The 47,993-nt window shown below is 52.6% G+C and carries 44 protein-coding genes and 1 riboswitch (1 of these 45 only partly in view); of the genes, 24 read left to right on the forward strand and 20 right to left on the reverse strand.

The window, feature by feature from the left end:
* Positions 1–385 carry the 5' portion of a stage II sporulation protein P gene (gene spoIIP, locus QOX26_RS10410; RefSeq protein ID WP_283674915.1) on the reverse strand. Its footprint begins 683 nt before the window's first position, so the window shows 385 of its 1,068 coding nt (coding positions 1–385); its start codon is at positions 383–385; its stop codon lies beyond the left edge, outside the window.
* A gap of 85 nt (positions 386–470) precedes the next feature.
* The gene (gene gpr / locus QOX26_RS10415) at positions 471–1,358 is read right to left on the reverse strand and encodes a GPR endopeptidase (RefSeq protein WP_283674916.1); all 888 of its coding nucleotides are present in this window, start codon (positions 1,356–1,358) and stop codon (positions 471–473) included.
* Between the two features lie 162 nt (positions 1,359–1,520).
* On the opposite strand from gpr, the gene QOX26_RS10420 reads away from it, so the two are divergent.
* Positions 1,521–2,408 carry a DegV family protein gene (locus QOX26_RS10420; protein WP_283674917.1) on the forward strand — a complete coding sequence of 296 codons (888 nt, stop codon included), beginning with the start codon at positions 1,521–1,523 and terminating at the stop codon, positions 2,406–2,408.
* 76 nt (positions 2,409–2,484) lie between these two features.
* Here the strand turns inward: QOX26_RS10420 and QOX26_RS10425 are convergent, their stop codons facing one another.
* Positions 2,485–3,036, reverse strand: coding sequence for a cysteine hydrolase family protein (locus QOX26_RS10425; protein WP_283674918.1), 552 nt, complete (start codon positions 3,034–3,036; stop codon positions 2,485–2,487).
* 185 nt (positions 3,037–3,221) lie between these two features.
* Here QOX26_RS10425 and QOX26_RS10430 point away from each other — a divergent pair, with 185 nt between their 5' ends.
* From QOX26_RS10430 to pyrB, 5 genes are all read left to right on the forward strand, one after another.
* Complete coding sequence (locus tag QOX26_RS10430) at positions 3,222–3,926, forward strand: N-acetylmuramoyl-L-alanine amidase (RefSeq protein ID WP_283674919.1); 705 nt, start codon at positions 3,222–3,224, stop codon at positions 3,924–3,926.
* A gap of 10 nt (positions 3,927–3,936) precedes the next feature.
* Positions 3,937–5,292, forward strand: coding sequence for a DNA repair protein RadA (radA, locus tag QOX26_RS10435; RefSeq protein ID WP_283674920.1), 1,356 nt, complete (start codon positions 3,937–3,939; stop codon positions 5,290–5,292).
* 79 nt (positions 5,293–5,371) lie between these two features.
* The gene (locus QOX26_RS10440) at positions 5,372–6,328 is read left to right on the forward strand and encodes an efflux RND transporter periplasmic adaptor subunit (protein ID WP_283674921.1); all 957 of its coding nucleotides are present in this window, start codon (positions 5,372–5,374) and stop codon (positions 6,326–6,328) included.
* Positions 6,325–7,500 carry an ABC transporter permease gene (locus QOX26_RS10445; protein WP_283674922.1) on the forward strand — a complete coding sequence of 392 codons (1,176 nt, stop codon included), beginning with the start codon at positions 6,325–6,327 and terminating at the stop codon, positions 7,498–7,500. The genes QOX26_RS10440 and QOX26_RS10445 overlap by 4 nt, the downstream gene beginning before the upstream one ends.
* 66 nt (positions 7,501–7,566) lie before the next feature.
* Positions 7,567–8,628: an aspartate carbamoyltransferase gene (gene pyrB, locus QOX26_RS10450; protein ID WP_283674923.1), complete on the forward strand. Its 1,062-nt coding sequence runs from the start codon at positions 7,567–7,569 to the stop codon at positions 8,626–8,628.
* A gap of 38 nt (positions 8,629–8,666) precedes the next feature.
* Here pyrB and QOX26_RS10455 read toward each other — a convergent pair whose 3' ends face one another.
* The 3 genes from QOX26_RS10455 to QOX26_RS10465 all read right to left on the reverse strand — a co-directional run bounded on the left by QOX26_RS10455 (position 8,667) and on the right by QOX26_RS10465 (position 11,032).
* A complete protein-coding gene (locus QOX26_RS10455) occupies positions 8,667–9,233 on the reverse strand; it encodes a hypothetical protein (protein ID WP_283674924.1) in 567 nt (188 codons plus the stop codon).
* A 96-nt stretch (positions 9,234–9,329) separates the two neighbouring features.
* Complete coding sequence (gene thiD, locus QOX26_RS10460; protein ID WP_283674925.1) at positions 9,330–10,127, reverse strand: bifunctional hydroxymethylpyrimidine kinase/phosphomethylpyrimidine kinase; 798 nt, start codon at positions 10,125–10,127, stop codon at positions 9,330–9,332.
* Entirely contained in the window at positions 10,124–11,032 is a 909-nt protein-coding gene (locus tag QOX26_RS10465) for a radical SAM protein (protein ID WP_283674926.1), read from the reverse strand. The genes thiD and QOX26_RS10465 overlap by 4 nt, the downstream gene beginning before the upstream one ends.
* Before the next feature lie 107 nt (positions 11,033–11,139).
* Between QOX26_RS10465 and metF the strand changes: the two genes are divergently transcribed.
* The 3 genes from metF to QOX26_RS10480 are packed head-to-tail and all read left to right on the forward strand — an operon-like array spanning position 11,140 to position 15,012.
* Entirely contained in the window at positions 11,140–12,000 is an 861-nt protein-coding gene (metF, locus tag QOX26_RS10470; RefSeq protein ID WP_283674927.1) for a methylenetetrahydrofolate reductase [NAD(P)H], read from the forward strand.
* Complete coding sequence (locus tag QOX26_RS10475; protein WP_283674928.1) at positions 11,997–12,641, forward strand: vitamin B12 dependent-methionine synthase activation domain-containing protein; 645 nt, start codon at positions 11,997–11,999, stop codon at positions 12,639–12,641. Before metF ends, QOX26_RS10475 begins: the two co-directional genes overlap by 4 nt.
* 4 nt (positions 12,642–12,645) lie before the next feature.
* Positions 12,646–15,012: a homocysteine S-methyltransferase family protein gene (locus tag QOX26_RS10480; protein ID WP_283674929.1), complete on the forward strand. Its 2,367-nt coding sequence runs from the start codon at positions 12,646–12,648 to the stop codon at positions 15,010–15,012.
* Positions 15,013–15,308: 296 nt separating this feature from the next.
* Here QOX26_RS10480 and QOX26_RS10485 read toward each other — a convergent pair whose 3' ends face one another.
* A complete protein-coding gene (locus QOX26_RS10485; protein WP_283674930.1) occupies positions 15,309–16,307 on the reverse strand; it encodes a helix-turn-helix transcriptional regulator in 999 nt (332 codons plus the stop codon).
* Positions 16,300–16,824, reverse strand: coding sequence for an O-acetyl-ADP-ribose deacetylase (locus QOX26_RS10490; RefSeq protein ID WP_283674931.1), 525 nt, complete (start codon positions 16,822–16,824; stop codon positions 16,300–16,302). The genes QOX26_RS10485 and QOX26_RS10490 overlap by 8 nt, the downstream gene beginning before the upstream one ends.
* A 129-nt stretch (positions 16,825–16,953) precedes the next feature.
* Between QOX26_RS10490 and QOX26_RS10495 the strand changes: the two genes are divergently transcribed.
* The gene (locus tag QOX26_RS10495) at positions 16,954–17,982 is read left to right on the forward strand and encodes a tyrosine recombinase XerC (protein WP_283674932.1); all 1,029 of its coding nucleotides are present in this window, start codon (positions 16,954–16,956) and stop codon (positions 17,980–17,982) included.
* A 75-nt stretch (positions 17,983–18,057) separates the two neighbouring features.
* Here QOX26_RS10495 and QOX26_RS10500 read toward each other — a convergent pair whose 3' ends face one another.
* A complete protein-coding gene (locus QOX26_RS10500) occupies positions 18,058–21,480 on the reverse strand; it encodes a pyruvate carboxylase (protein WP_283674933.1) in 3,423 nt (1,140 codons plus the stop codon).
* A gap of 380 nt (positions 21,481–21,860) precedes the next feature.
* Here QOX26_RS10500 and QOX26_RS10505 point away from each other — a divergent pair, with 380 nt between their 5' ends.
* From QOX26_RS10505 to QOX26_RS10525, 5 genes are all read left to right on the forward strand, one after another.
* Complete coding sequence (locus QOX26_RS10505) at positions 21,861–22,832, forward strand: ComEC/Rec2 family competence protein (protein ID WP_283674934.1); 972 nt, start codon at positions 21,861–21,863, stop codon at positions 22,830–22,832.
* Between the two features lie 237 nt (positions 22,833–23,069).
* Positions 23,070–23,906 (forward strand): carbohydrate ABC transporter permease, encoded by an 837-nt coding sequence (locus QOX26_RS10510; protein WP_283674935.1) that lies wholly within the window; start codon positions 23,070–23,072, stop codon positions 23,904–23,906.
* A 38-nt stretch (positions 23,907–23,944) separates the two neighbouring features.
* Entirely contained in the window at positions 23,945–25,219 is a 1,275-nt protein-coding gene (locus tag QOX26_RS10515) for an ABC transporter substrate-binding protein (RefSeq protein WP_283674936.1), read from the forward strand.
* A 104-nt stretch (positions 25,220–25,323) separates the two neighbouring features.
* Complete coding sequence (locus QOX26_RS10520; protein ID WP_283674937.1) at positions 25,324–26,205, forward strand: carbohydrate ABC transporter permease; 882 nt, start codon at positions 25,324–25,326, stop codon at positions 26,203–26,205.
* A 38-nt stretch (positions 26,206–26,243) separates the two neighbouring features.
* Positions 26,244–27,236, forward strand: a complete 993-nt coding sequence (locus tag QOX26_RS10525) for a LacI family DNA-binding transcriptional regulator (protein WP_283674938.1) — start codon at positions 26,244–26,246, stop codon at positions 27,234–27,236.
* Positions 27,237–27,464: 228 nt separating this feature from the next.
* Here QOX26_RS10525 and QOX26_RS10530 read toward each other — a convergent pair whose 3' ends face one another.
* Positions 27,465–28,655 (reverse strand): polysaccharide deacetylase family protein, encoded by a 1,191-nt coding sequence (locus QOX26_RS10530; RefSeq protein WP_283674939.1) that lies wholly within the window; start codon positions 28,653–28,655, stop codon positions 27,465–27,467.
* Positions 28,656–28,803: 148 nt separating this feature from the next.
* On the opposite strand from QOX26_RS10530, the gene QOX26_RS10535 reads away from it, so the two are divergent.
* Positions 28,804–29,871, forward strand: a complete 1,068-nt coding sequence (locus QOX26_RS10535; protein ID WP_283674940.1) for a branched-chain amino acid aminotransferase — start codon at positions 28,804–28,806, stop codon at positions 29,869–29,871.
* Between the two features lie 40 nt (positions 29,872–29,911).
* Here QOX26_RS10535 and QOX26_RS10540 read toward each other — a convergent pair whose 3' ends face one another.
* A complete protein-coding gene (locus QOX26_RS10540; protein ID WP_283674941.1) occupies positions 29,912–30,427 on the reverse strand; it encodes an SLOG family protein in 516 nt (171 codons plus the stop codon).
* A gap of 125 nt (positions 30,428–30,552) precedes the next feature.
* Here QOX26_RS10540 and QOX26_RS10545 point away from each other — a divergent pair, with 125 nt between their 5' ends.
* The 6 genes from QOX26_RS10545 to QOX26_RS10570 all read left to right on the forward strand — a co-directional run bounded on the left by QOX26_RS10545 (position 30,553) and on the right by QOX26_RS10570 (position 35,843).
* Positions 30,553–31,398, forward strand: a complete 846-nt coding sequence (locus tag QOX26_RS10545; RefSeq protein ID WP_283674942.1) for a YihY/virulence factor BrkB family protein — start codon at positions 30,553–30,555, stop codon at positions 31,396–31,398.
* Between the two features lie 13 nt (positions 31,399–31,411).
* Positions 31,412–32,038, forward strand: a complete 627-nt coding sequence (locus QOX26_RS10550; protein ID WP_283674943.1) for a flavodoxin family protein — start codon at positions 31,412–31,414, stop codon at positions 32,036–32,038.
* Between the two features lie 126 nt (positions 32,039–32,164).
* On the forward strand, positions 32,165–33,532 hold the full coding sequence (locus QOX26_RS10555) for an MATE family efflux transporter (RefSeq protein ID WP_283674944.1): 1,368 nt from the start codon (positions 32,165–32,167) through the stop codon (positions 33,530–33,532).
* A gap of 105 nt (positions 33,533–33,637) precedes the next feature.
* Positions 33,638–33,847: a helix-turn-helix transcriptional regulator gene (locus QOX26_RS10560; protein WP_283674945.1), complete on the forward strand. Its 210-nt coding sequence runs from the start codon at positions 33,638–33,640 to the stop codon at positions 33,845–33,847.
* Positions 33,834–34,346 (forward strand): DUF6773 family protein, encoded by a 513-nt coding sequence (locus QOX26_RS10565; RefSeq protein WP_283674946.1) that lies wholly within the window; start codon positions 33,834–33,836, stop codon positions 34,344–34,346. Before QOX26_RS10560 ends, QOX26_RS10565 begins: the two co-directional genes overlap by 14 nt.
* A gap of 129 nt (positions 34,347–34,475) precedes the next feature.
* Positions 34,476–35,843, forward strand: a complete 1,368-nt coding sequence (locus tag QOX26_RS10570) for a citrate/2-methylcitrate synthase (RefSeq protein ID WP_283674947.1) — start codon at positions 34,476–34,478, stop codon at positions 35,841–35,843.
* 36 nt (positions 35,844–35,879) lie between these two features.
* Here QOX26_RS10570 and dnaJ read toward each other — a convergent pair whose 3' ends face one another.
* The 4 genes from dnaJ to hrcA form a co-directional block, all read right to left on the reverse strand.
* Complete coding sequence (gene dnaJ / locus QOX26_RS10575; protein WP_283674948.1) at positions 35,880–37,034, reverse strand: molecular chaperone DnaJ; 1,155 nt, start codon at positions 37,032–37,034, stop codon at positions 35,880–35,882.
* Between the two features lie 65 nt (positions 37,035–37,099).
* The gene (gene dnaK / locus QOX26_RS10580) at positions 37,100–38,935 is read right to left on the reverse strand and encodes a molecular chaperone DnaK (protein WP_283674949.1); all 1,836 of its coding nucleotides are present in this window, start codon (positions 38,933–38,935) and stop codon (positions 37,100–37,102) included.
* 41 nt (positions 38,936–38,976) lie between these two features.
* Positions 38,977–39,525, reverse strand: a complete 549-nt coding sequence (gene grpE / locus QOX26_RS10585) for a nucleotide exchange factor GrpE (RefSeq protein ID WP_283674950.1) — start codon at positions 39,523–39,525, stop codon at positions 38,977–38,979.
* A gap of 18 nt (positions 39,526–39,543) precedes the next feature.
* The gene (gene hrcA, locus QOX26_RS10590; protein ID WP_283674951.1) at positions 39,544–40,581 is read right to left on the reverse strand and encodes a heat-inducible transcriptional repressor HrcA; all 1,038 of its coding nucleotides are present in this window, start codon (positions 40,579–40,581) and stop codon (positions 39,544–39,546) included.
* Between the two features lie 297 nt (positions 40,582–40,878).
* Here hrcA and QOX26_RS10595 point away from each other — a divergent pair, with 297 nt between their 5' ends.
* Positions 40,879–41,901, forward strand: a complete 1,023-nt coding sequence (locus QOX26_RS10595; RefSeq protein ID WP_283674952.1) for a Gfo/Idh/MocA family protein — start codon at positions 40,879–40,881, stop codon at positions 41,899–41,901.
* Between the two features lie 53 nt (positions 41,902–41,954).
* Here the strand turns inward: QOX26_RS10595 and sdaAA are convergent, their stop codons facing one another.
* From sdaAA to QOX26_RS10615, 4 genes are all read right to left on the reverse strand, one after another.
* On the reverse strand, positions 41,955–42,827 hold the full coding sequence (sdaAA, locus tag QOX26_RS10600; protein ID WP_283674953.1) for an L-serine ammonia-lyase, iron-sulfur-dependent, subunit alpha: 873 nt from the start codon (positions 42,825–42,827) through the stop codon (positions 41,955–41,957).
* 14 nt (positions 42,828–42,841) lie between these two features.
* A complete protein-coding gene (gene sdaAB / locus QOX26_RS10605; protein WP_283674954.1) occupies positions 42,842–43,501 on the reverse strand; it encodes an L-serine ammonia-lyase, iron-sulfur-dependent subunit beta in 660 nt (219 codons plus the stop codon).
* 179 nt (positions 43,502–43,680) lie between these two features.
* Positions 43,681–45,084 carry an NAD(P)/FAD-dependent oxidoreductase gene (locus QOX26_RS10610; protein WP_283674955.1) on the reverse strand — a complete coding sequence of 468 codons (1,404 nt, stop codon included), beginning with the start codon at positions 45,082–45,084 and terminating at the stop codon, positions 43,681–43,683.
* Between the two features lie 47 nt (positions 45,085–45,131).
* Positions 45,132–45,227: riboswitch (purine riboswitch) on the reverse strand.
* A 96-nt stretch (positions 45,228–45,323) separates the two neighbouring features.
* Positions 45,324–46,325: a Gfo/Idh/MocA family protein gene (locus QOX26_RS10615; RefSeq protein ID WP_283674956.1), complete on the reverse strand. Its 1,002-nt coding sequence runs from the start codon at positions 46,323–46,325 to the stop codon at positions 45,324–45,326.
* Between the two features lie 315 nt (positions 46,326–46,640).
* Between QOX26_RS10615 and QOX26_RS10620 the strand changes: the two genes are divergently transcribed.
* A complete protein-coding gene (locus QOX26_RS10620) occupies positions 46,641–47,654 on the forward strand; it encodes a LacI family DNA-binding transcriptional regulator (RefSeq protein ID WP_283674957.1) in 1,014 nt (337 codons plus the stop codon).
* Between the two features lie 49 nt (positions 47,655–47,703).
* On the opposite strand, the gene QOX26_RS10625 is transcribed toward QOX26_RS10620, so the two are convergent.
* The coding region (locus QOX26_RS10625) for an ABC transporter permease subunit (protein WP_442870226.1) at positions 47,704–47,993 on the reverse strand (290 nt) is incomplete at its 5' end.

Raw genomic sequence — 47,993 nt, forward strand, 5'->3', positions numbered from 1 at the left:
CAACATCTACATCATAGCTCGTTTCATTGTTCACGGTAACCGTTTTGGCTTTGTCCGCGGCAGACAACACCGGGGTGTCGTCTGTACTGGATTTGTTTGGGATATACGTGCTTTCCGAAATCGGATCGGCTGCGTCCTCATGCAGAGCACCGGACGCGGTGCGCGGCGTAAACACTTCGCTTTCGTCTGCCGGCAGACCCAGCTCAAACGACACGGCATGTGCGATAAAGCCGTTACTGCGAGCCAAATCGGTCAGCCAGCCGCGTGCTGTGTTTTCTCCGCCTGCGCGTGAAAATAATAACAGCGAAACGGCCAGACACAGACAGACCGAAGCGGGCAGCACAACGCCGCGCTGCCTTCTATATGGTTTTTTGCGCCGCTTCATCCGGCCCACCTCCTTATGACTGCTTCCTATTTTACGCCAGTCCGGATGCGAGTATGACAGATTTTTGGAGGGCGGAAAAAAACGGTTAGGAAAGATAAAGGTCGATATCTGCGACGGATAGGCTCGGGTGGAGCGCCATGTTAATGGCATAGCCAATCATACGGGATACATCGGATACCTCGCGGTCAATATCTCGCGTTGTTACCATGACCGGATTTTCCAAATCGTCTAAGGCCTCGCAGGTCGCGCCAAGCTGTCCGGCGATTTCATGTGCAAGCGTAGCGCCGTCCACCACGGTAGGCACACCGATGGCGATAACGGGAACGCCCAGTGTTTCCTGATTCAGCGCCGCGCGAGCATTGCCTACACCCGCGCCCGGTGTAATTCCGGTATCCGCAATCTGCACTGTGCGGAGCAGGCGGGACAAACGCCCGGCCGCCAGTGCATCAACCGCTAGCACCGCGGCAGGCTTGATTCGATCCATCACGCCGCAGACCACCTCGCCGGTCTCGACACCGGTCTGACCCAGCACACCGGGCGCAAGCGCAGAGACAGGCCGCCAGGAGGCAAACACATCCGGGACTTGCTCAACGAGGTGACGGGTCGCGATTACGTGATCGACCGCCTGCGGGCCGATTGCATCGGGGGTAATCATGCGGTTGCCCAGACCGGCGACCAGAATGGCTCCGGTTTTAGCGGATTCGGGCAGCAATTCGGCAAGAAGGTTGCCCAGTGCGCGGCAGGCACGGGGAAAAGCATCTTCTTCGCGGCGTATCAGCGCGTCTAATTCCAGCGTGAGATATCGGCCGCAGGGCTTGCCGATTTCACGTGCGGCGCATTCATCCAGAATACACACCTCGCGCACAGAAAAGCCTTCCAGACTGCGTTCCTCCTGCGTCACGTGCCGTATATCAGCCGCTTTTTCCATGTTTTCAATCGCTTCTACTGCGAGGTCGGTGCGGAAAGCCATCATCAACCACTCCTTTTTGCGTTAGTTTGTGACGGAGCGGAAAAACTATGCAGACGGTTTAATTCAAAGCGATTGGAAATAGAAGAAGATTGTGTTATACTGATTTAATAATAGAATGCAGGCGCTTTCGATAAACCGCGTTTGCCGAAAGGAGAGGACGTACCGATGTCCGCATATATCATTACCTGTTGCTCAACGGCTGATTTATCCGCAGATTACCTGCGTGAAAAGGGTGTACCGTACGCATGTTTCCATTTCCAGATGAACGGGGTGGATTACCTTGACGATTTGGGTCAGAGCATGCCGTTTTCGGAGTTTTACCGGAAAATAAGCGAAGGCGCGACGCCGACCACCTCTCAGGTTAATGTTGAGGAATTTGTTGCGATGTTTGAGCCGCTGCTCAAGCGCGGCAAAGACATTCTGCACCTGTCCCTGTCGAGCGGGCTGTCTGGTGCGTATACATCCGCCTGTATTGCGCGGGACGATCTGATGGCGCGATATCCCGGCCGCAAAATTTATGTGGTGGATACGTTGGGTGCATCATCGGGCTACGGATTGCTGCTTGATACCGCACTGGAAAAGCGTGATGAGGGTATGCCGATTGAGTCACTCTACGACTGGGTGGAGCAGAACAAGCTGCGTTTGCATCACTGGTTTTTTTCAACTGACCTAACGAGCTATATCCGCGGTGGCCGTATTTCAAAGACATCCGGCGTAGTGGGCACCTTGCTTGGCATTTGCCCACTGCTGAATATGGATCGCGCAGGGCATTTGATTCCGCGCAAAAAGATTCGCGGCAAAAAGCAGGTCGTGCAGGAAATTGTAAAAATGATGGAGCAGCACGCGGAACAGGGGCGGGATTACAGCGGTAAATGCTACATTTCGCAGTCCGCATGCATGGAGGATGCCAGTGCAGTGGCTGAATTGGTAAAAGCAAAGTTTCCGAAGCTGCGCGGTAAGGTCGTCATTAATAGCGTGGGCACCGTCATTGGTGCGCACACAGGGCCGGGTACGGTGGCGCTCTTTTTCTGGGGTGACGAAAGAGTTGACTGACCGCAGGTCACACATAGCTTATGCCGGACGTGAGTTATAAATGAAAATGCCGCCTTTCAGGCGGCATTTTCATGCTTTATCGGTTGATAACGTTCATTTGAAGACTTTCCAGTACGTCAAGCGCTTTTTCGTGCATCACAGGGTCAAAGCTGCGGCAGAGCGACGCATCGATGGTGATCGGTGTTTCCGGCCACTGTGCCTGCGCTAAAATGGCATTTGCAATGACGCACATATTGGTTACAAGTCCAACCACTGTAATCTCACTCAAATCGGGAAGCAGCTGACCGAGCCGCGTTGCTTCTGCCGGCGGCATGCCGAAAGTATGCTTCTGTACGATGTGGATTTGACTGTTCGCACAGGTTTCGCAGCAGAGTTCCTGCGTTTTTCCGTAAAGCTGCCAGCCATCGTTCTTGGGGTTGCAATGGGCAATGGGCAGCGCGCGGCCTTCACGGGTGTCAAGATAAGTGTCATCATGCGTATCATAGGTAAACAGCACGTGGTCGCCCACGGCAAGATAGCTTTGCACCAGATGGGCAATGCCGTCGTCAATTGCGGCGGCTCCGTCAAAACCGAGCGATCCGGTGACGAAATCGTTTTGATAATCCACAACCATAAGCAGTTTAGACATCGCTGTTCAGCTCCCTTGTCTCATTTATCATGCCGTTGCCGGCATTGCGGTAGGATAACCTGTCTTGCGGTTATCATACCATGTTTTGTTGAAGCCGACAATGAATTTATTGCACGGATGCCCCTTCTGGATTATAATATTTGCATGACGTGCCGCATACGCTTTTCCAACACGGGAGGTGTGCGATGAACGGGGGATTATTACGCAGGCTGATCGCTGGCTTGCTGCTGATTTTGCTTATATCATGGGTCTTTGCCAGAGGAGGCAGCGCGGTGCGCACGTTGGCCGCGGCCGATTCACCACCGACACTGGTGATTGACGCGGGACATGGCGGTTTTGACGGTGGCGCCATTGGTGCGACCGGCACGACCGAGCAGGATATCAATTTGTCAATCGCGCGGCGGGTGCAGGCGCTTGCAGGATTTTTTGGCGTCCAAACAAAGATGACGCGCGCAGATGAACAGGCCTTGGATTATCATCCGGAAAAATCGGTGCGCGACAATAAGGTAACGGATATCAAAGCGCGGGAAAAAATTGTTAACGATACGATGAATCCGGTTTTTATCAGCATACATTTGAATAAATTCAGCGATGCACAGTATCACGGCGCACAAGTGTTTTATTCAAAAAACAATGCAGGCAGCCGGGATTTGGCCGAACGTCTGCAAGCAGACTTGATTGCCGGCGCTGACCCCGCAAACCATCGGCAGGCCAAACAGGCCGAATCGACAATCTACCTGATGAAAAAGCTGGATTGTCCTGCGGTCATCGTCGAGTGCGGCTTTTTGTCCAACCCGGCGGAGGAAGCGCTGCTCGCGCAGGAAGATTATCATAAACAACTGGCCGTATGCATTACCTGCGGTTATCTGCAACACGCAAGCGGCGTTTAACGGAGGAAGTATGAAGCAAAAGACAATGTACCTGTGCAGCGAGTGCGGGTACGAAAATGCAAAGTGGTTCGGCAAATGCCCGAGCTGCGGCGCGTGGAATACGATGGGTGAATTCAAGGTGAAGCCGGAAACAGCCACCCGCGGCGTGGCCAACTTTACGCGCGGCACGTCGCGCCCGACACTGCTGCATGAGATTGAAACCAACGATGAAAGCCGGTTTTATTCCGGGATCGGTGAGCTGGATCGTGTGTTAGGCGGCGGCGCAGTGCATGGATCGTTCGTACTGGTCGGCGGTGAGCCGGGCATCGGCAAATCAACGCTGCTGCTGCAGATGTGTCAGGAAATGTGCCGCAATGCCAAGGTGCTGTATGTTTCCGGTGAAGAATCCCTGCGGCAGATTAAGCTGCGCGCCGCACGGCTGGAGATTAAGTCGCCCAATCTGTTTGTGCTGGCCGAAACGGATATGGAGCAGATTATCAACGAGACCGAATTGCTTGCACCCGATGTTCTCATCGTGGATTCCATCCAGACGGTCTATAAGCGTGATTTAACTGCTGCACCCGGTGGCACAACGCAGATTAAAGAGTGCTCCATGAGCCTGATGCAGTATGCGAAGAATAAAAATGTAACTATTTTTGTGGTCGGCCATGTCAATAAGGAAGGTACGCTTGCCGGACCCAAGATTTTAGAGCACATGGTGGACTGCGTTCTCTACTTTGAGGGCGAACGAAATGGGCCGTTCCGTTGCCTGCGCGCGGCAAAGAACCGCTTTGGCTCTACCAACGAGATTGGTGTGTTTGAAATGAGCGATCATGGCCTGCTTGAGGTGACAAACCCTTCGGCGGCGATGCTGGCCGGGCATCCGTCGGGCGCGGCGGGAAACTGCATCGCATGCGTCATGGAGGGCAGTCGCCCCATTTTGGCAGAGGTGCAGGCGCTGGTTGCGAAAACGCAGTTTGGAGTGCCGCGCCGGACGGCGGCGGGTGTTGATTATAACCGCATGGTGCTGTTGCTCGCCATTCTGGAAAAACGAGCGGGGCTGTTTTTGTCATCCTCGGACGCCTATGTCAATGTTGTCGGCGGTATGCGGTTGGATGAACCGGCAGTCGATTTGCCGATGGTACTCGCCATTGTTTCCAGCTTCCGCGACAAACCGCTGCCGGAGGGCGTGATGAGCTTTGGCGAGGTTGGTCTGACGGGAGAATTGCGTGCGGTTTCCAGTGCTTCACAGCGAATCAATGAGGCGTATCGGCTCGGGTTTCACACCTGCATCATGCCGATGCAGGATGTAGATGAAAACCTGATGCATCAAATGAATATCGTGCGTGTGCATACGGTGGGCGAGGCCATTCAGGCCGTGCTGTAAAAAATTGAATCCGACGTTTATTTTCGGCCTTTCGTCGCAAACTAGAAGTAATAGTTTGCAGCGGGAGGTCGATTTTCATATGGAAAAGCAAGCCCGCACCGTGCTCCTCGGGACCGCGGTGCTTTTGTCATGTATGCTCGCTTGGGCGTGGAGCAGCCGTCCGGCGCTGGCTGTACCGGTTCAGGTGACTGGTGCGACAACGCAGGATATTTATAACAGCATATCTGTGCCGGGGACAGTTGAATCAGAGAGCAGTGCGAGCTACACGCCGGATCAGACAGCTGTTGTGCGCGCGGTATTGACAAACGTAGGTGAATCCGTCGAAAAAGGGCAGGCTTTGTTTACTCTGGCGCTGGCGGACGATATGAAGCTGGATGCAAGCAGCCTGCAATCGATGATTGACACGCTTTCCGGTGACAGCGGGAAAACTGTGACCGTAGAAGCAAACGGAACGGTGGCCGCACAGGAAAAAGGCACGGTGTTATCCCTGCCTGCGGTGGGGCAGACCGTGTATCCAGGCGTTGCATGCGCGCAGGTTGCCGATTTGAGCCGTCTGCGGGCACGCGTCAACATTCCGGAATCCTACATCGGACAAGTGGCAAGCGGAATGAACGCCAATGTTACCGCGACCGCTGTACCGGATGAGGTTTACGGCGGTTATGTACAGTCGGTTGCCCCGGTGGCGGTACGTGCGGTAAGCTTAACGGGAGACAAGGGCGCGGCTTCCATCGAAGCGGTGCTTCCGTTGCAAAGCGGGGCGGAAAAGCTGCGCCCCGGCTATACGGTAACGGCTAAAATATTCACGGATAAAAGAAAAGACGCAGTCGTAATTCCGTATGCAGCGGTACGGCAGCAGGGAGAGCAGGAATATGTGTTCGTTGTAGAAAACGGTGTTGCACATCGCCGCGATATCAAAACCGGTTATATGCTTGAAACGGTAACCGAGGTGCGCGAAGGACTGACTGCAAATGATGTGGTGGTCATTTCGCCCGAGGTCGCGCTTGCGGATGACGATTCGGTTGAGGCAACAGCGTGAGGGCGGCTGATTGCCTGCGTCTGGCCTTTGACAACCTGCGGCAGAATCCGCTGCGTACGATGCTCTGTGCACTGTCCGTCGCAGTCGGGACAGGTGCGTTGCTGCTGATTGCGGTTTTGGGTCTCTTTGGCAGGACACAGATTCAAGCGGGACTGCAAACGCTCGGCGTATCGGGTCTGACGGTCTACTTGGATGACCGCAAGGAGGGCGCTGCACTGGATGTGCAGACGGTGACGAAAATGACAGAGGCGTTGCCGCAGATTGCCAGCGCCATGCCGATTAAGGCCAAGACAGGAAGCGTACGTGCCGGACATCGGAGCGGAAATGCAGTTTTTTTAGGCGCCAATCAAAATCTGGGCGATGTGATGCATCTGAAAGTGCTGGAAGGCTCGCTGCTGACCGAACGGCAGGCAGAATACGGAGATAAGGTTGTTGTTCTGGGAGATGAACTGGCGCAAACGCTCTATGGCCGTGAAAACATTGTCGGGCGAACGGTACGGCTGCGGATGGATGGTCAGGACACGTATTATACGGTCATTGGCGTGGTAAAGGAACAGACTGGCGCATTGGGCGGGACGCTTGCAGCAATTGCGCCGCATCTGGTATATATTCCGTATGCCTGTTTGGCAACGCCGCAGGACAATGCAGATCAGGTTTTCGTTCAGTGTGCGTCAGGCACGGAAAACAGCGCGGTCAGTGCGCAGATTACACGGTATTTGACCGATCGGGAAAAAATAGGCGGCACGGTGCGCGTGCAGAATATGTCCGGCGTAATCGATACGGTGCAGCAAATGACGGATTTGTGCACCGCGCTGTTTGTTGCAGTGGGCGCGGTCACACTGGCGGTCGCATTGATTGGCGTGTTGTGCAGCATGCTCGCGGCTACGCACGAGAAAACAGGGGAGATTGGCGTTTATCTGGCGCTTGGTGCACGGCGGCGGGATATTTTACGACTGTTTCTGCTTCAGTCCGTGATGCTGTGCGGCTTTGGCGGCCTGTGCGGCTTGGGGCTTGCGACGGTGCTGCTGCGATTCGGCGCGTCTATGACACTGCAGAGCGGATGGCTCGGCATCGGACTGTTGGCGCTATCCATGCTGTGCGGCGGCGCGGCGGGATTGCTGCCTGCCGTGCGTGCGGCCGGTCTGCGCCCGGTCGACGCGATGCGCAAATAGTCCTTTCCATTTTCGGAGCGGTATGATAAAATAGGAAAAGTATAAAGAGAGAAAGGGCGAATTTCCATGCGTCATATCATCGATCTCGCCGACCTGACCGCCGCCGAGTTTTCCGATTTGTACAAGCTGACTACCAACATCATCGACCGCCCCGAGGGGTATGTAGATGCCTGCCGGGGCAAAGTGCTGGGCAGCTTGTTTTATGAACCCTCCACCCGAACGAATCTGTCCTTTTCGACCGCGATGATGCGGTTGGGCGGCAGTGTTGTAGGCTTTTCCGACCCCAACTCATCCTCCACGGCCAAGGGCGAAACGCTCAAGGATACCATCAGTATGGTATCGAGCTATGCTGATTTGATTGTGATGCGCAATCCGCGTGAGGGAGCTGCGAAGGCGGCATCGCTGTATTCATCGGTTCCGGTCATCAATGCGGGTGACGGAGGACATTTACACCCGACGCAGACGCTGACGGATATGGTCACAATTCTGCGGATGCGCGGCAGTGCGGATAATATGAAAATCGGCCTGTGCGGAGATTTGAAATACGGCCGTACCGTGCATTCGCTGCTCCACTTTCTGGAGCGGTATCACAATGTGCAGATTTATCTGATTGCGCCGGATGCGCTCAAGCTGCCTGACTATATGGTGCATTTTTTGAAAGAGCATCAGATGCCGTTTTGTGAGGTCAGCGCTTTGGATGAAGTGCTGCCTGAGCTAGATGTGCTGTATATGACCCGTATTCAGCGGGAACGCTTTGTTTCCGCACAGGAATATGAAAATCTGGAAGGCAACTATCAGCTGACTGCCGCAAAAATGAAGCGTGCGAAGAAGGACATGTTGGTGCTGCATCCGCTGCCGCGCGTGGATGAGATTGCGCAGGACGTGGATGATGACCCGCGTGCTGTCTACTTTAAGCAGGCGCGGTATGGTATGTTTGGACGCATGGCACTACTGCTGACGCTCTCCAAGCTCAATTTTCAACGTCCTGCAAAGCACGGCATTGGAACGGATGGGGTGAGATGCTCCAATCCGAAGTGTATCACTAAGACCGAGCCGTATCTGCCGCTCGATGTGCCGGTTGGCGCACGTTGTCCTTACTGTGATGCACTCATTGAACTCCGATTATAAAAAGAAATGCCTCTGCCGTTATTGGCAGAGGCGTTTTTTCATTCAGCGGGGGATTCCGACGGGGTTTTGTCGTTGGGCTGATGCTGTCCGCCGCCCATGCCGCTCGTCACCGAAACAGCAATATCATTTTGCGCTTCGACGGTTACGATATCGTCGACGGCAAGGTCGGATAGTGCACCGTCAGAGCTGTTAATCTGATATGTTGTTGCATCACTCACGGTAATGTCAACGGTTTCACCGGTCAGCGTAAGTTGCATTTGGGGTGCTTCGCCCTGAGGTGCGCCTGATTGGACGTCAGACGCTGTGTTGTCCGGCATCTCTGGGGGTGTATCACCGTCGGCAGGCTGATCCGGCGGCGTTTGTCCGTCGGACGGGGCTGCACCATCAGGTGCGCCGGCAGGTTGCTCGGCAAGCGCAAGCGTCAGAACATTGCCGCTAACCGCAGTAATCTGACCAAAAATCCGGTCGTTTTTGCTTTCTGTTTGAGCGGCCGACGAGGCTTGCGTGTTGGTGTCATTGGCGGCCGGTGTTTGATCCGAGCAGGCGGATAACGTTAGCACAGCGGCGAGCAGGAGACTTACAGTGGATGTCAAACGTAAATTCATAATTGTGTTCTCCTTTATCAGTTGCTGAAAATCAGTATGGCATTCCGGTTTGTGGAATGTGTGAACGAAAGAAGAACATTTGATGAACGTTGAGAATTAGGACTGTGCGCAGTGTTCCGGCGGAATGCTGTGCTGCAGCGGCCCGCTGCCATGGCCGAGATCAAGTCCGGCCTGCAGGCAGGCGGTCAGATAATGCTTGGCCAGTTCCACGCTGTGAACCACGGAATGTCCCTGCGCCAGTTGGCAGGCAATGGCGGAGGACAGCGTACACCCCGTGCCGTGCGTATTTGAATTTTCTACGCGCAGCTGGTTAAACCAACGCTCCTGCGTATCGGACAGCAGAAGATCGTCTGCGCTGTCCTGCAAATGACCGCCCTTGATAAGCACGTCACCTGCGGTTTTGAGAGAAAGTGCGTTTGCGGCACGAAGCATATCGGTACGGTTATGAATCGGAAAACCGCAGAACACAGCGGCTTCTGCCAGATTAGGTGTAATCAGCTGTGCCATCGGCAGCAGCTGTTCGGTCATCGCGTCGATTGCGTCAGGGGACAGCAGCCGATGCCCGCTGGTGGATACCATGACAGGATCGAGTACAATATTTGCGGCATGGTGCGCGCGCATGCGGTCGGCTACAACCTCAATGATTTCGGCGGACACTAGCATGCCGAGCTTTACCGCATCCGGGCGAATGTCCTCAAACACGCAGTCAATCTGCCGCGCCACAAAGTCAGGCTCTGTCGGCGCGACACCATAAACGCCTGTGGTATTCTGCGCGGTCAGCGCGGTGATGACGCTCATGCCGTAAAGGCGGTGCGCTTCCACCGTCTTTAAGTCGGCCTGAATTCCTGCTCCGCCGGAGCAGTCTGAGCCCGCAATGGTCAATACAGTTTTCATTCGTCAATCTCCAATCCGGTGCCGTCAAAGGCGGGGATAAAACTCTGCCCGATGGTTCCCTTTTCCTGAAAAAAGCCTGAAAGTCCAAAGTTTGAAAAGAGGGAACAGCCATCGGCATATTCCGCATCTGTAAGGGTGCGGTCAAGTTCGGGCCAGTGTTTCATGTCAAACGGCGTGTACTGCCGCATCAGGCTGACGAGCACCTCGTCGCCCCAGCGTGTCGCAATATCGCGCAGTACCTGCGCGGTATCCCCGCCAAGACCGGGCAACATCAGGTGGCGAATCATTGTGCCGCGCAGCATCAAGCCGTTATCATCGTAGAGCGGACGCCCGGTTTGACGCACCATTTCGCCAATCGCTTCCACGGCGACTTCTCGGTAGTCTGCTGCGTTGGAACATCGCTCGGCATAGTAGCTGCTGTAATACTTATAGTCCGGCAGATAGATGTCAATCCATCCTTCCAGCATACGCAGTGTGTGCACGGATTCATAGCCGCTTGAATTGTAGAGAATGGGGATATGCAATCCCTGCTCTTTGGCAATGCTAAGCGACTCGATGATTTGCGGAACATAGTGCACACCGGTCACAAGGTTAATATTGTGCGCGCCTTGCCGCTGCAGGGAGAGAAAGCTGTGCGCCAGAGCACTTGGTGATAGCATAACTCCCTCGGCCGAAGCGCGGCTGATGGTTCGGTTTTGGCAGTATACACACTGCAGAGAACAGTGCGAGAAAAACACCGTGCCGGAACCCTGTGTGCCGGACAGGGGAGGCTCTTCCCAGCAGTGCAGCGCCGCACGTGCGGCATGGATTTTATCATCAGCACCGCAAAAGCCGCGGCCGCCTTGTGTTCGGTCAACGCCGCAGGCGCGCGGACACAGGGTGCATTGAGACAGTAGATTTATCAATATTTATCACTCCAACAGTTCCATTATAGTAGATTTTTGTCGAGATGGGAAGTGATTTTCTCTCGGTAATATGATATACTAGTAAAAACACTTGAAGGAGTTCAACGATGAAGATTATAGAGATTCTGAAGCAGGACAGACCGACGCTGTCTTTTGAGGTGTTCCCGCCCAAAACGAGCAATGCATATGAATCGGTTGCACACGCAACGCAGGAAATTGCCGCGCTTCGACCGGATTTTATGAGTGTGACCTACGGTGCAGGCGGCGGTACAAGTGAACATACGGTGGGAATCGCGGCAGATCTGCATCAGACCTATGGCGTTGAAAGCCTGGCGCATCTGACTTGCGTATCCTCAACGAAGGAGCATGTTGCGAATATGCTCGGTAAATTTCAGGCCAGAGGGATTCAGAACGTGCTTGCACTGCGCGGCGATATTCCGGAGGGCGGCACGCCGGCCACCGATTATCACTATGCCTGCGAGTTGGTGCGTGATATTAAAAAAATGGGTGATTTCTGTGTTGGCGGCGCATGCTATCCGGAAGGACATGTCGAAGCTGCGAACAAGACAGAGGATATTCGGCATCTGAAAGAAAAAGTCGATGCCGGATGTGAATTCCTAACGACGCAGATGTTTTTTGACAATAACATTCTATACAATTTCCTGTACCGCATTCGCGAGCAGGGGATTACCGTGCCGGTGGTTGCAGGCATTATGCCGGTGACCAACGTCAAGCAGATCAAGCGCATTACGACCATGTCGGGCACGTATCTGCCCCAGCGGTTTAAGGCAATTGTCGACCGCTTTGGCGATAATCCCGATGCGATGAAGCAAGCGGGCGTCATCTATGCGACCGAACAAATCATTGACTTGATTGCCAACGGTGTAAATCATGTTCATATCTATACGATGAACAAGCCGGAAATCGCTGCCGGCATTCAAGCCAGCCTGTCGGAGATTTTAAAATGATTGAGATCGACCGCGGCGAAGTGCGCCGCTATTTGGGATTCAAAAATGGACAGACAGACGAAAGTACCGAAGGCCTCATTGATGCCTGCATTGCAAAACTGAATGAGGAAGCCGTTCCTAAATCGGTTTTTCATGCATTCGATTTGGAAAATCCGGTGGGTAATGTGCTGAAAATCGAAGGGTTATGCATAACCAGTGCGAATTTGGCCAAGAACCTGAAAGGGTGTTCGTGCGTTTACCTGATGGCGGCAACGCTGGGTGTCGGCGTGGACCGCCTGATTGCCCGCGCTTCGGCGACGGAAATGAGCCGTGCGGTCGTCTATCAAGCGGCGGCAGCGGCTATGATCGAGGCATACTGTGATGAGATTAATGAGGCGCTGTGTCGGGAAGCAGGACGGGAAAACTTATATTGTCGCCCGCGCTTTAGCCCGGGTTACGGTGACTTTAACATCAAGCATCAAATGGATTTTGCGCGTCTGCTTGATACGCCGCGCAAGATTGGCCTGACGGTGACCGAAGGTATGGCGCTTGCACCAAGCAAGTCGGTCACTGCAATTATCGGACTGTCGCGTGAAAAGCAGCCTTGCCACATCAAAGGCTGTGAGGTGTGCGACAAAACAAACTGCGCATTTAGGAGATAACAAGATGAATTTATGCGAAAGACTGGGCCGTGAATGGCTGTTTTTCGACGGCGGAACGGGCACTATCCTGCAGGAGCGCGGCCTAAAGGCCGGTGAATTGCCCGAACTTTGGAATTTAACGCACGCAGATGAGATTATTGCACTTAACCGCGCCTATCTGGAGGCGGGGTGTGATATCATTAACACCAACACATTTGGTGCAAATGCGCTTAAATTTACAGAGAACCTGACGGAAATCGTCGAAGCCGCGGTCGAACACGCCAAAGAGGCGCGCCGTCAGGCCAACCGACCGGATGCACGCATCGCGCTCGATATCGGCCCGACCGGAAAACTCCTCAAGCCGATGGGCGATTTGGACTTTGAAAAAGCGGTCGAGCTGTTTGCTCAGGTCGTGCGAATCGGTGCGAAAGCGGGCGCAGATTTGGTGCTGATTGAAACAATGAGCGACAGCTATGAAGCCAAGGCTGCGGTGCTCGCGGCTAAAGAGAACTGCGATTTGCCGGTAATGATTACGCTTATTTTCGATGAAAAGGGCAAAATGCTGACCGGCGGCACCGTGGAATCGACGGTGGCGATGCTGGAAGGACTGCGGGTTGATGCAATTGGTGTCAACTGCGGTATGGGTCCGCGCCAGATGATGCCGATTGTGCGCGAGATGGTGGCATGCAGTTCGCTGCCTGTTATCGTCAACCCGAATGCAGGACTGCCGCGCAGCGTGAACGGAAAAACGGTGTTTGACGTGGAACCTGCGGAGTTTGCAGCGCTGATGCGTGAAATTGCGCAGCTTGGCGTGCAGGCGCTTGGCGGCTGCTGTGGTACGACACCGGAACATATCCGCGCGATGATTGAGGCATGCCGCAGTGTGCCGGTCGCGCCTGTAACCAAAAAACACCGTACGGTTGTTTCCTCGTTTTCGCAGACGGTGGAAATTGGCGGTGCGCCGGTTATTATCGGGGAACGCATCAATCCGACCGGCAAAAGTAAGTTCAAGCAGGCGCTGCGGGACAATAATATTGAGTACATTCTCTCTGAAGGCCTAGTGCAGGAGGACAAGGGTGCGCATATTCTGGATGTAAACGTCGGTCTGCCTGAAATTGATGAGCCTGCCATGATGGAGCGTGTCGTAACCGGATTGCAAAGCATTCTCGCACTGCCGCTGCAAATTGATACCTCGGATGCAGCGGCGATGGAGCGCGGCATGCGCCTTTACAACGGCAAGCCGATGCTGAACTCGGTCAGCGGTAAGGCAGAGAGCATGGAAACCGTATTCCCGCTCGTGCGCAAGTACGGCGGCGTTGTGGTCGGTCTGGCATTGGATGAAACCGGCATTCCAGAGACGGCAGAGGGCCGCGTACAGATTGCCAAAAAGATATATGAAACAGCAGCGACGTATGGTATTCCCAAGGAAGATATCGTCATTGACGCGCTGGCCATGACAATCTCATCGGACAGCCGATCCGCGTTGGTCACGCTCGACACGCTCCGTCGTATTCGAGATGAACTGGGCGGGCATACCATCTTGGGTGTATCGAACATATCGTTTGGCCTGCCGCAGCGCGAGATTATTAATGCCAATTTCTATACGATGGCGATGCAGAACGGACTCTCTTGCGCCATTATCAACCCGAATTCAGAAGCGATGATGCGCTCGTATCAGGCCTTTTTGGCGCTGACGGCGCAGGATGAGCAGTGCGCCGCGTATATTGCAGCTTATGGCGGACAGCAGTCGACCGCACCGGTATCGGCGGCAAAAGCCGCGATGCCACTTGGCGAAAGCATTGAGCGCGGACTCAAGGAACATGCAGTGCAGGCCACCACCGCACGGCTAGAGCAGCTGGCGCCGTTGGAAATCGTCAATAATGAGCTGATTCCCGCATTGGATCGTGTCGGCAAGGGGTTTGAACAGGGCAAGGTGTTTCTCCCGCAGCTGCTGATGAGTGCTGAGGCAGCAAAGGCCGCATTTGAGGTCGTGAAGAGTGCCATGAAGGGTGAAGTGCAGGAGAAGAAAGGGAAAATCATTCTTGCGACCGTCAAGGGCGATATCCATGATATCGGCAAGAATATCGTCAAGGTATTGCTTGAGAATTACAGCTACGAAGTGATTGACCTCGGCAAGGATGTGCCCCCTGAAACAATCGTCGAAACTGCGATTGCACAAGACGTGCGGCTGGTTGGCTTGAGTGCGTTGATGACGACAACGGTTGTGAGCATGGAGGAGACGATCAAGCAGCTTCGTGCACAAAAACCGGACGCGAAAGTGGTTGTCGGTGGTGCGGTTCTGACCCCGGAGTACGCGAGTTCGATTGGTGCGGACTGCTATGCCAAGGACGCGATGGCAACTGTGCATTATGCGCAGCAAACGATTGGATAAACCGTTTCGCGGGCCGATTATTTGAGGAAAATAAGAAGGGACGGAAGCACCTTGGGCGTGCTCCCGTCCCTTTTGAAATTCTAAGTATGTGTAAATTAGTGCATCTGAGCGTGTTACGCCGCGTCGCGGAGTTCCTCCAACGCTTCCTGTCTGTTATCGGCGGAGAACAAAAAACCGCCTTGTGCGTCATAAACCTCGATATGGCCGTTGATATATTCGATAGAGTAGTTCATTTTCTGTTGCTCCTTTCTTGATCTGTACTGAGTATACCAAGAAAGAAGTCCTATAAAACGGACTTAATCTGTCATATCGCGCAGCTGCTTCTGGAATGCAGCGCATACCTCCGGCGGCTCGGTGATGCGAACAGAACCGCCCAGGCCGAACACCCAGGAAAAGAACTGGGGGCTGACTGCAACTGTAACACGGACGGAGAAGTGCTCCGCATCTGTCTTTCGTATCATCAAATCGCTGCCGAAGCGATCTCGAATCACCCCGATAAAGCGATTTTCACAGCAGAGGCATACACTTTTCTCTTCCCCTGAAAACATGCCGAACACCTTGCGGGAATAGTCCGCTACGTTGAATTGCTCCTGAAAGTGCTGCTGCCCTTCGCGGGGGAAATCGGTAAGCGCAATGCGATCCATCTTGTCAACGCGGTAGTGGCGGATTTGATCGGCCATGCTGTCATGTGAGACAAGATAATAGTTTTCGTCATCCCAGGTCAGCGCCCATGGACTGACCATATATCGTTCGCCGTCTCGGCGATATCGTTTTTGCATGTGATGCGGAGAAGAAAAATCAACCACCCACTCAAAATAGCGGAATGTGATTTTTTTACCGCTTGAAATGGCGGCATGCACCTTGTCGATGTTGTAATAGATGCTCTCGTTCATAGTTTTGACGCGGCCGGTGATGTAAACCTGCCGCTGCAAAGTACGCGCCTGAGGCTCGCTTGCAAGAGATTCAACCTTGCGAATCAGTTCACCTGACTTGCGTTCTGTAATAAAACGGGAGCACTGCACGGCATCAACCAGCAGCTTCAGCTCTGGAAGCTCAAATTCTCTGGACGCAATATAATACCCGCCGCCGCGCCCGCGTTGGAGCACAATGTCCAGTCCGTAGTCTTGCAGGGCCGCAATGTCGTCATAGACGCTTTTTCGTTCCGCTTCGATACCGCGGCGGGAGAGAGCAGCGAGAATATCCTCCATTGTCATGCGATGGTCGTCGTCCGTTTTTTCAAGCAGGATATCGCGCAGGTGAAGCAGTTTCAGCTTTTGTCCGGCACCTTTAGCCATGGCGGCCCTCGCTTTCTTCGAGCGCACGCTCGTAAGCGGAGCGGGTGTGGCTGTCAAAACAGACCATGGTCACACGCTCCAGCGTGCGGTATTCAGCAAGACACTGACGAATCGTCGCAACTGCGATTTTTGCCGCGCAGTCAATTGGAAAGCGGTATACACCTGTGCTGATTGATGGAAAGGCAACGGTGCGACAGCCTGCGTGCACAGCAAGCGCTAAACTGCTGCGATAGCAGCCGGCGAGCAGCCGGTCTTCGTCGTGTGCACCGCCTTGCCAGATTGGCCCGGGTGTATGAATCACAAAATGTGCGGGCAGATGATATCCGGCGGTCATTTTGGCCTGTCCGGTTTCGCAGCCGTTTAATCCGCGGCATTCTGCAAGAAGTTCGGGGCCGGCCGCACGGTGGATTGCGCCGTCCACACCGCCGCCGCCGAGCAGCGTTGTGTTGGCCGCGTTGACAATCGCATCAACCTGCATGGTCGTCAGATCGCCTTGCGTGATTTGAAAGCGTTGCATAGTCCATCCTCCTGAAAAGGGAGATTTTATAGAATTATTATAATCCGTCTTGCCAAAAAGTGCAAGTTTGACGGAATGCCGCGTGCATGATAAAATGTAATTATCAACGAAGAAAGGGGAATAGGCTGCATGGAAAAGCCGATGTCGGTCTATGCCGCGGATGCTCCGCGCGTTTTGCGCGACTTTTTGACCTATATTTCGACTATACGCGGAAAATCCGCTAAAACAGCGCATGAGTATTATTTGGATTTGCGCCTTTTTTTTCGTGTGCTCAAGCATAACAAGGGCGGTGTTTCCCGGGAAATACCGATTGAAGAGATCCCAATTGACGATATATCGATTGCGTTTTTGCAGACAATCACGCTGTCTGATGTATATGACTATCTGGAATACATGTCATCCGAACGGCCGAGACAGCAAAACAGCACGGAGACGGAGTATGGCCTCAGCAACAACTCCCGCGCGCGGAAAATTTCCGCGATTCGGGCGTTTTTTCGTTACCTGACGGATAAGGTGCATCTGCTGGAGAGCAATCCGGTCAGCAATTTGGAGTCCCCCACCACAAGGAAATCTTTGCCGCGGTATTTGACGGCGGACGATAGTGTGCGGCTGTTAGAAGCGGTACAGGGTCCGTTTGCGGCGCGCGATTATTGCATATTGACCTTTTTCCTCAATTGTGGCATGCGTGTTTCGGAACTGGTTGGGCTGAATTTGACGGATTTCAAGGATGATACGGTGCGGGTGCTTGGCAAAGGTGACAAGGAACGCACAATTTATCTCAATGATGCTTGCTTTGCGGCGTTGGAGGCATATTTGCCGGAACGACTTAAACCGCATGAGCAGGACAAGAACGCGCTGTTCATCAGCCGCAACCGCAACCGCATTAATGTGCAGACGGTGAAGTGGTTGGTTAAAAAGTACATTGGGCAGGCGGGACTGGATACGCAAAAGTATTCGGCACATAAGCTGCGCCATACTGCGGCGACGCTGATGTATCAAAATGGCGTGGATATTCGCACGCTGCAAAACATTTTAGGTCACACCAGCGTGGACACCACGATGATTTACACGCATATTGAGGACGCAGCGGTTCGTGAAGCGGCAAGCAAAAATCCGCTGGCTGAAATAAGACCGAAAGCCGCCAAAAAGGAAGAGTAACAATTTGAAACAGTAAGAAAGAGAGTCTGCCGAACGGATTGCAATCGTTCGACAGACTCTCTTTTGTTTTTTTTGTTATTTTGTTGTCATTAACAATTCGCCCGCCTTCACGGCAGCCCCTTCGCTAATCAGAATTTCGCTAATGACGCCATCCATACGCGCGACGACGGAGGTCTCCATCTTCATAGCCTCAATGACGGCCACAACCTGATTTTTGCTCACGGTATCCCCTGCCTTGACGCTGATTTTCGATACCATGCCCGGAATCGATGCGCCAATTTGGCTCTTGTCCTCAGGATCTGCCATAATGGTGCGGAGGACAACGGCCTGTGCGCTTTCATCTGGTACGGCGATGTCTCGGCGCATGCCGTTTAACTCAAACAGTACGTTGCGGGTGCCATCATCGTTCAAATCGCCCATGCCACAGTATTTGATAACGAGCGTTTTGCCATCCTCAATGTCTATTTTGTTGGTTTCGCCCAGCGCCATGCCGTTAAAGAATACGTGGCTGCTCATTCGCATGATATAGCCATATTCCTTGCGGTGGCGGCAGAACTCCTCAACCACACGGGGATACAGACACCAAGAGATAACCGTGCGGTCGGATGCTTCCGGATAGAACTTCTGCACCTCCTGCTTTGCCCATGCAAAGTCAATCGGAGGGAGGAGCTCTCCGGGGCGGCAGGTGATAGGCTCTTCTCCTTTGAGAACGATTTTTTGCAAATCCTCCGGGAATCCCCAAGCAGGCTGTCCCATCATTCCCTTAAAGTATGATACCACGGAATCTGGGAAGGTGAGTGCTTCGCCTCGCTCTACGATGTTCTCGGGCGTAAGACGATTTTGCACCATGAAAATTGCCAAATCGCCGACCATCTTAGAGGAGGGTGTGACCTTCACGATGTCCCCGAGCATATCATTGACCGATTTGTACATTTCCTTAACCGATTCAAACTGGTGCCCCAGGCCGAGGCTTTCCACCTGCGCTTTTAAATTGGTATACTGACCGCCGGGCATCTCATAACGGTAAATATCGGTGGAAGGATTCTTGATACTGGATTCGAAGCTCTCATAGCGCAGCCGCACGTCCGCCCAGTAATCGCTCAGATACTGCAGGCTGTGCGGATCAAGACCGGTATCGCGTTCCTGTCCCTGCAGCGCCGCGACAACAGCGTTCATGGACGGCTGGCTGGTCATGGAGCTCATGGAATCGATGGCCACATCGACAATATCGACACCTGCTTCGGCCGCCATCAGCAGTGCGGCGACTTGGTTGCCGGAGGTGTCATGCGTATGCAGATGAATCGGAAGACCGACCTCGTTTTTGAGAGCCGAAACCAGTTTCTTGGCGGCATATGGCTTGAGCAGGCCGGACATATCTTTGATGCACAATGTGTGTGCGCCGCGCTTTTCCAGCTCCTTGGCGAGATTCACATAATATTGCAGTGTGTATTTATCGCGTTTGGGGTCGAGAATGTCGCCGGTGTAACATAGTGTGGCTTCACACAGTTTGCCCTGCTTGAGCACCTCGTCCATGGCGACTTCCATGCCGGGTACCCAGTTGAGTGAGTCGAAGATGCGGAATATATCGATGCCGGTGGTTGCGGCTTCTGCAATAAAGGCACGCACCAAATTGTCGGGATAGTTGGTATAGCCAACGGCGTTTGCGCCGCGCAGCAGCATTTGAAACGGAATGTTGGGAATCTTTTGCCGCAGCAAATCAAGCCGCTCCCACGGGGATTCATGCAGGAAGCGATAGGCGACATCGAACGTTGCGCCGCCCCACATCTCGAGCGAAAAGCAGTCATTCAGAATTTCCGCCGTGCCGGACGCACCGTTCACCATGTCGCGGGTTCGGACGCGTGTCGACAACAGGGATTGATGCGCATCCCGCATAGTGGTATCGGTGATTAACAGCTTTTTCTGCGCGAGCACCCAGTCGCGCACGGCCTCGGGCCCTTGTTGGTCGAGCATCTGCTTTAGACCAATGGCGGGAGTGCCTTTGTGCGGTGGAAAACGGGGAATATCGTACTGTGCGCGGTCGGCCGAACGGTTTTTCATCTGTATTTCCGCGATATAGCGCAGAACCTTTGTCGCGCGGTCGCGGCTGCTCGCAAATTCAAACAGCTCTGGCGTTTCATCAATGAACTTCGTATGACATTGTCCGGCGCGGAAAACCGGGTGATTTAGAATATTTGACACAAAGGGAATGTTCGTTTTGACACCGCGAATGTGCTCCTCGCTAATTGCACGCAAGGCCTTGCGGCAAACGCCCTCAAAGGTGTTGTCCCAAGAGGTGACCTTGACCAGAAGCGAATCGTAGTATGGGGATATGACCGCGCCTGCATAGGCATTTCCGCCATCGAGACGCACGCCAAAGCCGCCGCCCGAGCGATACGCCGTAATCTTGCCGGTATCCGGTGCGAATTGATTGGCCGGATCCTCGGTTGTGACACGGCATTGAATGGCGTAGCCGTTCATCTGCACGTCCTTTTGACTGGCAATGCCAATGACGGGCGTTGATAGAGGATAGCCTTCGGCAATTAGGATTTGGGCGCGCACCAAATCGATGCCGGTGACCTCCTCGGTGACGGTATGCTCGACTTGTATACGGGGATTCATCTCTATGAAGTAATGGTTGCCGTCTTTGTCAACCAGAAACTCAACCGTGCCGGCCGAAATGTAACCCACGTATTTGGCAACCTTGACCGCATCCGCATACAGCTGCTGACGGACAGACTCCGGAACCGACCAAGCGGGAGCGAATTCTACGACTTTTTGATAGCGGCGCTGCAGCGAGCAGTCGCGTTCGAACAAGTGCACGACGTTACCATACTGATCGGCAAGGATTTGAATTTCAATATGTTTGGGTTCGACTAAATATTTCTCGATGAAAATATTCGCATTACCAAAGGCCTTTTTTGCCTCGCTCTCTACAAGTGCAAACGCAGGTTTTACTTCATCCGGCGAATCGCAGCGCCGCATGCCGCGTCCGCCACCGCCGCCGGCCGCTTTCAGGATGATGGGAAAGCCGAAGGAAATCGCTTTTTCAAGCGCTTCCTCAGCGTCTCGCAGCGGGTGCTCCGAGCCGGGAATGGTGGGCACGTCGCAGGCCTTGGCGATGGATTTTGCGGTGAGCTTATCGCCCATTTGATCTAAGATGGTCGAATGCGGCCCGATGAATGTGATGCCCTTTCGCTCACAGGCACGCGCAAAATCAGCATTTTCAGAGAGAAAACCGTATCCGGGATGGATGGCATCCACCCGGCGGCGTTTTGCCAGATCGATAATGGCGTTGATGTCCAAATAAGCGCCGAGAGGACTTTTGTTGTCGCCGATGAGATAGGCTTCATCCGCACGGGTACGGAAGGCGCTGTAGGTATCTTCGTTAGAATAGATTGCGACGGTTTGCAAACCAAGATCATAGCACGCGCGAAATACACGCATTGCAATTTCACCGCGGTTTGCAACGAGCACCTTGTTGAACTTGCAGACTTCCATTTTGGGATTTCCTCCTTTAGGTAGATGATTCGTTGAAAAACATGTAGAAATATGCAGAGGTAAGAATATAAAGCCAAGATTACAATTTGAAATTACTGATTCAATCAATAATCTGATTATATGGAATTTTTACCGCATATGCAAGATTAAAAACATAAAATTGCAAAATAATTTTATGTGCAATTTCCATAAGGAGGATTGAACAAGCAGCAGCGTCAGGGGTAAGTTTGAGAAATATCATTGTGAGATGCACAGAAAATTTGCTTCGATTCTTAGCCACTATTCATATTGCATTCTGAAAAACGAGCCGATACAATGAAGAAAAGTCAAATATCTATAAAGAATCACGTGGATAACGTGCACGTGTGTAAGGGGTGCGTATGAAGCTTTATTTTTTGAATGTAGGATACGGCGAAGCAATTGTTGCGCGCTCCGACAGCGGATATACGGTAGTGATTGACGGCGGGCCGCGCCACACGGCCGAAGCTGAACCGGATGCAATTGCACTGGATGAATTTCTACGTCGCGAATCCTGCAAACGCATTGATTTGGTGATTCTGACGCACATTCACGACGATCATATCAGCGGACTGGTTCCTGTAGTAGAGGGATGGGACGTTGGTGAAATCTGGTGCAATATCACGCCAAACTATGAAATTGCACCGGCTTTGGAGCGATTGCGTCCGCATCTCGGCAAGCGCCCGGGAAGTTTGCTGTTTTGGCGTGCGCTGCAGAGTTATGAGTGCATTCGTACGATAGCACAGCAGCAGGGAATTCCGCTGCGGTCGGTTTGCGGCGGCGAGACGTATCAACTGGGTGGGCTTACACTGACGCTGTATGGAATGCACAGCGATGCGCAGCGGGAAAATCAGCAGCAATTTGAAAGTATGTTAGCTACCTCCGAGCCGGAGGTTTTATTTAAACGATTTGATGAAAGCGATTGCATTTGCAATTCCACCAGCCTTGCATTAACCATTGGAGAGGGGGATTTTCGAGCACTTCTGACAGGAGACAAGGTACACGGTTGGGATATCCTGCGCAGGGAATGCGACCTGCAGGCAGCTGTGCTGAAAATCACACACCACGGGCAGTTGGACGGCATGCCGCAGGATATGTTGGAAGGAGCGGACCCTGAAATTATCGTGACTTGTGTGGATCGAAAAAGAACGTTTTATGGTGGGAATCCGGTGGTATTGGATAGAGCCGCAGCATATTTGCGCACCAAATCGCGAGAACCGCGCATCTTCATGACCGGTGCGCTGCGAGAGCAGGCTCCTTATGGCAGTGTGTTGGAGCTTTCTTGGGACAGGAAAACAAAACGCACAAATTCTCTTGTCAAAACATATGAGTAGCGCCAATGGGAAAACCTGAAACTCGTCAAAATGACGAAAAAAACATCATAAATCTGGAAAGAATGCAACTGGATTTTTAAAGACAGATTGATTAAAATGTAAATCACAAGGAGTGAAAGCGTTTTCATTTTACTTCTATTTTTCCAAGAACCGATGGCAGAGTTAACAATACATCGCTATACTGGAACCTGTCATATGGCAAAGCAAGGCGTGTTACACGCCGGAGGAGGGTATGCAATGAAAGAAAGTACCGGCAGCAAGGCTGCAAAGGGCGTGACACTCGCGATTCTGCTGATTTGGACGTTGTTCCCGATTTACTGGATGTTCTCACTTGCGATACGCAAGGGTGATGAACTGACAGGCGCTCTTTCGTTCCTGCCGCACTCGTTCTCGATGGAGCATTTCATCGACCTGTTTGAGAACAAGGGCTTTGGCACGGCGCTCGTTAACAGTCTGCAGGTCACTTGCATCTCGCTTGCGATTTCGCTGGTGTTCGGCCTGTGCTGTGCGTACATTCTTGCACGTGCCCGATTCCAGTTCAAAATGAAGGGGCCGGAGCTGTTCTGGGTGCTTTTGATTCGCGTGCTACCGCCAATCGCGTTCGCACTGCCGTTGTATATCATGTTTTCCAACGCCGGCATGCTCAGCACCAAGGTACCGATTATTCTGGCGCATTGTCTGATTAATGTACCGTTCATCATCTGGTTCATGATTACATTTTTTGAGAATCTTCCGGTATCGGTTGAGGAAAGCGCGGCGGTCGATGGCGCGACGGAGTCGCAGTTGTTTGGCCGAATCGTGTTGCCGCAGGTACTGCCCGGAATTGCGGCGGTCGGCATTCTTTCCTTCATGACATCGTGGAACGAGTACTTATACGGCGTTATTTTTGTTCAAAGTCCATCCAACTTCACGATTCCGCTGACGCTGGCGACGCTCAATAGCGAACAGGAACTGGCGCAGTGGGGCAACATTGCAGCCGGCGGCATTGTTTCTCTGATACCGATTGCGATTTTCGTGATGATTGCACAGAATTTCTTAATCGCGGGCCTGTCAAACGGCGCGGTAAAGGAATAAATCAGCCTAGAAATTTGGAGAAAAGAAAGGTGAGAATTATGTTCAAGAGAAGTCTAGCGTTATTACTATCCGGTCTGATGCTGACCGGTGCAATGGCAGGCTGTGGCGGCAGCAAGCCTTCCGAGCAGGACACTGGCGCGGCGGGAAGCGACAGCGCACAATCGACGACCGATCCGATCAAGCTGACCATTGCCGCACGCGGCGGTACGCATGTGGACGTCATCAATTCGGTATTGCCTGCATTTGAATCGGAAAACAACTGTAAGGTCGAAGTTCTAGGTTTGGAAGCGGATGATCTGAAGCAAAAGGTTGCGCTGGATTCTAAGAATGCCAAGGGTGCATACGACCTTTGCATGATTGATGATCCGGTCATGCCTGAGTTTTGCGACACCGGTGTATTGCTTGACCTGACTGCGGAGGGGTATAAGGAAGACGCGGATTTCGTCAAGGCATCGCTGGATATTGGCAAATATCCCTATGCTGAGGGTGATGTTTATGCACTGCCGTTCGCAGGCAATGTTACATTGCTGTTCTACAATCAGGACGTGCTGGACTCCGTTGGCGCAAAGGCACCGGACAACTGGACGGATGTGCTGAACATCGCCAAGCAGGTCAACGGCAAGGACGGCAAGGTTGGCTACGTCATTCGCGGTCAGCAGGGCAACCCGATTGTCGGCGATTATATGCCGATTCTGTGGGCGTATGGCGGCGATATTTTTGATAAGGATTGGAATGTAACGGTTGATTCAGCTGAAGCAAAGGCTGCGTTGCAGATGTATATGGATCTGCTGGCCAACGGCGCGAATTACGAAAAGAACGATATCGTTTCTGCCGTTTCGGACGGTAAGGCTGCAATGAGCTTGGGGTGGCCGAGCTGGTACATTTCGGGCGGCGCAGCAACCGCAAGCTATGCCCGTATTCCCGGCAAGGTTGATGCGTCTTCGACAGATCAGCCCTCCGGCGTGATTGGCAACTGGATGATGGGTGTGACCGCAAACACGCAGAATAAGGATTTGGCAATCAAATTGCTGGAATACCTGACCAGCGCCGAGACGCAGAAGTCCGCAGCCGATGTTGGTGCGGTTCCGACCCGTACCAGTGTGTTCCAGGATACGGAGCTTTCTGCGAAGTATCCGTTCTATGCAACGCTGCTGGATGCGACCGAAAACTCCCGCGTTCGTCCGCGCACCCCGCTGTGGAGCCAGATTGAAGAGGCTTACGGTATTGAGCTATCCAACGCAATTGCCGGACAGAAGGATATCGACACCGCGCTCGCTGATGCAAAGGCACAAATCGAGAAGATTGTAAAGTAAACGTAATTTTAGATCCGAGGCGTCCGTCCGTGGCTGTACTGCCGCGGACGGAGATACGCCCGCATACAAACGCGGCGCCTGACGGAACCGAGGTGGAGGATAATATGAAAAAAAGCAATAAGCTATACGCGTATTTGATGAGCTCTCCGGCAATGCTCGTACTTACGGTTCTGAGTATATTTCCGTTGCTGTTTGTGATTTACTACAGCTTTACAGATTACTACTATCTTTCTTCCGGCAAGCCGGCGTTCATCGCTTTGGAAAACTACACCGATTTATTTGCCGATCAGTATTTTCGGCAGGCTCTCTGGAACACCGTAAAATTTACGGTTTTGGCGGTCTTTTTTGAAGTTCTCGTCGGACTGGGCATGGCGGTTCTAATTAACAGCGTAAAGCATCATCAAAAGCTGCTACGGACGGTGACGCTGCTGCCCGATCTGCTGCCCCCAGTCACAGTGGCGCTGATGTGGCAGATTATGTTCTCAAACAACTATGGTCTGTTCAACAACATTCTTGGCCTGTTCGGACTTGATCCGGTTAACTGGCTACAGGATGTAGGTACTGCATTTTATTGCATCCTCGTCATTGATATCTGGCAATATGCGCCGTTTGTATTCCTGCTTCTATATGCTGCACTGCAATCCGTGCCGCAGGATCAATACGAAGCGGCGGCGATTGACGGTGCAAACGCTTGGCAGCGGTTTACGCGCATCACTTTGCCGAGTATTTCAAAAAATATCATCATGGTCGTACTGCTCCGTGTCATCGACACCTTCCGACTGTTCGATAAGGTCAATATCCTGACCAAGGGCGGTCCGGCAAACTCTACGGCTACCATCACACAGTACATTTATCAGTATGTTGTAAAGCGCAACCAAATCGGCTACGGCTCTGCCGCAACGGTCATTATGACTGTGATTGTACTGATTTTAGCATGCGGTTATATTCGAGAGAATTTCCGCAAGAATTCTGCACAAAAGGGTTGATATCAGCCTTGCAAACCCGATGAGAAAGGCGGTTGCTCATGGCAGCTACGATTGATGACGTCGCAAAACTCGCAGGCTGTTCTATTACAACGGTCTCGCGTGTTTACAGTGTGCCGGATAAGGTGCGTCCGGCAACGCGCGAGCGCATTCTGCATGCGGCAGAGGTGCTGCAGTACTCGCCGAATGCGATTGCACGGGCAATGGCGCGGCAAAAGAACAACAGCATTGCATTTGTAGTGGATGAAAAACATTATCCCATTATGCAGAATCCGTTTTATTCCGAAATTGCCGAAGCAGTGCAGCAGGAGGCGGAGAGCAGGGGATATAACGTTTATATCACCTCGACCGGCGCATCTTCACAGGCGTCTGACCTTTTTATGCGAAAGCGCATGGATGGCGTTGTTCTTGCGGGGCAAGCGGATCAGGCCTTGCTGGCCCGCCTGCATACGCAGGGCATGCCGATTGTGTTGGTAAACAACCGGATTGACCTGACCGATGTACCCTCCATCACTTCGAACGACTACAGCGGAACGGTGTTGGCCATTGAACATCTCATTGACAAGGGGCATAAGCGAATTGGTCTGCTTGCGGGAAATTTGTTCCGATATGTCTCGGCGAGCCGTAAGCAAGCGTACACAGATACGATGATACGGAATGGCTTGACGATAGATGAACGATATGTTTGCTCTGTTGAAGCTACGCAGGAAGCGGCACGGCTTTGCACCGAGCAATTGCTTGATTTGACGGATTCGCCAACGGCGCTATTTTGTATGAACGACCGAATCGCAATCGGCGCAATGAAAGCCGCGCTGCGGCGTGGACTTCGTGTGCCGGACGATCTTGCGGTTGTTGGTTATGACGGGAGTAGCATTTGCACGGTGATTGAACCGGAACTGACCACGGTGTGCGTGAATACGGAAGCAATGGGTCGGCAAAGTGCAAAAATGCTGATTAAGCTGATTGAGGGAAAAACGCCGAAGGAAATGCAAATTGTTTTGCAACCCAGACTGATTGTGCGGGGTTCCACATAAAATATCAAATACCCGCCTGCCCCATGTCAAGAACAACAGGGGAGTCGGTAAAAATGAATGTGAAATTGCCGTTGCCTTAGGGTAACGGTGATTTTTTTATGCAGGAACGCCAGCAACGGATTTGGCAGCGCATACCCCGCTTTTAGTTCATAAAAATATCCTCCTAAAGCTGAAATGGATGGTTCCATGGTCAACTTTAGGAGGACTATATTAGTTTTAGCGGATATTTTAACGTGTTTCAGCAACTGCGTTTATCGGGACAGTGGTCAGCGTAATGCGCGAAGAGGGAATGCTCTGGCGTGACATATAGGAGCACAGCCATGCGGTGATATCCGGCGTTGTCTTGCTGTGACGCAAACGTACCACAAGGGAAGCAGTGTCCGCAGTGAAGCGCTGCACGGTAGCGGAATACGCATCTCCAGCGGTTCCTTCGGCATCTCCCGTGTCAAACGTCGAATCCCACAGGCGATACCCCTCGGCAATGAGTCGGTCACGTTGCGCACGGGTTAATTGACCGCAGCCGTCCGCATTAGAAACGATGCGGGTGCTGACACCGGTCAGAAAAGACAGCTTTTCATTCGCGGCGGTTAGTGCGGTAGCCATGTTATCCGGCGTGGTATCTGTGGTGCTGTAAAGCAGCAGAGCCGGGGTGTGACCCTCCGCAACAATGCGGCGAATCAGATCATCATCCCATGTGCCGGTATCTGTCGGGAGAAAAAAGGTTGCCGTACGGCCGGCATTTTTGAGTACGTCCAAGGTTGCCGCGGTGTGCTCTGTGGTAGGCCCAAAGAAGGTTAGGTACACAAGAGATGGTTTTTGCGTGGGTTTTTCCTCAACAACGGGCGGCTTTTCGGGCTCATCCGGCTGCGGTTTTGTCGGCTGCACCGACGTGCCGGGATTGGACGGGGATGTATTGCCATAATAGCCATTTACCGCACTGTCGATTTCGCCGGAAGCACTGTTGGCGAAGGAAGAGTCCGACTGTGCACCGCCGTCCGTGATGCGCAGCACCGTCTCCCCGGAAGCGGTAAAGGTGGAGTATGTATAACCGAGTTTGCCGCATACCAGCTTGACCGGCACGTAGATTGTGCTGTTGCGTTCATAAGCGGGGGTGGAATAGCTGTTAAGATTTTGATCGTACACATAACCCTCGGCCAGCGAGAACGTTAGGGTTTCGCCGCCGCCGGACATGCTCAACGTATCGTCTGCATAGGAACTGGATGCTCCGAGCGAGCCGAACACCCCATAGGGTACATACAGCTCACCGCCAAGGCGGGCGGGCATGGTGCTGTCCGATAGAGGAAGCAGCGTATCGTTGACTGCAGTCAGTGTCAGAGCGCCGGCCGAGATTGGAAAAATCATCAGCAGCAACGTCGCACACAGCAGTGCAGACAGCAGGCGGGATGGTCTTCGATTCATGGATTGCGCTCCTTTCCGCGTATATTTCTAAAATATTATATCAAATTCCGAACGCTTTGTCACCTTCTTATACAAAAACAACTTGCTTTATCTAGCAAAAGTGCTATAATTAAAAGCGAAAATATCTGATATAGAAAGAGTGATCACCATGCTGCAGATCAAGACCCAGCTTACCACAGAAAAAAAGCCCAAGCCAGACGAAAACAATCTCGGCTTCGGCATTCATTATACCGATCATATGCTGATTGTCGACCACGACGAGGAGCAGGGTTGGCACGATGCGCGCATTGTACCCTATGCGCCGCTGTCGCTCGATCCTGCGGCTATGGTGCTACATTATGCAATGGAGTCCTTTGAGGGACTCAAGGCCTATCGTACGCCGGATGGCTCAATTCAGCTTTTTCGTCCCGACAAGAACGCTGAGCGTATGATCAACACGAACCGCCGTATGTGCTTGCCGGCTCTTCCGGTTGAGGACTTCGTGCAGGCGGTTAAGACCTTGGTCAAGGTAGAGGAGGATTGGGTTCCGCATGCGGAGGGGACCAGCCTGTACATCCGTCCCTTCGTCATTGCAACAGAGCCGCATCTGGGTGTTCGTCCGTCCAAGACACATCAGTTTATTATTGTTTGCTCGCCTGTCGGCGCATATTATTCGACCGGCATCAATCCGGTTAAGATTTTTGTTGAGGATGAGTACACCCGCGCTTGTCCGGGCGGCACCGGCTTTACCAAGTGCGGCGGCAACTATGCAGCATCGCTGATTTCTCAGGTAAAGGCGCATGATCTCGGCTATGAGCAGACGCTGTGGCTGGATGGTGTTGAGCACAAGTATGTCGAGGAAGTCGGTTCGATGAACTGCTTCTTTAAGATTGACGGCACAGTGTACACCGCGCCGACCGTGGGCACGGTTCTGCCGGGTGTTACCCGCATGAGCTGTATCGACCTGCTCAAGCACTGGGGTGTTCCGGTGTCGGAAGAGCGACTGCCGATTGCGGATGTCATGCAGGCTTCCGAGGACGGAAAATTGGAAGAGGTGTTCGGTACAGGTACGGCGGCGGTTATTTCACCGGTGGGTGAACTGCGATACGAAGAGCAGGTTGCTTACATCAACGACGGCAAGATCGGTGAGATTACACATAAGCTGTATGATACGCTGACCGGCGTTCAGTGGGGCAAGCTTCCCGATGAGCTGGGTTGGACCGTTAAAGTCAACTAAAAGAAGAACTGCCCTGTGCGTTGCACGGGGCAGTTTTGCGCTATAAAAGCGTCAATTGGTTTTCTGCCAGATTGATAACAGTAAGATTGCTTGCCTGTGCCATGCGCACGGTTTGCGCAGTACCACCCGGACGGCCGTCAAAATAGCAGATTAAACGGGAAGATGCATCAACCATAAAACGGTTACGCTCCGCATAGCAGCCGGTATGGTAGCCGCGTGACAGAATGAGTACCTGATCGGCATGTAGAAGAACGTGGTTGAATGTGGCTTTCCAGTCGGCAGAGAAGTGATCGGCCTGTGCATCAAATGGAATCGCACACAGCAGCTTCAAGCTGTGTTTCTCCCGTGCGCGCAGCACGGCCTGTGCCGCCCATAAATCAAACCCGGTGGACATCCCTGTGAAAAAGCGAAGAATGCCTTGAGCTACCGCGTCTGCAATTGCTTCATCTAATCGCTGCGTGAGCAGGGAAAGGGCAGCGGTGTCCTCCGCCGGAAAGGGCATTTTTTCAGCGCGGTAACCGGTAAAGCAGCAGGTGATTGGTCGTAGGTCTTGCATGTCACACCTCAAATACGAACGTTTGTTCCTTTTATCCAGTATACTCCAGTCCTTTTCAAAACGCAAGTTGTAAAGAAAGAAAAAAACTGGTACAATACTGATAGGTAAATGAAGGGAGGAACCGTATGAACGGACAAAACCGATTGATTTACCTGATCAAACGAATGATTTATCGGTATTTTGGCGACGGAATTCCGCAGGCAGCAGCTGAATTGTCATATTTTTTGCTGTTTTCGCTTTTCCCGCTGCTGATGTTTTTGAACTCGGTACTTGCGCGGCTGAATATTTCGTTCGAAAGCATCGCGCCTGTATTAGAAACACTGCCGCGCAGCTTGCGCACGCTGATTGAGTCCTATTTAACTTATATTTCGGCACTGCCTTCAGTCAGCCCTATGGTCATCGGTATCGCGTTGACGCTGTATTTCCTGTCCCGTGCCGTGCGTTCGATGATGCGGACGGTCAACGACATTTATCATGTGGAACTTCGCCGCGGACCGGTAATGAATTTTATGATTTCGGTGGGGATTACAGCCGGATTTCTGGTGTCGGTCGTGTGCAGCTTTGTGCTGGTCGTTGTCGGACGTACTATTTTGCGGCTGCTGCCGCAGTTCGTGCTAATTCCGCAGGCAGTCCTGGATATTACACAGCATACGAGCTTTTTGCTGATGATTGCAATCATCTTTTTGTTTCTCATGCTGTTTAACCGCGTTGTACCGAATCTTCGAATGCGATTTCGGGAGGTTTGGCCGGGGGCGTTGTTTTCGCTTGTTGCGTGGCTGCTGGTTTCGTGGGCATTTTCGTTTTACGTGGACAATATGGCGCGATATTCCGTTTTATACGGCTCGCTTGGCGCTATTATTGTGCTAATGCTGTGGCTGTATCTGGTCAGCATGATTTTACTGATGGGACCGCAGCTGAATCATACGTTGGTGATTATGCGGCTCTATCGAATGGAGACCGGTAAAGAATAGAGGAGGAAAAGATATGAAAGTTGTAGCAATCAATGGCTCTCCCCGCAAGGACGGAAACAACGCCAAATGCTTGGAGGTGATTGGCAAGGTACTGGAGAAAGAAGGCATTGACTTTGAAGTGGTTCAGCCGGGTGCACGGGTGCATCCGTGCTTGGCGTGCTATCACTGCTTGGACAACGGCACGCTGCGCTGCATTCAGAACGATGATGGCGTCAACGAGATCATTGCAAAATGCATCGAAGCGGACGGCATTATTCTGGCGTCGCCTGTTTACCACGGTGGCATTGCAGGCAACATGAAGTGTGTGCTTGACCGCCTGATACTGGCTGCCGGCTGCGGCGATAACCAGCTGCACCATAAGGTCGGCGCGGCGATGTGCACCTTGCGCCGTTCGGGCGGCATGGAGACCTATCAGCAGCTGCTTGGAACAATGAATGCAATGGAGATGGTTCTGGTTACCTCGGATTACTGGAACGCAGTGCACGGCGCTGACGCGGGCGAGGTGGAGCAGGATATCGAGGGACTGGAAGTCATCGAAAAACTGGGTCGGAACATTGCGTGGATGCTCAAGGTGATTGATAAGGCGGGCATTGCGCCGCCGGAGACACACCACCGCACGATGACCAACTTCATTCGCTGAAAAGTATATGCGGAGAAAAGAGACGTGGTACGCGTCTCTTTTTTTGTCTAAAACGCGGACTCGGCAGAAGGGAAAACGCGTGCTATAATGATCAGAGGAAAATCAGAAATAGGATGGAACGACTGCATGACCAAAACGATGACACAAGGCAACCCGGCAAAGTTGGTGCTACTGTTTACGCTGCCTCTGCTGGCCGGTAACCTTTTTCAGCAGTTTTACAATATGATGGATACGCTGATCGTTGGCCGCACGATTGGCGTGAATGCACTTGCCGCGGTTGGCTGCACGGGCAGTATCATGTTCCTTATCATCGGCTTTGTACAGGGTATGACGACCGGCCTGTCCATCGCGACCGCGCAGCGCTTTGGCGCGGAGGACATGGATGGTGTACGGAGAAGCTTTGCGGCATGTATCGTCATTTGCGTCGCAGTTACGCTGATTCTAACGGGGCTGAGCGTACCGTTTGCACGCCCGATTCTGGAATTTATGCGCACACCTGCAGCGATTTTAGACGATGCCTATCATTACATTGTCGTCATTTACCTTGGCACCGGTGCGGCAATGCTGTTCAATCTATTGTCGAATATCATCCGCGCGCTGGGGGACAGCCGCACACCGCTGTATTTTCTGGTGATTGCAAGCGTGCTCAATGTGGTGTTGGATTTGGTGTTCATCCTTTGCTTTGATATGGGAGTGGCAGGCGCGGCGTGGGCTACCGTAGTGGCGCAGATGGTTTCGGGCGTGCTGTGCATCCTGTATATCATCAAGCGGTTTCCGATGCTGCATCTGCGGCGTGCTGACTTTAAGCTAACCGGCGCGGAGTTGGCGCGTCATGCCGGTTTGGGTCTGCCGATGGGGTTTCAGGCATCGATTATTGGTATTGGCGTTATCATTTTGCAGTTCGTGCTGAACGGTTTGGGAGAGCTGAGTGTTGCGGCGTTTACGGCGGCGCAGAAGATAGAGCAAATTTTCTGCTCGCCGCTCTCATCGTTTGGCATGACTATGGCAACCTACTCGGCACAGAACTACGGTGCGGGTGAGATGGGACGCATTCGGCAGGGCGTCCGCAGCTGTGCGTATATGTCAGTGGGATACTCCATCCTCATCATGGTAATCAATGTACTGTTTGGCGGTTCGCTGACTGCATTGTTTGTAGGTGCGGGAGAATCAGAGGTCATTGCGCTTTCGGCGACCTATCTGCGGATTACCAGTTTGTTTTATCCGACGTTATCGCTGCTGTTTATTTACCGGTACACGCTGCAGGGGTTGGGACAGGGTGTCGTACCGACGATTGCAGGGATTATGGAACTGGTTATGCGCGCACTGGGTGTTGTGCTCCTAGCCGGTGCATTTGGCTTTAGCGGCATTTGTGTAGCCTATGCGTTGGCTTGGCCGGGGTCGATGATACCGTTGCTGATTGCGTATCTGCTGACGATGTATCGTCTTAAATTTAGCGGCCCGCGCGGCGGCTCACCTCATGCCGAGGTTGATTAAAGAAAAGTGCTCTCCACGGAGAGCACTTTTTATTATACTAAATGCAATATAAACTTGACATAATGCAAAAGATAAATTATACTAAGTCCATAAAGAGGTGATGGCGTGAAGAATAAGAAGTTAAAGCTGGCACGGGTGGAAAAGGATCTTTCGCAAGCGCAGTTGGCCAAACTGGTTGGTGTGACCCGGCAGACGATTGGGCTGATTGAAGCTGGCGGATATAACCCGACATTAAACCTTTGCTTGTCCCTTTGCAGGGCATTGGGCAAAACGTTGGATGAATTATTTTGGGAGGAACAAAATGAAACTGTTTGAGAAGAAGGCACGCGATGAACGACTGGTCGCGGAGATTAATCGCACCTATAAAATCGGATTTTTTGTGTTTACAGCAGGCATTGGAATTGATTTGCTTTTGTCCGCATTCCGTGATAGCGCGTTTCCAAGGTTTGAATGGCTGGTGTTTATGGCTGCACAAATCGTATGCGCGGTTTTAAATGTCCGCAAAGGAATCGTATGTGAAGATGCAGACGCGGAATGTGATATTCTTCCGCTGAAGAAGTATCTGCTGATTTCGTGCGCGGTCGGTGCGGGTACGGGGCTACTGTCCTGCGCGATGAATGCGCTGCGCTATTGGCAGAATTTATCGTTTGAACACATATTGATTGCAGCGGGCGCGACCTTTGTATTTGTGTTTTTCTGCACGTCGGTGTTAACCATGATGGCCTTTGCAGTGACATTCTATTGCGCCAAGCGCAGAAGAGATGCGGACATGCGTGCGCTTTTGGAAGAGGAAGAGAGAAAAACATTGGACTAACTAGGGCGTATGCGAAGAATTCATAATTTATTTACGATTTGTTACCAAAATTAAGTTGAATAGGATGCGTGTTCTCCTGTAAAATAGCATTATGGAGAAGTGTATATTTATGGGAAATGGAGGAAACACATGACAGTAGAACACAACATTCTGGAAGTGACTCCCCGCGTCGAAGCGCTTGCGGCGCTTTGCAAGGTCAACAGCAGCATTGATCCCGCACTCTATAGGGAATATGATGTAAAGCGTGGCCTGCGTGACATAGACGGTCAGGGCGTGCTTGCTGGGCTGACCAATATCTCGGACATCATCTCCAAAAAGATGGTGGATGGGCGGCTCGTCCCCTGCGAAGGGGAACTGTTTTACCGCGGTATCAGCATCAATGACTTGGTGCAGGGCTTCATGAAGGACAACCGCAAGGGCTACGAGGAAGTCGCGTATCTGCTTTTATTCGGTGAATTGCCGGATTATAAGAAGCTGTCTGATTTCAAGAGCCTGTTGGCGCAGGGACGTACGCTGCCGACCAACTTTGTGCGTGATGTTGTGATGAAAGCGCCGACGCACGACATGATGAACAGCCTATCCCGCAGCGTGCTAACACTGGCGTCTTATGATACAACGGCGGATGATATCAGCCTGCCGAATGTGCTGCGGCAGTGCCTGATGCTGATTTCGGTCTTCCCGATGCTGTCGGTCTATTCATATCACGCTTATAACCACTATGAGTGCGGCGGCAGCATGTACATTCATTATCCGTCGGACAGCCTCTCTACCGCGTCGAACTTCCTGCGCATGCTGCGGCCGGATATGGAGTATTCTCCGTTGGAAGCGAAAGTGTTGGACTTGGCGCTTGTCCTTCATATGGAGCACGGCGGAGGCAACAACTCGTCGTTTACGACGCATGTGGTCACTTCGTCCGGCACGGATACCTATTCTGCGATTTCTGCGGCACTCGGCTCGCTCAAGGGTCCGAAACATGGCGGGGCAAACATCAAGGTTGTACGCATGTTTGAGGATTTGAAAAAGAATGTAACCGATTTGACGGATGAGTCGGAAGTGGGAAATTATCTGCGCCGCCTGCTAAATCGTGAGGCATTTGATTGCAAGGGTTTAATTTATGGCATGGGACATGCGGTGTATTCCATCTCCGACCCGCGTGCACAGGTGTTTAAGTCCTTTGTAGGACAGCTCGCGCACGAAAAGGGCAGGGAAGAAGATTTCGCTCTGTATGCAATGGTCGAAAAGTTAGCTCCGCAGGTCATTGCCGAGGAACGGCATATCTATAAAGGCGTTTCGGCCAATGTGGATTTTTATTCTGGCTTTGTTTATTCGATGCTCAATCTGCCGCCCGAACTTTATACACCGGTGTTTGCGATGGCACGTATTGTGGGCTGGAGCGCACATCGTCTGGAAGAACTGATTAACACGGATAAAATTATTCGTCCCGCCTATCGTTGTGTGCGGGAAATGGAAGAGTATACCGAACTAAGCCAACGTTAAAAAAGACCCGCTGTGATGTATCACAGCGGGTCTTTTTTACATTTCTTTAAAGGCGTCCTTAACTTTATCCCAAAAGCCCTTGCGCTGAGACTGATTATCGTCAGTCGTATTTTCCTCAAACTCGCGGAGGAGACGCTTTTGCTTCTCGGATAGATTCTTCGGAACCTCAATATTCACACGTACGAACTGGTCGCCGCGGCCGCGGCCGTTCACATTCTGAATGCCCTTGCCCTTCATGCGGAAGACGGTGCCCGTCTGTGTGCCCTCGGGAATCTTATATTCGATGCGGCCATCAATGGTCGGTACTTGCAGCGAGTCACCAAGTGCGGCCTGTGCAAATGAAATCGGAATTTCACAGATGACATTGGAACCGTCGCGCGTAAATACCGGATGCGGCCGAATCGAAACCGTCACCAACAAGTCGCCGGACGGGCCGCCGTTTACACCGGCATTGCCCTGACCGCGCAGCTGAATGGACTGGCCTTCATCGATACCAGCCGGGACATTTACCTTCAGCGTGCGCGATTTGCGAACGCGTCCGGCACCGCTGCATTTCGAGCAGGGGGTCTTGACAATCTTGCCCGTGCCGTGGCAATGCGGGCACGCAGCCTGCGTCTGGAACATACCGAGAGGGGTGCGCTGGGTCTGCGTCACCGTGCCGGTACCGCGGCAGTTCGAGCAGGTCTCGGGACTTGTTCCCTTGGCCGCTCCGGTGCCGCCACACTCTTCGCAGTTTTCAATACGATCGATTGTAATTTCTTTTTCGCAGCCAAATGCGGCTTCCTCAAAGGAAAGGATTACGCTCTGCCGGATGGATTCGCCGCGCTGCGGGGCATTGCGCCGCGTGGTCGAGCGCCCGCCGCCAAAACCGCCGCCGAAGAACGAGCTAAAGATATCTCCTAGATCACCAAAATCGCCAAAACCGCCGCCGTATGCACCGCCTGCGCCGCCGCCATAGCTAGGGTCGACGCCTGCAAAGCCGAATTGATCATATTTTTGACGCTTTTCCTTGTCGGAAAGTACCTCGTAAGCCTCGTTTAGTTCTTTAAACTTCTCGGCGGCTTCGGGATTATCTCGGTTTAGGTCGGGGTGGTATTGTTTGGCGAGTTTGCGGTGCGCTTTTTTGACTTCATCGTCCGATGCGCCTTTTTGAACGCCCAGCACCTCATAATAATCTCTTTTGTCAGCCATGCTTATCTACCTCAAAACAGGAGGACAGGCGGACCGAAAAGCGGCCCGCCCTGTCTTCTGGTGTCTTACTTCTTATCGTCGTCGTGGACTTCGGTGAAGTCCGCGTCAACAAAATCACCCTGTGCGCCTGCGCCCGGCTGACCGCCCATATTGGGGTCACCCTGCGGTGCCTGCTGCTGATAAATCTTGCTGGCCAACTCGCCGAACTTCGTAGAAAGACCGTCGGAAGCCATCTTAATCATCTCGTTGTCAGTGCCCTTGAGTGCTTCCTTCACCTTTTCGATTTCGGACTGTACGGCAGCCTTCTCGTCAGCAGACAGCTTATCGCCCAAATCGGTCAGCGCCTTTTCGGACTGGAATACAAGCTGCTCCGCACTGTTGCGGATTTCAACCGATTCCTTGTTCTTCTTATCCTGCTCGGCAAACTGCTCTGCCTCACGCATCGCCTTGTCAATTTCGTCCTGAGACAGGTTGGTAGAAGCAGTGATGGTAATCTTCTGCTCCTTGCCTGTGCCGAGGTCCTTGGCAGAAACGTTTACGATGCCGTTGGCATCGATGTCGAACGTAACCTCAATCTGCGGCACACCGCGGGGAGCGGGAGCGATGCCGTCGAGGGTGAAGCGGCCAAGCGTCTTGTTGCCGGCAGCCATGTCGCGCTCGCCCTGCAGCACATGAATCTCAACGGAGGGCTGATTGTCAGCCGCGGTAGAGAACACCTGGCTCTTCTTGGTGGGAATGGTGGTGTTGCGTTCAATCAGCTTGGTGCACACGCCGCCAAGGGTCTCAATGCCGAGAGACAGGGGGCAAACGTCAAGCAGCAGTACGTCCTTGACTTCGCCGCCAAGCACGCCGCCCTGAATAGCAGCGCCGATTGCAACGCACTCATCGGGATTGATGCCCTTGAAGCCTTCCTTGCCGGTGATGTTCTTTACCGCATCCTGAACGGCAGGAATACGCGAGGAACCGCCAACAAGCAGCACCTTAGCAAGGTCGCCCGATGCCAGGCCTGCGTCCGACATTGCCTGACGAACCGGGCCCATGGTTGCTTCTACCAAATCAGCGGTCAGTTCGTTGAACTTTGCGCGAGTCAGCGTCAGCTCCAGATGCTTAGGACCGGTTGCATCCGCAGTGATATACGGCTGGTTGATCGAGGTCTGCTGCATGCCGGAGAGCTCAATCTTCGCCTTTTCGGCAGCTTCCTTGAGACGCTGCATTGCCATGCGATCCTTGGAAAGGTCAACGCCGTTGGACTTCTTGAATTCGTCAACAATCCAGTTCATGATGCGCTGGTCAAAGTCATCGCCGCCCAGACGGTTGTTGCCAGCGGTTGCGAGCACTTCGAGAACGCCGTCGCCGATGTCGAGGATCGATACATCGAACGTACCGCCGCCTAGGTCGTAAACCATAACCTTCTGCTCGGTTTCCTTGTCAACGCCGTAAGCCAGAGCGGCTGCAGTAGGCTCGTTGATGATACGCAGCACGTCCAGACCGGCAATCTTGCCGGCATCCTTGGTCGCCTGACGCTGAGAGTCGGTGAAATAAGCAGGAACGGTAATAACAGCCTGTGTGACCGTAGAGCCGAGATAAGCTTCCGCGTCAGCCTTCAGCTTCTGCAGAATCATAGCAGAAACCTCCTGCGGGGAGTACTGCTTGTCATCAATTTTCACGCGGTAGTCGGTGCCCATCTCGCGCTTGATGGAGATGATGGTGCGATCGGCGTTGGTAACGGCCTGACGCTTTGCGACCTGACCGACCATGCGCTCGCCATCCTTAGAAAATGCAACGACAGACGGAGTGGTGCGCGCACCTTCCGCGTTTGCGATAACGACGGCTTCGCCGCCCTCCATGACTGATACGCAAGAGTTTGTCGTACCAAGGTCAATACCAATGATTTTGCCCATAATTCAAGCACTCCTTTATGAATAGATGTTTTATTGTAATGTTAGTTGGCAACCTTGACCATGGAATGGCGGATTACCTTATCACCGATTTGGAAGCCCTGCTGAAACACCTCGGCAATGACATTCTCAGCGAGACTGTCATCCTCGACGTGCATGACGGCGTTGTGCAGATTCGGATCAAATGCGATGCCTTCGCCGGACTCAATCAGCGTTACGTTTAAGCTCTTCAGACTGTCCAGCAGCTGATTCATGGTCAGCTCCACGCCCTTTTTATACTCAGCGTCCGTTGTCTCGACCTTAAGCGCACGCTCGAGGTTGTCATAGGTTGGTAGCAGCGCCTTGACTGCGAAGCTGACCGCTTCCGCGTGCGCCTGTTCGCGTTCGCGCTGGCTGCGTTTACGGAAATTGTCATACTCGGCAGCCATGCGCAGATAACGATCGTTTAAATCATCATGCTTGGCCTTCCAATCCTCCGCAGGAGCGGTGGTTGCTTCGGCGGATGCGGTGGTTTCCGCCGCCGTCTGTTCGGTTACGTCCTCGGCAGTCTGCTGTGTCTGTTCGGCTGCTTCGGGCTGTTTCTTCTTGCTCATGTCGTTTTCATGCCTCCGTTATTCTTTTTCATCCAAAAACGTTTCGGCGATCAGCTGGTTCAGTCCCTTTGCAAAGCGGGACAGCTTGGCGGAAAGTGCGGCATAATCCATACGGGTTGGGCCGACAATGCCAATCACGCCTTGACCGACTGTGCCGATGTCGTATTTCGCATAAATGGTAGAGGTTTCGCTTAGCGGGTTTTGACCGTTTTCCGGTCCGATAAAAATTTGCACGCCGTCAATTTTGCGCTGAATGGGAAGCAGATGATTGTTATCATCCATATAATCAAGCAGCGTTTGTGCTTTTTTGGTATCGTGATATTCGGGAAAGCGAAGCAGCTTGCTTGCGCCCTCCAGATATACCCGCTGACTGCCCAGTTCCTCAATCAGTTCGGCCAGATACTCTGCGACAGGGGCGAGCAGCGCGGTCAAACCGGCAGCGCGGCGCACGATGTCAAAGCGCTCGGCAGAAATGTTTGAAAGGGGAAGTCCGGTTAATGTCTGATTCAGCACATAGGTTAAAAGCTCGGCCTCGTCTTTGGAGACCTCGGTCATCGTGCGAACCATTTTATTTTTGACCGTGCCCGACTGCGTAACGACCAAAATGACGAAATTCAATCGATCGACCGGGATAATCTCGAACTGTCGAATTGAGGTCTGCGTCATGGTTGGTGTAATGGCAACGGATGCATAGTCAGTTAATGTAGAAATCAGTCGGCCGGCTTCTTGAATCAGATGATCGAGCTCCTGAACCTTACCCTTCATCATCTGGGAGAGGGACGGCTCTTCACTGCCGGCAATTTCCTCCGGCTGTGCCATCAGTTCGTCAACATACAGGCGGTAACCCTGCGGGGAGGGAACACGACCTGCAGATGTGTGCGGTTTTTCAAGAAAGCCAAGCTCCTCTAATTCGCTCATCTCATTACGGATGGTAGCGGAAGAAAAGGGGAGTTCAGGTCTGGCGGTCAGTGCTTTGGACCCAACCGGTTCAGCCGTGCGGATATAGTCGCCGATGATGGCCTTCAGTATTTGCTTTTTGCGTTCCGAAAGCTCCATATGGCGTTCTCCTTTCAGGCTTAGCACTCCATCCATCTGAGTGCTAAAACTAATTTACCACCGTGGGAAGGTAAAGTCAAGAGACGTTTTTGAACATTCTGTTAAATGAGAATACCGTAATTTATCATAGCTAGGAGCGAGTTTCCAGATGCGCGAAAAAAACTCGCCAAAAAGTTGTACGGAGAAGTGAAAAGGATTGCATTCTTTCAAGGGAAATGATATCATAAGATGGTGAAGAAGAGGGTTGTCTAACGGACAATCACAATACAATTTACATGCAAGAGAAGGAGAAATCCCATGAAGGAAGTCAAAGTTGGTATTGTTGGATTGGGTCGTCTGGGCTCGGTTCACGCAGAAAACCTCGCGTTTAAAATCCCCGGCTGTAAGCTGATGGCTGCTTGCTCACTTGAGCAAAAGGAGCTTGACTGGGCCAAGACCGATTTGAAGGTTGATTTTGTAACGACCGATTATAAGAAGATGGTGGATGAGGCTGATATCGAAGCGGTTGCTATCGTTTCCTCCTCGCCGGAGCATTGCTGGATGATTGAGTACGCACTCGATGCAGGTAAGCATGTGTTCACCGACAAGCCGCTCGGCTGTTCGCTCGAGGAGTGCAAGCGCGCTGAGGCTGCGGTGGAGCGTCATCCGGACAAGCTGTTCTTCCTTGGCTTCATGCGTCGCTACGATCCGTCCTATGCGGATGCAAAGGCGCAGATCGAGGCTGGTAAGGTTGGCAAGCCGTATCTGGTGAAGGCAACCGGCCTGGATCCGGAAGCTTGCGTGGAAAGCTGCATTCAGTTCTGCAAGACTTCGGGCGGTATCTTTATCGACGCGGCTTCGCATGATGTTGACCTGATGCGTTGGTTCCTCGGCGGCGAGGTGACCGAGGTTTATGCAGCAGGCACGACCTTCAAGCATCCCGAATTTGCTGCGGGCGGCGATACCGAGACCGGCATGGCGATGCTTAAGTTTGATAACGGCACGGTTGCATTCCTGCACGTTGGCCGTACTGCGCCGCACGGCTACCACACCGAAACTGAAATTGTCGGCACTGACGCGCACATCCGCGTTGCAGGCATTCCGTGGAAGAACCGCGCGATGATTTTTGATGCAAACGGCGCTTGCCAGCCGATTATTGAGAACTTCCCGCAGCGCTTCGCAGAAGCTTACCTGCTGGAAATGGTTGATTTCATCAAGTGCATTCAGGAGGATCGCAAGCCTGAGCTGACCGTTTATGACGGCACGAAGGCCACGCTCGTTACTTATGCAATTACCGACTCTTTCCACTCCGGCAAGCCGGTTCAGGTTGAGTACAAGTAAACATATAAAAGAAGCTGTCTCATATGAGACAGCTTCTTTTATATTACTGCCCATCATTCACCGAAGACTTCCTTTTTGAGCCGCAGACCGGTCGGTGTAGTAGCAAGCCCGCCCTGACTTGTTTCCTTCAGCGAGCAGGGGAGGGCATCACCCACGCGCCGCATGGCGTCCACCACTTCATCAACCGGAATCTTGCTTTCAACGCCTGCAAGCGCCATGTCGGCCGAGGTAAACGCAATGGCGATACCGGATACGTTACGCTTAATACATGGGATTTCGACCAACCCTGCAACGGGGTCGCAGATGAGTCCGAGTTGATTTTTAATCGCCATCGCGCAGGCATGCGCAGCTTGTATGGGTGTGCCGCCTGCCATTTCGACAAGTGCCGCGGCAGCCATCGCAGCAGCCGAGCCGCACTCGGCCTGGCAGCCGCCCTGCGCTCCAGAAATGGAGGCCCGGTCCGCAATGACCATACCAATTGCACCGGCGGTGAAAAGTGCCATCACGGCAATTCTTTCATCAAGGCCGCGCTCCTCGAGGACGGTCAGCACGGTGCCCGGCAGGATACCGCACGAGCCGGCTGTCGGCGCAGCGACGATTTTACCCATGGCAGCGTTGTACTCGCTGACGGCGATTGCACGTGTCATTGCCCCACATAAGAAGGTGCCCTGAAGACCGCCGGTTTTCGCATATGCTGCCATTTTGGCCGCATCGCCGCCTGTCAGGCCGGAGGTCGAGCGCAGGGTAGGGGACTTGCCGGCTGCAACGGCCTGCTGCATTACGTGTAGGCTGTCGGCCATTCGTGTGTAGAGCGTCTCAGCAGGGGTTTCAATCTGCGCCGCTTGGTCAGCCAACACGAGCTCGGAAATGGTCGTGCCTGCCTGCTCAGCCGCGTGACATAAGGCCTCAATCGAGTCATAATCCATGAAAAACAACCTCCTTACAACGCACGAATCAATACGACATGAAGGATATGAGGCAGTGTACGGAGGCCTCCAATCAGCTGATCAGGGACATCGCCGTCCACTTCGATGGTCATTACGGCTTCACCGCCTTTTTGAGGTCGAGATAGCCGGAAGTTGCCAATGTTTGCGCCGGATTCAGCCATGAAATTGGTAACGGCGGCAATTGTCCCGGGCTTGTCCTGATGCAGAACAAGCAGTGTATTAAACTGTCCTGTGAAAGAAACCTGCATTCCGTTGATGTCAGTGACCACAATATTGCCGCCGCCGATGGATGCCCCCTGTACTTTGCACACGGCGCCGCTTTCCCCCGTCAGGCTGATGCGCACAGTATTGGGATGCGCATTGGGAATATCGGTTTCGGTGATGGAAAACGCAAGTCCGCTTTGCTTTGCGAGGCTAAGTGATTGCCGAATGCGCTCATCGTCCGCGTGCATGCCCATAATACCGGCGATGAGTGCTTGATCTGTTCCGTGTCCCTTGTGGGTTTGGGCAAACGAGCCGGAAAGCTCGATTTTGGCCTTTGCCGCCTTTTCTCCGAGAATCTTCCATGCAACGCGCCCCAAACGCACCGCGCCGGCGGTGTGAGAGCTGGATGGGCCAATCATCACAGGCCCTATGATATCAAAGACGTTCATGAATCTCTCCAATCTGTTCCGATTGCCTGATTCGTACATGGGCACTGTGCGAACAATCAGGTGTCATGTTTTTTGTATTTCTCTAGTGTTTGTTCCTGCGCTTTTTCTCATACTTGTTTTGCTGTGTTTCCTTTGCATCACAAAAATCCTCCGGAAAATTCCGGAGGATTTCAAAGGGATTAAGAGAGCTCGTCTTGCACAAGATAGCGTCCCATGAGTACGCCCATCACGGATGCCATCATCAGTCCGCGCGTCCAGCCGGACGAGTCGCCGAGGCAGTGCAGGCCGTGGACGTTGGTATGAAAATGATCATCCATCTTGACACGGTTAGAGTAGAATTTTAATTCAGGGGAGTAGAGTAGAGTTTCGATAGACGCAAATCCAGGTACAACGTGATCCACTGCCTGCATGAAATGAATGATGTTTACCATGGATCGATACGGCATTGCAGCGGTGATATCGCCCGCAACCGCGTCCGGCAGAGTGGGCACAAGGTTCGATCGGCTGAGCTCATTTTGCCAGGTGCGCTTGCCGTCGAGAATATCACCGAAACGCTGAACCAGTATATGGCCGTCGCCTAGCATGTTCGTCAATTCACCAACCTTTTGCGCATAGGCAATGGGTTGATTGAACGGATGCGAGAAATTGTGCGAGCAGAGAATGGCTAGGTTGGTATTGTTGGATTTAAGCTCCTTGTAGGAATGGCCGTTTACGACCGCTAAATCGTCGTCGTAGTTTTCCTGCGAGACAAAGCCGCCCGGATTTTGACAGAAGGTGCGAACCTTGTTTTTGAACGGCAGCGGATAGCCGATTAATTTGGATTCATAAAGAACGTTGTTGACGTTCTCCATTACCTCGTTGCGTACCTCGACACGCACGCCGATGTCGACAGTGCCGGGCTGGTGCGCGATGCTGTGCTCTTGGCAAATGCGTTCCAGCCAATCAGCGCCACGGCGACCGGTTGCAATGACGGTATGCGAAGCGCGAATCTCCTCTGTTTCCGTACCGCGCGCAATGGATACGCCAAGACAGGTTTCACCGTCCAGAATGAGATTACGGCATTCCCAACCGAACAGAATCTCAATATCATTTTCGAGCAGATGATGCTCAATCGCGCCATAAATTTGCTGCGCCTTTTCCGTGCCAAGGTGGCGAATCGGGCAGTCCACAAGCTTGAGACCAGCCTGAATCGCACGTTTGCGAATTGCCTTGACTGCATCGGTGTTTTCGGCACCTTCCACGTGTTCGTCCGCACCAAATTCAAGGTAAATCTGATCGGTATATTCGATAGTCTCCTGCGCCAGACCCGCACCGATTAAGTCGGGCAAATCACCGCCGACTTCGCACGAAAGAGAGAGCTTGCCATCCGAAAACGCGCCGGCGCCAGAAAAACCGGTGGTGATATGGCAATAGGGTTTGCAGTTGACGCATCTTCCGGTTTTTGATTTGGGACAGTGACGCTTTTCGACCGGCTGACCTTTTTCTACCATAATGATTTTCTGCCGGCTGCCCTGGCGGCGCAGCTCAAGCGCAGTAAAGATGCCTGCCGGGCCCGCACCAACAATGACAACATCTGTATTCATATAACATCCTCCTCAAAAATGAAAAAACTGCCTGTTGGAACTATACCAGTCCCTTGTGGGAGTGGCGTAGTCAACTGTTAGGCAGTCGGTAGAAACATACATCCGAATCATGTATTTATACGCTTGATTCCACTGGCTATCTTACCATAGGATGCCGCTGAAATCAAGAGGAAATACGGTTTCACGGTTAAGTGCCGCATGAAAAAATACAGCCGCCCATAAGGGCGGCTGCTGCACTATCAATAGAGGGCAGGTTTTTCGATCATTTCGATTTTTTTGAACATGCCGGTACCACGAGAACGGTTAAGGGCGTCCGCGGCAACACAGGCAGCATAGCCGTCCCAAGCAGAGGGACCGGTCGGGCCGCCATTGGCGAGGGAATGAACCCATTCGGTCAATTCAATATCATATGCTTCGATAAAGCGATCCTTCCAGTCGGTCAGAATGGGGAAGGAGCGTGCGGCATCCGAGCGTTTAACCACTGCGTAGGGGTCGGGCAGATTGAGCGTACCCTTCTCGCATACCACCTGACACTGAATGTCATAGCCGTAGGCATCAGCGACCTGAACCTCAACATCGATGCGTGCGCCGGATTTTGTCTCGAGCAGCACAATCTGCGGATTGTCGTAGCCCTTGTTAGACTCTGCCGATTGACGTACCTTCAGAACCTGACCGCTCTCGTACTCATCATTGAGCAGCCAGCGGCAAATGTCCAACTCATGAATCGCAACATTGGTTACGCCCATTTCGGTCTGGAAACCGTCCGGCTGAGAAACATTTCGATGGCATGCGTGAATCATCAGGGGAGCGCCGAGTTCGCCGGAGTCGATGATTCGCTTCATTTCTGCATAGCCGCGGTCATAGTGGCGCATAAAGCCAACCTGCACCAGACGCTTTCCGTGTGCGACCTCGGCAGCAATGATTTTTTCACAGTCCTCGGCACTTTGTGCAAGCGGTTTCTCACAGAATACATATTTCCCGTGCGTCAGGCCTTCTAATACATAACCTGCATGGCTGGGATCGGACGAAGCAATCAGGACAGCGTCAACTTCGGGTGCGGCAATCAACTCTTCTCCGGTTGCGTATGCCTTGAGTCCCTGGTATTGAGCCGCTGTTTTACGGGCAGCCTCTTCGAAAAAGTCGGCGCAGGCAACGACCTCGCAGCCGGGCACCAGATTGTTGAGACGGCGGATGTGATCGCGGCCAATCGCGCCGCAGCCAATAACACCAATTTTCAGCATAATTTCGTTCTCCTTTATCGTTTCACTTACTTGATATTAATTCATAATTCCAATAACAGCGTTCACAAGATTGGTTGTAAATCTGAGCGAGCGCTATTAGGATTTGCTCGATATGTTTATCGTAATACACGGCTGCAAACAGGTCAACGGGGATTGAGAAACATTGGGGAGTTGCCCAAATAGCGTCTCAAGTTTTCGTGAAAATAACATGTGCAGCACAATGGACGCGGCTTTTATGATTGTGCGTTGTGCGCACTTTTTCTTGACGGAGTAACCTTTGCTTTCGTATAATAAAAAATAGAGGAGGGGGATTACATGGCAGTGACTATTAAGCAGATTGCTGCGCTTGCAGGAGTATCCCGCGGTACAGTCGACCGGGTGCTGCATAACAGACCCAATGTACATCCGCTGGCACATAAAAAGGTACAGGATGCCATCCGTGCGCTTGGCTACACACGAGAAGAGAAGAGCACGGTTGCCAAAACCGTAGTGATGCTGATCCCTCAGTGGCAGGATGGACACTTCAACCGACAATTAATCAGTGGTTTGCGCCGCGCTCAGCGCTACATTGCCGATGAATCGTTTCAACTGATTGAGCAGCCGTTGTATACAATGACAACACAGGAACTGCTGCAGGCTATGAATAAGCATCTACAAAATGGAGTAGATGGTTTGATTGTGCGTGCAGAAAACACGCCGGAGATGCGTCAGGCGATTGAACGGGCAACCAGTGAGGGTGTCACGGTAATAACCTATGATGCAGATGTGCCGGACAGCGGACGTCTTTGCCATATCGGACAAGAACTTTGGCGGGCAGGCGGAATTGCAGCGGGGATTATGGCCAAGCTGATTCGTCCGCCGGAACATGTACTGGTTGTAGCGGGAAATATGCGTCTGGAGGCGCATAAGGGCAGAGTAGATGGCTTTTGCCGACGGTTGCGTGCGCTGGGATTCGATGCAGATGCTTATCGCATCATTGAGACGAATGAAATGCACCATTTGACAAGTGAACTGGTTACACGTGCGCTGAATGAAGATTCATCTTTGCGAGCAATCTACATGGCAACGCAGCCGATTGCGGGGTGTATTGAAGGCATTCAGCGCGCACATGCACACCCGGTTCGTCCGCATGTTATCTGCAACGACCTGACGCCTACTGCCAAGCGCTATTTACGTGAAGGAGCAGTTGATTTTGTGATTGGACAGGCTTTTGATCAAGAATCGTTTCGAGCCGCGGTTGCAATGTACCAGATGCTAATGCGCGGAAAACGCCCGGAAAAAGAAATCTATTATACCGATTTAAGCCTGATTTCCCGTGAAATGCTGTAAAAAAGACTGTCTCAGTGAGACAGTCTTTTTTATAATCATAAAGTTGAGATTACTTAGCAGCCAGTCTGCGGGCCTTGGCTTCCATGCGCTCACGGGTTACGTCAATGAACACCGCGACGATGATAACGAGGCCGAGCACGATATTCTGAATCGAGGACGGGGCAGACAGCAGCGTAAAGCCGTTGCGCAGCACCGAGATGATCAGCGCGCCGACCATCGTGCCCCACATCGTGCCCTTGCCGCCCATGAAGGACGCGCCGCCGATGATGCAGGCTGCGATTGCGTCGGTATCAAACGGCTGTACTGCGTTTGCACCGTTGGTGATGCCCGAACGGCCGA

Source organism: Butyricicoccus sp. Marseille-Q5471 (assembly GCF_951230135.1).
Lineage (GTDB): Bacteria > Bacillota > Clostridia > Oscillospirales > Butyricicoccaceae > Agathobaculum.

Excerpts from the sequence above, each read along its gene's own strand:
- gpr (WP_283674916.1), bottom strand. The coding sequence starts at position 1,358 with ATGATGGCTTTCCGCACCGACCTCGCAGTAGAAGCGATTGAAAACATG.
- QOX26_RS10420 (WP_283674917.1), top strand. The coding sequence starts at position 1,521 with ATGTCCGCATATATCATTACCTGTTGCTCAACGGCTGATTTATCCGCA.
- QOX26_RS10425 (WP_283674918.1), bottom strand. The coding sequence starts at position 3,036 with ATGTCTAAACTGCTTATGGTTGTGGATTATCAAAACGATTTCGTCACC.
- QOX26_RS10430 (WP_283674919.1), top strand. The coding sequence starts at position 3,222 with ATGAACGGGGGATTATTACGCAGGCTGATCGCTGGCTTGCTGCTGATT.
- radA (WP_283674920.1), top strand. The coding sequence starts at position 3,937 with ATGAAGCAAAAGACAATGTACCTGTGCAGCGAGTGCGGGTACGAAAAT.
- QOX26_RS10440 (WP_283674921.1), top strand. The coding sequence starts at position 5,372 with ATGGAAAAGCAAGCCCGCACCGTGCTCCTCGGGACCGCGGTGCTTTTG.
- pyrB (WP_283674923.1), top strand. The coding sequence starts at position 7,567 with ATGCGTCATATCATCGATCTCGCCGACCTGACCGCCGCCGAGTTTTCC.
- QOX26_RS10455 (WP_283674924.1), bottom strand. The coding sequence starts at position 9,233 with ATGAATTTACGTTTGACATCCACTGTAAGTCTCCTGCTCGCCGCTGTG.
- thiD (WP_283674925.1), bottom strand. The coding sequence starts at position 10,127 with ATGAAAACTGTATTGACCATTGCGGGCTCAGACTGCTCCGGCGGAGCA.
- metF (WP_283674927.1), top strand. The coding sequence starts at position 11,140 with ATGAAGATTATAGAGATTCTGAAGCAGGACAGACCGACGCTGTCTTTT.
- QOX26_RS10475 (WP_283674928.1), top strand. The coding sequence starts at position 11,997 with ATGATTGAGATCGACCGCGGCGAAGTGCGCCGCTATTTGGGATTCAAA.
- QOX26_RS10480 (WP_283674929.1), top strand. The coding sequence starts at position 12,646 with ATGAATTTATGCGAAAGACTGGGCCGTGAATGGCTGTTTTTCGACGGC.
- QOX26_RS10485 (WP_283674930.1), bottom strand. The coding sequence starts at position 16,307 with ATGGCTAAAGGTGCCGGACAAAAGCTGAAACTGCTTCACCTGCGCGAT.
- QOX26_RS10490 (WP_283674931.1), bottom strand. The coding sequence starts at position 16,824 with ATGCAACGCTTTCAAATCACGCAAGGCGATCTGACGACCATGCAGGTT.
- QOX26_RS10495 (WP_283674932.1), top strand. The coding sequence starts at position 16,954 with ATGGAAAAGCCGATGTCGGTCTATGCCGCGGATGCTCCGCGCGTTTTG.
- QOX26_RS10500 (WP_283674933.1), bottom strand. The coding sequence starts at position 21,480 with ATGGAAGTCTGCAAGTTCAACAAGGTGCTCGTTGCAAACCGCGGTGAA.
- QOX26_RS10505 (WP_283674934.1), top strand. The coding sequence starts at position 21,861 with ATGAAGCTTTATTTTTTGAATGTAGGATACGGCGAAGCAATTGTTGCG.
- QOX26_RS10510 (WP_283674935.1), top strand. The coding sequence starts at position 23,070 with ATGAAAGAAAGTACCGGCAGCAAGGCTGCAAAGGGCGTGACACTCGCG.
- QOX26_RS10515 (WP_283674936.1), top strand. The coding sequence starts at position 23,945 with ATGTTCAAGAGAAGTCTAGCGTTATTACTATCCGGTCTGATGCTGACC.
- QOX26_RS10520 (WP_283674937.1), top strand. The coding sequence starts at position 25,324 with ATGAAAAAAAGCAATAAGCTATACGCGTATTTGATGAGCTCTCCGGCA.
- QOX26_RS10525 (WP_283674938.1), top strand. The coding sequence starts at position 26,244 with ATGGCAGCTACGATTGATGACGTCGCAAAACTCGCAGGCTGTTCTATT.
- QOX26_RS10530 (WP_283674939.1), bottom strand. The coding sequence starts at position 28,655 with ATGAATCGAAGACCATCCCGCCTGCTGTCTGCACTGCTGTGTGCGACG.
- QOX26_RS10535 (WP_283674940.1), top strand. The coding sequence starts at position 28,804 with ATGCTGCAGATCAAGACCCAGCTTACCACAGAAAAAAAGCCCAAGCCA.
- QOX26_RS10540 (WP_283674941.1), bottom strand. The coding sequence starts at position 30,427 with ATGCAAGACCTACGACCAATCACCTGCTGCTTTACCGGTTACCGCGCT.
- QOX26_RS10545 (WP_283674942.1), top strand. The coding sequence starts at position 30,553 with ATGAACGGACAAAACCGATTGATTTACCTGATCAAACGAATGATTTAT.
- QOX26_RS10550 (WP_283674943.1), top strand. The coding sequence starts at position 31,412 with ATGAAAGTTGTAGCAATCAATGGCTCTCCCCGCAAGGACGGAAACAAC.
- QOX26_RS10555 (WP_283674944.1), top strand. The coding sequence starts at position 32,165 with ATGACCAAAACGATGACACAAGGCAACCCGGCAAAGTTGGTGCTACTG.
- QOX26_RS10565 (WP_283674946.1), top strand. The coding sequence starts at position 33,834 with ATGAAACTGTTTGAGAAGAAGGCACGCGATGAACGACTGGTCGCGGAG.
- QOX26_RS10570 (WP_283674947.1), top strand. The coding sequence starts at position 34,476 with ATGACAGTAGAACACAACATTCTGGAAGTGACTCCCCGCGTCGAAGCG.
- dnaJ (WP_283674948.1), bottom strand. The coding sequence starts at position 37,034 with ATGGCTGACAAAAGAGATTATTATGAGGTGCTGGGCGTTCAAAAAGGC.
- dnaK (WP_283674949.1), bottom strand. The coding sequence starts at position 38,935 with ATGGGCAAAATCATTGGTATTGACCTTGGTACGACAAACTCTTGCGTA.
- grpE (WP_283674950.1), bottom strand. The coding sequence starts at position 39,525 with ATGAGCAAGAAGAAACAGCCCGAAGCAGCCGAACAGACACAGCAGACT.
- hrcA (WP_283674951.1), bottom strand. The coding sequence starts at position 40,581 with ATGGAGCTTTCGGAACGCAAAAAGCAAATACTGAAGGCCATCATCGGC.
- QOX26_RS10595 (WP_283674952.1), top strand. The coding sequence starts at position 40,879 with ATGAAGGAAGTCAAAGTTGGTATTGTTGGATTGGGTCGTCTGGGCTCG.
- sdaAA (WP_283674953.1), bottom strand. The coding sequence starts at position 42,827 with ATGGATTATGACTCGATTGAGGCCTTATGTCACGCGGCTGAGCAGGCA.
- sdaAB (WP_283674954.1), bottom strand. The coding sequence starts at position 43,501 with ATGAACGTCTTTGATATCATAGGGCCTGTGATGATTGGCCCATCCAGC.
- QOX26_RS10610 (WP_283674955.1), bottom strand. The coding sequence starts at position 45,084 with ATGAATACAGATGTTGTCATTGTTGGTGCGGGCCCGGCAGGCATCTTT.
- QOX26_RS10615 (WP_283674956.1), bottom strand. The coding sequence starts at position 46,325 with ATGCTGAAAATTGGTGTTATTGGCTGCGGCGCGATTGGCCGCGATCAC.
- QOX26_RS10620 (WP_283674957.1), top strand. The coding sequence starts at position 46,641 with ATGGCAGTGACTATTAAGCAGATTGCTGCGCTTGCAGGAGTATCCCGC.